The organism is Tenuifilum sp. 4138str (assembly GCF_041102575.1).
Classification (GTDB): Bacteria; Bacteroidota; Bacteroidia; order Bacteroidales; family Tenuifilaceae; genus Tenuifilum; species Tenuifilum osseticum.
The window spans coordinates 57,672-115,342 of sequence record NZ_JBGCUE010000002.1; the positions used below are offsets into that span (position 1 = coordinate 57,672).

The window sequence follows — 57,671 nt, forward strand, 5'->3', positions numbered from 1 at the left end:
ATGCCTTGTGGTTACCACCGATTTGCTCCTTGAAGGAATTCATTTCGACCTAACCTACACCCCCCTTAAACACTTAGGCTACAAAGCTATTGTGGTTAACCTCAGCGATGTTTCCGCAATGAACGCAACCCCTAAACAGGTAACGGTTTCCATAGGCGTTTCGAAGCGCTTCTGTGTGGAGGATCTTGATGAACTGTACAGCGGAATCAAGCTTGCCTGCGATAGCTACAATGTTGACCTGGTAGGTGGTGATACATCGTCGTCGATGACTGGAATGACTATAAGTGTTACTGCTATTGGCAGCGCAAAGGAGGATGAAATTGTTTACCGGAGTGGTGCCAAGGTAAATGACTTAATTTGCGTAACCGGTAATTTAGGAGGGGCTTACATGGGGCTTCAACTGCTGGAACGCGAAAAGAGAATCTTCCTTTCAAATAAGGCAGCCAAGCCAAAGCTGGAAGGTTACGACTACATTCTTGAGCGATTCCTGAAACCCGAAGTCCGAAGGAATGTAATTGAGAACCTACGAAAGGCAGGTGTTAAACCTACATCTATGATAGATGTTTCCGATGGGCTATCGTCGGAGCTGCTGCATATTTGCAAGAACTCCAACGTGGGATGCAGGATATACATGGACAAAATTCCTATTGATGAGCAAACCGCACGAATGGCCGAGGAATTTAATATTGATATGTTTACTGCTGCACTGAACGGAGGCGAGGACTACGAGCTTTTGTTCACGGTTCCGCTATCGGAATACCAGGTAGTTGATAGCATGGAAAATGTCAGAGTGATAGGGCATATTGTTGAGCCACACCTTGGTGCATACATGATACCACCATCGGGTGAAGACATAAGGATTACTGCTCAGGGCTGGAATGCTTTACAAAAGGAATAGCAATAAAAAACCCCGCTTGAGCGGGGTTTACTTTTTTTTACTCGTTGATAATTCCTTTGTACTGCTCGGCATTGAGCAAATCGTTCATCTCAGCAGGATTGGACATTTTGATTTTAATCATCCAACCTTCACCATAGGGATCCTTGTTAACGATATCGGGTTGTTCAGTAACCTTAGGGTTAACTTCAACTACCTCGCCACTAACAGGCATAAACATATCGGAAACGGTTTTAACAGCCTCAATGGTGCCAAAAACCTCCTCCCTGGCAAGGGTTTCACCCTGAGTTTCAATCTCAATGAAAACAATGTCGCCAAGCTGTGTTTGGGCAAAATCGGTTACGCCAACGGTAGCCATGCCATTGCCTTCGTCCTTGATCCACTCGTGATCCTTTGTGTACTTTAGGTTTGATGGAATATTCATAGTATTTTCAGTTAATAGTTTTACACTAAAGATTTTGCTGTTCAAAAGTAGTGAATTTTAAGATTGTATGTTCAATCCTATCGGTTTTTTTAATTAGTGCCGCATGTTATTCAGCACATTAGTTAACCAATTCAAACCTGACGCTAAATCCAAAACTGGTATTGGTTGTTCGGAATGTTCTTGAAACCTTAGGGTTATTGAGGGTGCGGTCAAAGAACAGGCGAATGGTTACCTTCTCATTAATCCGGTAGTCAGCAGCTGTTTTGATAGTGCTAATCAGTTGACCTGCAATAATATCGTTCGAATCCTCAACCAACTTTCGAAGAATGGTAGTATTATCGCGTAGCGAAAAATCCACAGTTAATCGTAAATCGCTCTTGATTGCCTTTTTACCACCATCCTCGGCCTGGAAAATAAGAGGTAAATCCTCAAACCGGTAACCAGCTCCTACGATAAACTCGTTGCCATAAATCTCGGTAAGCTGGTTATTGGCAAAGCTCATGGCTAATGAACGGCTATTCTTAATCTCGATCCTGTTGGTAAGGTTATTGTTCCATCCCAAATCGAGCCCAACCAATGGGGTAAATTGCTCGTTTATAGCAACGTTAGTGATCTCGTTCTGCGGGACAAAATCGCCGTTAATGTTACGAACGTAGCTAAACCCATCATCCTCGGGTAAATAGGTAAGATTGCTTGTAAAAGCCCCAATGGTATAGAGCGATCGATACCCATGATTGATAGTAATTGACTTAAACCAACGCTTAAAAGGTTTCATCTTGGCCAAACCATCGTACGATAGCTGCCAGTTAGGCATTGGTATAAGGGGAAAATCGCTTAGCGAGACCTTGCTTGGGGATGTATTGGTGTAAGCGGCCAAAAACGAGGCCCTGAGAACATCCTGCGATAAAGGCCCATAGCCATCGGGAAATCCTGTAACAGGATCTATCACATTGGGGTCATAGCCCTGCGATGGATTTGCAACCCTCCTATCGCGAAGCCTATAGGCAATTTCCAATCGGTTTTGCTTCATCCTTTCAAAAGCCTTGGAGCTTCCAGTCCGTTTACCACCCTCGAATGCAGTACCTATGGTAAGCACGCTAATACTGAAATTTCCTGTTGTGAGCGGACTTAGCACCCTGTAAGAACCCAAACCATCGGATTTAAAAATTTTGCTATTGCTTTTACCCAGTGTTCGCGTAGCGCTAACATCGAAACGGAAGCCCGGTAAAGGTTCCAGTGTTGCTCTGAAGTTAAGATTCTCATTGCGAGTAAAAACTACTGGTGTGTTAAACGATGTGTCGCGGGTGAGCCAACCATTAGTAGCAGCCTTCCAAGCAAAGTCGGGGTCCTGCCAACCAGCTACAAATTCCCAGCCGGGGGCAAGCATACCGTTAAAGTTCTCAGTTCCCAAGTAGTTTACCCCAGGTTTATAACCAGGTAGTAGTGTTCCGTTTGTTTCCGTGTACGATGCTCCCATGCTTTTTACGCTCATCAAAAGTCGGAGTGTGGTTTCAAGGGCAAACTTGGCGGGGTTAATCTTTTCAGGGACTTTGCCTTCAACCACAACCTTGCAGTTCTTATAATCGGCATCGGCCTTAATGGCTACCTTGGTGTCGCCACGTACCTGTGAACTTACCTTTATCTCCTTGCCATTGGGGTCGAAAACCTTTACGGTAACCTTTTCCGTTTTTAGCTTGTGGGTAATAACCTTAGTTGCATTTGCCCTAAGGTTTACCTTTTCCTCCTCATACTTAACCGTTCGGGTTTGGGGTGCAGCCCCCCTTGCCCGCTGGTCAAACTGCTGGTTAACCCTTTTAAGGTATCCTACCTTATTAAATAAGGTATTAATGTTTACCTGCCCATTCAGCTGAATGGTGTTTGAGTTCTGAACTGTATTCCCGGGATCGAACCGTGAAGTATCGGCCAAAATTGGCCCAGCCTGCCAACGGTATATTCCGGTGTAACGCGATGTAACGCTAATCCAGTTAAGTAATGGAATTTTGCTTAACGGAAGGGAATAGGTTATGTTAAACTGATGGTTGTACATGGTGTTTCGTCCACCCCTACGGATATTCTGCCAAACCGAGTCCTTCCACTGCTCATACCTGTCCCTATCCCTATACCTGTCCACCATGCCCTCGGGTTCATCGATACGAGCTGTGGCAGTAGCCACAAAATCAAACTTAACCGATTGGGTTATATCCCAGTTCAGGGAGTAGTTCCTATTCCACATAAAATCCTTTGAAAATGTGGGTAAAAACACCTGATTGGGGTTCTGAATATTTCGGAATTGCTGTTCAAAGTAATTCCTATTCAGATCGGTTCGGAACGAGAGCTGGGTTGGAAATAGGTTAAAGTTAAAATCGCGTATTAAAGCCAAATAGCTTGAATTTAACCATTTTATCTTGCTAAATGGGGATATGTACTTGGGCTGTCGATTATAATTATAGGTAAACGCCCCCCGAATATTGCGCTGAATCCTATGATCAATTCTTACGTTACGGGAGAAAATCTCGCTATAAGAGTAGCTTACCGAAATATTGGCGGGATCCCATAAGCGGGGCTTTGAGCCCATTTTATCAATCTTTACATTGGTGAAGTTGATACTTCGCCTGCGAGTATAATCCTGGGCAATCCGTTTAATGGAATCTCTTTCGCGTTCCGATGCATTACGTAGGGCATCGTCGAGAAGTATATCGGGGTCAAGCGGATTGTACTGGGGGTTTGCCATCGATTCGCCGAATCCAATGAACATTGGAATTTTAATGTTGAACGATGCAGGGAAAAACTTACCCAGCTCAAGGGTTGAGTTGATGTCGTACTGGTAAACTGTCTCCTTGCTCCGCTCGTTAACTTTTTTCTCAATTGAACCAAAACCGGGTGTAATGGTGGTGCCAGCTACGGTAACCATTCCCAAATCGGCAAGTTTTGCCGATAAGCGGGCATTGGCTGCCCATCCGCTTTGATCGTTAAAGTTAGTAAGCCTTAACTCGTTGAACCATGCTATAACCGATTTAGGCATTCTATCATCGGCAGGGTTCCTAATTCCTATCATTATTACCTTAACGTTGCTAAGGTTTGGATTTCCGGTAACTTTTAGCTTACTGTTCCCGCTTTGAACAACATACACAGTATTCAGGGTGATAAGCGATCCCGGTTTTTGCATGGCATTGTTTCGGGCTACTTTAACATCAACCAGTTTATCGAGGTCGATATCAATTACATTCTCCCTTGGCCATACCGCCTCGCGATCGCGTTCCCGGCTATTGTAGTAAAACCCGTAAGGAGTCAGCTTTAATGGTATTTCGTACTCGTAGTAGTTAGTGTTATAGTCGGTACCTATACGGATGAAAGCTGTTACCTCTTGGTCGTTCAATGGATACCCCTCAATAGCTTCGGCATGAACATCCATTTTGAGTCGTTTGTACTGCCTGATATCGATGTTAACATTCTTAAACGCTGCGCGGGCATCGCCATCGGCCAAATCGGTTACCCTGTACTCCATGGCCTGTTCGTTAAGCTGGATAAGCTGGGGTTGACTTGGGTCAATAACCCTATCCACACCTGGTGGCAATACGTAGTTAACGGGTGTTCGTTTGTCGTTCTCCTCAATATTTACGGTTGCTATCGATAAACTGCCTGAAGGTAAATCGCCAACTGGCATACCCTCCTGGCCTTGAATTAGTGAGTAATTGTATTTACGCCACTCGCTACGAACCAGATGCAGCGTAGCAAAACGAAGTATAACCGTATCCTGGAAACCGCGCAGGAACATCCTCATGAAACGGATTGACTTGAAATCTTCAATTGGGCCAACCACCTTCTCGTATTCTGCAATGGGAACCTTAAATTGATACCACTTTACGGCTTTATTTAAGATTTTATCCTTATCGCCTGTTATAACGTTAGTTATAAAATTTTTACCAACCTCCATGTCCTGCGGGCGAAGTGAAATGCGATACTGATAGTAAGCCTCATTTTCGTTCATGGTATTATCGGTTCCCAGCTCCTCCACATCGGGGGTTGAGTAGCTCTGCTGCGAGGTAGTTCCGGTTGCTACTGGCGAATTATTCTCGGTTCCGTTAAAGTACTTATATCGGTCGAGAATGGTGGCGCGCTGTTGGTCGTAAACCCCGCTAAGGTAATGCCTGAAGTTATCGCCTGCCGGATCGCTTTCAAATCCGGCTAGCACATCGCTATTGGTTATTTTATTCCTGAGCTGATTGATATACTCCGAAAAGAAGAACTGCTCATCGGGTATCCCATCGCCATCCAAATCGACCGAGGAGGAGAGTCCATCTAATCCAATATCCTGGTAGGGGCGTTTAGCTTGGTCGTTATCGAAACCAACAGGCAGATACTGCTTGGTAGGAACCCTACCCCAGGCGGTTTGATCGGTTTTGGAAAGTTCCTCCGATGAGGTGGGTAGTCCATTCTCAAACGATTTTCGACCATCCCTTAAAATATCCTCCGAGATGTTACCAAGGTTGATGTAAAAATCGCCGCCACTACTGAGCGTGTCGTACACAAACGGATCCATCAACCAAAACTCAATATACTCAATATTTGATGCTTCAAAGTCTGTGGTGCTCAGGTTGCGCATTATACCACCCCAACGGCGTTGCGGATCTATTAACCTTCCGTTTGCATCGAGTTCATCAGTATTGAAGTTATACTGGCCACGTTCAGTAGGATAGAATGCAAGGTTAAGAACGGAGATATTGGTTGGTTGCCCCTGTGGCGTGTTCTTGTTTGGAAAAAGCTCGCGCTCAAAAATTTCGCGAACAAAATGGTTGCCCTGCAACTCCTTATTATTACGGAGATACGATGGCGTAAGCGATGTGTTCCTCAAAAATAGCGGATCGATGTAGTACCAAGCCAAATGGGCGCGGTTATAGCCATACCGTAAATCGTTGGAGAACGAGGCTTCCGGGAACATATCGGGTTGCCCCTGGGGAGTACTTGCTAACTTCCATTCCACCCATGAGCGAATATCAAGCGATGTGCTGCTTCCCTCAAAATCGTCGATATATACTGTACCGGCCTTACCAATGGCACGCGAGTGCCCGGGAATTAGCTGTGCAAACTCAGCGTCAAATGTTATTGTTGATTTTTCCTTGGTTTGAATGAATGGAAGAAAGTCGACCATTTTAGTCAAAAACTTGGACTCGGTTTGGTACGAGGTATTAAATCCCCATATTGTATTCGATACGGCCTCGTTTCCGAAACTTACCTTTTGGGTTAGGGGGCGCTCCGTGAGGTTCATTATGGTTGCCCCAACATTAAAGTTATCGGAGAAACGGTAATCAAAGTGGGTTCCAACCAAGGTTTTGGTTTGTAGGCTGAACAAGGCGTTGCTTTCCACTGCAACCTTTATGGGAGTACCGGATTCAAGAAGTCCCTGGTTGATAATTCGCACAGTACCCAGATTGTAATCAACAATAAAATCAACATCCTCCTGCAGTTTTACACCACCTGCAGTTACAACCACGGCACCTTTAGGAATATTGGGTGCATTCAGAAAGATTTCCGATCCTCCGGCCGACTTGTAGGAACCCCCTATTAGGAACTTGTTCTTATCAGCTACCTGTCGTGCTTTGGTTAACGATGAATCGTAAAGCTCTTGGAAAATATACTTCTGGGCAATAGTAGGATCGCCTATACGCGATGCCAAATCGCGTCCAAACGGTTCCAAAACAGGAAAAATAATTTTGCCGTTAGCGGGATTAATGGTTACACCCTCAATAAAGTCAAACACTCCATCGGGGAACGCATCGAGCTGGTTGTTCAGGTTATCAAGATTAAGTACTCTGATTAGCGGAACTTCGGCAATATTCCCTTCCTTGATATAGTTAACCGGGGTTCCGGTTGCATCGTCCTGGTAAAAAATATCGAGCCTGAATTCATCTTTGCTAATCTGATAGGCATTCATGGAGTAAATGTTTTTCATCATCAACCTCCATGTGGGCATTTTAGGGCTAAGGTTTGTTCCCTTTAGGAGCTTAAGGATTAAGGCTTTGGGAGCCTCTACCCCATCGGTAGAGAATTCACCAACCTTGTAGGTTTGGCCATTGTATGTGTACTCATATGCAACCGCAAGTACCTCATCGCTATTAAGCGCCGACGATAGCGAGATATACCCCAACGCCTGATTTATGGTGAACTCATTAGGTGATAGCTTGCGGGCATACTCAATCTTCTCATAGTCGCGCCCACCGGTAAAACCCTGCGATTCCAAGGGCAACAATACATTGCTTACTTCGGCAACATCCCGAATACCGGCGTAGGTTGTGGTCATAAGCTCGTAAAGGTTATTTAAACCATTGCTTGCCGGGCCACTTCCCGTTTGGGTAAAAATATTGGAGGCAAAGATGTTGTTCTGGGCCTCACCCAAATCGGCAAAAGCAATTATATTGCGTGAGTTCTCAAAGTTTGCCTGTTTGTTTGTTACCCACACCTCAATTTTGGTGATTTGCACCCCTGAGTTAATAATGGGTAAATTCATCAGGGCACGATTGTAGTTTTCCCTGAAGTAGTGAGAAAGGAAAAAATGCCTATTGGCATCGTACTCATCGGCTTTAAGCTGAAAATCGCGCGTTTGCGCACCACCCTTAATCTCAACCACCTGTGTTTGGCCATTCTGTTTGGATACTACGCTGGTAACGTTTAACTTCCCGAACTTAAGCTGAGTTTTAATACCAAAAAGGCTCTGACTCCCGGTTATTAGAGTTCCAGGTAAAGGCAACGAAACGTTACCAGCCTCAATGCGCTGAATGATTTCATCCTCAAATCCGTTGTACTCTACTTTAACATTATTCTCAAAGTCAAAGGTTGCCTCGGTGTTGTAATTCACCTCCATTTTTAGCTTCTCACCAATCTTACCGGAAACGTTCATCTGGATTTTCGACTGAAAGTCGAAGGTTGTGTTCCGTCGCTGATCGATTGGTAATGCTGGGTTATCGGTTTTAGCGCTTGATACTCCAAACACCAGCTCGGCATTACCCTGTGGTATAATTTCTATGGTGTTGCTCCCAAAAATTCGGTCGAATGTTTCACCACCTACCTGAATACGGGGCAGGATGCCATCGCCTTTCCCCACAAATTCACCGGTTTGCTTTTGTCGCCAGTACTCGCGCATGGCCTTCTCCACACGATACGACCGGTACTCATCGGCCGATAGCACACGTGGTGTTTCAATGGTTGTATTTCCAACCTTTCTGTAAATGATGTACTGGTTGTTGGTTGGATCAAACAAAACCTCCTCGCTTATGTTTGATGGGTTTGAAAGGTATAACGGCGAATACTGCGTATCAATTGACCATATACCTGGTTGTTTAATAGGGAAAGGCAAATTTAGTGTATCCTGTTGTGGAATGGGAACAGAAAAAGCTCTCGTAATGGTAATGGTTACGAGAGTAAGTATTCCAATTATTCGGATAGTATATGTATGAGATAAGTGTTTTACCCTCAACTTACAAAGCATTTTACAGTTACTACAAGCGTTTGAGCGCATGCTTAATGAGCGCTTCAACTGGCATCTGCCCCATTTCCTTCAGAACCTGGTCAATTACCTTATCGGCAGCTGAACGGGCAAACCCAAGCATCACCAATGCAGATAACGCTTCGCTCTTCAAAGTATTGTTTGATGTTGATAAAATTTGTGATACCGTAGCCTCCCCTATGGAAACCTTATCCTTAAGATCAACAACTATGCGTTGTGCCGTTTTAAGGCCAATTCCCTTAACCTGTTTTATGAGGTTAACATTTTCCGTGGTAATGGCTGCCTGAATCTCATCGGTAGTAAGCGACGAAAGAATAAGCCTTGCCGTACTAGCACCAACTCCAGAAACTGAAATAAGCAATCGGAAAATCTCCCTTTCGCGTACATCGGTGAAACCGTAGAGCAAATGAGCATCCTCGCGGATAATTTGATGAAGCCAAAGCTTAACCTGTGTTTTACCCTCCAGCTGAGAGTATGTTTGTAACGAAATATTTACAAAATACCCAACTCCACCAGCATCAACAATTGCATGGGTTGGTGTTAGCTCGGCAAGTGAACCCTGAATGTACTCGTACATAAATCAACTTTTTTATGCCGTTTCTGGGTCAACTGACTGCAACGGGTTTGAGGTAAGCTCCTTATGCAGCTGTCGGTTACGGAAAATATCAATGGCAAGGTAAACCGCCTGGCGGAATGAGTTCGGGTTAGCCAGGTTATGTCCGGCCAAATCGTATGCCGTTCCATGATCGGGCGAGGTGCGAACAATGGGTAAACCAGCAGTATAGTTTACTCCTGTATCGAAGTTTATCACCTTAAAAGGCGATAAGCCTTGATCGTGGTACATGGCCAGAATTGCATCGAAACGGGTGAACCTATCGGAGCCAAAGAAACCATCGGCCGGATAGGGTCCCATGGCTACTATTCCCTCCTCGTTGGCCTGCTTTATTGCTGGTAGTATAATTGTTTCCTCCTCGTTGCCAATAACACCGCTATCGCCAGCATGGGGATTCAGGCCAAGTACAGCAATACGAGGCCGGCGGATTGCAAAATCCTTAATTAGTGTCTCGTTAAGCAAGCGTAGCTTGTTGAGTATGGCATCAACAGTAATATTTTTTGGAACATCAGCAATTGGGATATGACCCGTAACAACACCTACCTTCATGGTATCGCTTACCATGAGCATTAGCGCGCTTTTAACACCAAACTCATTGGCCAAGAACTCGGTATGCCCCGGAAAGCTAAAGCTTTGACTTTGTATGTTAGCCTTATTGATGGGTGCGGTAACCAGTACGTCAATTTTACCAGCTTTTAAGTCGGCTATAGCAGCCTGTAATGCTAGCAACGCACCCTGTCCGCCATACTCAGTTGATTTACCCAACTCCACCCGAACGTTTTCGTCCATGCAGTTTACAATATTGGGGCGTTTGGGGTTTGCCTCTGAGGCATCCTTTATTTGGTTAAAGCTGAAGTTTTCAATGTTCAACGCTTTGCGATGATAGGCAGCAACCTTGGGCGATCCGTAAACAATTGATGTGCACATCTCGTCCATACGAGGGTCCATCAATGTTTTAATAATTACCTCATAGCCTATTCCGTTAATATCACCCTGTGTGATTCCTACCCTAATCTTTTCATTACTCATACCTTGTAGTATTTTAAATGGCTCGTAAATATGCAAAAGTAAAAAAAAGCTGTAAACATAGTTAATACCTTGTTGTTTTTACTAGGAATGTTTTTGTTACTTTTAATACCTTTGCCCAATCAACATTGAAGAATGCAAGTTAAAGATATTTTAAAAAAGGCAATAAACCTTGAATCCCTCACCTTGGAAGAGGGCCTTTATATTTACACACAGGCATCAACGCCCGATTTGATGTATGTTGCAAACGAACTTCGCAAAATTCATGTTCCAGGCCAAAAGGTTACCTGGCAGATTGACCGCAACGTAAACATCACAAACGTATGTATATCGGGATGCAAGTTTTGCAACTTCCACTGTGGGCTTCAGTCCGATAGCGCCTTTATCACTTCAATTGCAGAGTATAAAGTAAAGATTGAAGAGCTTGAGCGCTACGGAGGCGACCAGCTTCTACTACAGGGTGGACTTCATCCCAGGCTTGGCATTGAATTTTATAGTAGCCTGTTCAAGGAGCTAAAGTCAATGTTTCCCAACATCAAACTTCATGCCCTAGGGCCTCCTGAAATTGCCTTTATAGCTAAAAAAGAAGGTATGACCTACAGGCAAGTTCTTGAAGAACTTGTGGAGGCAGGCCTCGATAGTTTACCCGGTGCTGGTGCCGAAATTCTTGTAGACAGGGTACGAAAGCAAATATCGCCGGGCAAACCCGACAGCCAGGCCTGGCTCGATGTTATGGCTCAAGCGCACCAAATGGGGCTTGTTACCTCTGCTACCATGATGATTGGGCATGTTGAAACCATGGAGGAGCGTGTTGAGCATTTGATTAAGCTCCGTAACCTACAAGCGCAAAAGCCTGCCGACGCCCCCGGATTTCTGAACTTTATTGTATGGACCTTTCAGGATGAGGGCACCAAGTTGCAGCGCGAGGGCGTGCTAAATACGGTAAACACTGAGGAATATGTTAGGACTATAGCCCTATGCAGGATCATGTTGAATAACATTCCGAACATACAGGCATCGTGGCTTACGGTGGGTATCGATACCGCTCAGCTGTGCTTGCATGCCGGGGCTAACGATTTTGGCTCAATAATGATTGAGGAGAATGTTGTATCATCGGCTGGAGCCAAGTACAAGATGGATGCCTATGGTATTCAGAAAGCCATTGTTGATGCTGGGTTTGAACCTCAACTCCGCAACCAACGTTACGAATACATAGTACTCCCCGACTGTGAGTTTAGCCGCATTTACAGCATTGAGGAGTTAAAACAAAACGCCAGCCCACTGCTCTAAGAACAAAAAAGCCGGCATAAAGCCGGCCAACCAACCAAAAACAGTTATGACGGGAGTACTAATTACTTTTTCTTGAGTAGTTCTTTCTCAATAATCTCCTTGAACATTTTTTTAGTTTCCTCAGGGGTTTGAGCTATGCCTGATGTAGCAAAGGGCTTTCCGTCCATGGGAAAGAATATAAATGTTGGTATGCTCTGTATACCAAGTTCAGCAGAGATCTGCTGCTCGTTTTGGGTGTTCACCTTGTAAACATAAATTTTGCCATCATACTCCTTAGCCAATTCCTCCAGGATTGGACCCGCAATACGGCAAGGGCCGCACCAGCTTGCCCAGAAGTCGACAATGGCAGGCTTATCGCCAAGGTATTTCATATTTTCCTGTCCCTTGGTGTAATCCAAAATTTTGGTCAGGAAAAAGTCACGGGTAATATCAATGGCATATTTCTCTTTAGCTGGTTTTGATGCAGTAACGGGTTCACCTTCGTTTTGCTTGGCGGCGGTACCGTTGCATGCTCCTAGCGCAAAGGCTGCAACCAAAAGAACCGGGATAAAAGCAGTAAGTTTTCTCATAGCTATCTCTATTTAAAAATTTTCATATTCAAAGGGCAGGGTTGTACCCTCCCTTTACTACCTGCCATTATCGGCAAAGGTAAATGCACCGTACCCACAAATCCTAACGCACAAACCGCAATTCTTGCAGTTTTCCTTATCAATCTCTGGTGCGCTATTCCAGCTACGCTGTTTAATTGCACCTGTTGGGCAGTAACGAACCACCGGACAAGGATGGTTCTGCGGGCATCGTGCTTCATCAACAACTATAGTGCTCATTTTGTTCAGTTTTTTCGACTACAAAAATAATATATTTTCATATATCGATTTGTTAATTTATGTTGATATTTAACAATGAGCACGGACTGTCAAATTATGAGCAAAAGGAAATTTTAACTGAGCCAAAAAATTAATTTAAAAATCACTGTTGTTTTGCTAAGGTTATTTGTCATGTTGCGAGCAAGCGAAACATCACGCTGTCGTGCTGAGTCCCGATTTATCGGGATAGACTTCGCCGAAGCATCTCATTGCTTTTTTCTCTTCAATCCTTTGAAGAGATCCCTCGACTTTGTTCGGGATGACAAAAACCCTATCTTCCTTTCTGCTCACTTGTCATGCTGAGCTAGCCGAAGCATCGCTTTACCTTAAACCCTTTTATTCTTATTGTTTTTTTTGGGAAATCGATCTTTTCAGTTTTTTTCTGTTGCGATGCAACGTTTTCCCCATGCTCTTTGGCATATGTGTTGCGTGCATCGCTATACAGGTGGGAGTCGTGATGGAGTTACAAATGTTTAGCCCCTACGGGGCTTTAGACGTTGTTTGTTGTTCGTAAATCGTTGTTCGTGAATATCACGTCACACGCTCTGTGAAACACCGTGTTACGCAGTTTAACTCTGTGATACTTGCTGTTGCTCGGTTCATGAGATGGTTGTCATGCTGAGCTAAGTCGAAGCATCTCTTTCCCCTTTTATGAGATCCCTCGACTACGCTCGGGATGACAAATGAAGTTGATCGTGTATGGTTGCTCGTTGTTCGAAAAAACAATTGTCATGCTGAGCCCAGTCGAAGCATCTCCTTTTACCTTTATTTTACAAATACGATTCCTCAGCCAATAAGAATAATAAAAGGAAACGGCATAAAAGCCTGACCCGTAAATGGGTCGGGGGTAGAACGTGGCGGTGGGTCTTGTAAGCGATACCACATGAGTCACGCCGCAGGCGTGGCGAATTGTATCGCGTGACAGTTCCACACGCGGGGTACCCATCGGGTCGGGCTTTTCAGCCTTGATTTTCTTTGGTTCTTTCTTGTATCAAGACAAGAAAGAACATTTAAAAGGCTCTTTGCCATGCTTATCTGTTGCGATGCAACGCTTTCCTCTTGCTCTTTGGAAAATGTATTGCGTGCATCGCAAAATAATTTGAATACCTCAATGCCCTGTGTTAAAACCCAGGGCTAATGTGATTTGCCCTTTCAGTGCGGATAATGCACGCGTCTGGAGACGCGCTCTAATAGTTGGGGTTACAGATTTTACGCCCCTACGGGGCTGGAAGCGGTGTTCGTTGCTCGTGAATCGTTGTTCGTGAATATCACGTCACACGCTCTGTGAAACACCGTGTTACGCAGTGTAACTATGTGATACTTGCTGTTGCTCGGTTCATGAGATGGTTGTCATGCTGAGCTAAGTCGAAGCATCTCTTTCCCCTTTTACCCTTTTATTAGATCCCTCGACTACGCTCGGGATGACAACATCATTGGTTCCCTCACTCACTTTGTCTTGTTGAGTCCCGAAATATCGGGATAGACTCCAGCGAAACATCTCATGGGGTAGATTAGAGATCCTTCGCTCCCCGCTAGGGCGGGACAGGCCGCTAAGGATGACAGGCATGAATATTTTTGTTATATTAACGACATTGATTTAAAAATTCACATAAAGGCAATAAAAATAAAAAAGGAGGGTTTCCCCTCCTTTTTATATCACTTTTAGGTTAACTATTTACCACCCCTCAGCTTTACCTCGTAGGTTTTGCCATTAGCTGTAACGTAAGCGATGTTATCGCATTCACCATTGCCGTAATCAATGGTGGCTTGCTTATCGCCAACAGTCAATTCAATCACACCTTGAACCAACCACCTGCACGATAGCTTGAACATGAGTGCACTGGTAATTTGGTGAGTGTAAGTGTAACCTCTACGGTTTACGCCTGTGGCTACACCTTCCAGGGTGTAAACATCATCCCAAATGTTGAACGGAGTATCATAACCTTCAACCCAAGTACGGGTGCGCTCTACGTTTCGGGTGTAGGTAGTACCATCGGTAAAGGTAATTTTACCATCAGTAAGTGTAATCTGATACTCATGCTCAGCAGTTTTGCGGATTTGTTTTGTTCCTTCAATTAAATTGCCGTTAATGGTAAAATTTTTGAAGGTAACAGTACGCTCAAATTCAGCGCCATTATACTGACCACAGGTACGGATTACAATTAACCCGTTCTTTACTCTCTCGTAACGGGAGTTAGCATTCACAAAGTTCTCGTAGGTTAGAGAGTCGATGCGGCAATTTCCGTCCCAGGATGTTTTACGAGTGCGCGTACCTTGACCACCGAGTGTTGCATACATCAGCTGCGAATCCTTTGAATCGCCAGCAAGTGTAATTTCATCCACTTCGGTCATAACATCATCGTAGTAGGTATCCACATCGGCGTCTTCGTTAGCCAAGCTTACCACCGGATCAACTACCTCGTCCTTTTGGCATGAGGAGAGTGTAAAAGCTGCCATTAACATAAGGCCTGCTGCAAAAATTAAACTTGTACGTTTCATAGCTGTAAAATTTAAGTTAGACAATTGGTTTTTAAAATCATTTATTTGCTTGTAATTACAATTATTTCTCCACTGTAATCCCACTTTAAATCAAGCGGCATGCACACCAGGTTCAAGGCTTCGTCCAGGCTTGAGCGCTTGAAGTAGCCGGTATAGAACCTACTTGTGTCAGTATTAAGGAAAATATCCACATTGAATTGACGTTCTAATTCCTCAATCACAGCACTTAAAGGAGCATTCTGAAAAAAGAACTCGTTGTTAGTCCATGCGGGTTTAGACTCCGCTGTTGTTGTTTGTGTTTTATTTACATCTAAAGCATATCCCATTGTTTTTGCCTCCATACCTTTAGTTAGCAATGTTTGCGACTTACTGTTTGTGGCAACTACTTTTACTTTGCCTTCAAAACAGGTTACCTTAACTAGCCCATTGCGGCTAAACACATTGAATACAGTACCAAGAACTGTTGTGGTTGCACCAGTTGTTAACACTTTAAAACGACGCCCCTTGCTAACCTCAAACAACGCCTCGCCGTTTAACGATACACTCCTATCGAAAAACCATCGATTCTTGTTATACCTTATTTTCGATTCGGCATTAAGAGTAACCTTGCTGCTATCGGGCAGGTAAACCACCCCGTGTTCACCACGCGCTAGCTGCACGTGCACATTCCCCATCCTATACAAATAGATGTATGAGGTAAGCATTAGGGTAACTAAAACTGATGCGGCTACTGCAATACGAGTAAAGGTCAATCTTATTACCTTCCCCTGTAGTTGTTCATCAAAATTTTTATGGTCAATTTTTTCAAAGATCGCCTCCCACGCTTCGGAACGCATTTTCCCTGCAGGCACCTTGTAGCTATCAAACAGCCTTTCAATGTTTTCAGGTAGCCTTTCTATTTTCCCGTCCCGAGTCATTTTGTTTTCCTTTTGCTATTAATACAACCCTATTCCAAAACACCCTACCGTATTCACAAAAAAATCATTGAACTTGTTCTGAAGTTGTTTTGCTTCTAATACATCTACTTCAAAAAATACCCTACCGTTTTATTAGAAAATTTGATAATGCCCTCTTTGCTTTAACCAATCATTTTAATGGAGCTTTAGCAAACCAAACGAAGAATAAATTTTTAGAAGATATTTATTATACGGTCGTTTGATTTAATTTGATTTTTTAAATTTGTGCATCTGTTTTTTTACCCGATATGGAAAATAAAGTATTGTTTACCGATTCCGTTGTTGCAAACTTTTGCAAAGCTACCGTTGATGATAACCCAATTCATGATCCAGTGTTCATGTACAACCAGAACAAGGGAGTTGTTGTTCCCGGCATGCTTTTGTTTTCAACAATAGTCAATTTGCTTCACAGGAAAACCGACGAGTATTTTAATTACTACAAACTAATTTTTGGCAACGTAATTTGTACAAACGAGCCTATTGACTTAGGTTTTGAAACCAAAGGCGAGCACAATTACCTATATGCCATAAACGGACACGATATGTTTTCCACAAAGAACGAGAGGTCAGTTGTTCTGAAAAATATCGAGTCCAAGGTACTCGATTTAGATGGCATCGTAAGAGCTATGCCTTTCCATAAAACGCAGCTGGAAACCTTTAGGGAGCTAACCAACAGCTTAAACAACACCCTATCCGATTTCCTTTTTACAATAGCATACGCTAGCGCTGCTCTTTTTAAAGCCATCCGAGAGCCGATAACCGAGGTGGAAACGGAAATTAACCGGTTGCTAAATAAAACCATTAACCCCGATCAGGTGTCACCCTTTTACCAAACACTTGAAATATTTAGGGTAAATCAGCACGCTGAACTTAATTCTGAAGGTACAATTGAGTACAATATTAGGTTCGACAGAGAAAAAGCCAATAAAACATATATTGCCCAGGTAACATGTATGCATAACAATCAGTGTTTTTACCAATCGGTATACAGGTTAGTGGCAATACCCGATAAGCTGATAATGAGAATGGTGAAGGATAGGAATAAAGGTTAAAGGTTAAAGGTTAAATGTTTGAGGTTCAAGGTTTAAGGTTCAAGGTTTAAGGTTCAAGGTTGACCCGAGTCCAAAAGCATTAATCCCTTTTAAGCTCAACTTATTAAAACTTGATATTAAAAAAGAATGTGGGAGTAATACTGTAGCCGTAAATATCGTGATACTCAATGATTGATTTGCCCTGTAGGTAATCGGAAACAGGTGTATCGGTAAGCGTGTAGGGGCGCGCAAGCATATTATCCCTATTATAAAGGTTAAACACTTTTACACCAACCTCAAGTTCACCACTAACTGAAACCTTTGCCAAGTAGCTTAACCCAGCATCTAACCTGTGGTATGGCTCTAACCTGCTCGAGTTTTTTTCATAATCAGGTGAAAGGGTAAGGTTTGGAGTTAGCAAGAGTTCATCCCAGGGTTTAGGGGTACCAAAAATCCAAGTCCCAACAACTCTCCATTTTCGCCACTTGTATAAACCAACTAACTTTAACTCATGCAAATGGTCGTCGAGGGCATAGTACTCATCGCCCCCGTTCAGGGTTGATGACTGATTGAAAGCCTTACTAAGCGAATATGATACCCAACCCTCAGCATTTTGCCATGTTTTTCGGACTAAGACATCAACCCCAAATGAACGACTATCAACATAAAAAATTTTGGATTGCTCTACAAATCGGTTGGTTGAGGTTCGCCGGATCACAGTTTGAACGTACGATAAGCCCTCGGTTTGCTTTGCATATCCTTCAATATCTACTGTTAATCCATTGCTTGTGTAGTTCAAACCGGTAACAAAGTGCTTTGACTTTACTACCGGAAAGGTCTTTTCGTCGGAAGCTACCCACAAATAGCGAACCCCGTTACCAGTTAGGTAAATACGGTTTATAAATTGGTTATACAAGCCTGCAGCAAACTTTAAATCGAGCTTTGATGTTGGGCTAATCACCATTTGGACACGCGGCTCTACGTAGTATTGGTCGGTAAGGTTATGTTGACTCACTCGCCCCCCAATGACAAGTGATTTCAACCCATTGGTTTTAAAGTTAAATTGAAGCCAACCGGTATTAACCCTTGAATTAAAATCGTTCTGCCTTAGGGTATCGGCAACAGGAAGGGAGTTTACAGCATGATAATAATTCTCAGATGATTTAGAATTCACTAAATTACTCTGGTATCCCAGCTCTAGTATGATTTGGTTTGAAAGGGTTACCTGGGCATTCAGGTTTACAGAGATATCGTTTAATCCCGTTTCAGTTGCATAGTTTCGGACAATGGTGTCGTAAACCGGCTGCATTCCACGGCGTTTTAATGTGCTGTCGTAATGTTGATAGTTGCTCGTAAATTCAGAAATCCCAATGGTAAAATTTTGGTATAACCAGCTATTCCACTGCTTAGCCCAGCGAGCGCCAGCACCACTATTCCCCCAAAGAGCATTTTCATTAATAAAAGGCGATGAAACCATTTGCAGGAAATTGAGCCTATCGCGTCCTACATACCCACTTACCGATAAAATGTCGTTGTTTGATGGTTTCACGCTAACCTTTGCGTTTGCGTCGTAAAAAAGATATGAGGGGGCGTCGGGATCGGAACCAAAAGCGGTAAAGTTCTGCTTGGAAAGCATAAGATCCGAAGCCGCACTCTCAAAAAGATTCAGAAACTGTGGAGAGCGGTAAAAATCGGTATAGGACCTACGCGCCGACACTATAAAGGAGGCATGTTTCCCCAACGGACCTTCAAATGTGAAATCGCCAGCAAGCTGGTCGGTGCCAGCATCAACACTTACGCTATTCTCGTTGCCGGTTTTACCTGTTATTTCTATTACTGACGATGCACGACCTCCCCACCTCGAATCGAAACCACCGCGGTAAAGCCTTACATCCTTTATGGCCTTACTGTTCAAGCTTGAGAATGCGCCAAAAAGATGGTTAATGTGATAAATTGTAAAGCCATCGTACGAGATCAGGTTTTTATCGGCTGGCGAATGGCGAACCATCAGCCCTGAAAGCGATTCAGTATTACCATCTACTCCCGGAAGGAGCTGAAGTGGTGCCAAAATATCAATTCCTGAGATTCCTGGTATATCGCCTACCTTTTTCGTGTCAAAAACCATCTCTCCAGGGCGGTCGCCGGTAGCAAGCATTGAGGTAATGTTTCGCACTACCTCCACATCGGCCAGGATGAACTTTTTAGGATCGAGCTCAACAACTATAGGTTTTGAATTGTACTGTACACGAGCCACCCTCATCTGTAAGGGTTCAAAACCAAGATACCGAACCTCTATACTAACCGAATCGGATTTTACATCGGGTATCGTAAAAAAACCATCGGTATTGGTAGTAGCTCCTAAATCGTTATCTACCACTCTTATTGACGCGTAAGGCAGGGCTTCGCCCGAAATCCTATCGCGTACAATTCCCTGAATAGGTTTGTTTTTTTCTTCTACAATCGGTTTTTCTGCCCTTTTAATGACATAAACGTTATTGAGTGCAATAAACTCAAACCCTGAATCTTTTAGCAACTGCTTCAAAACCTTATCGGGCGAATCGTTCCTAAACTGTCCGGTAAAGGAAATTTGGTTAAGCGCCACCGGGTCGTAAGCAAATTTTAAGTTGTACTTACCTGATAAAGTAGAAAGTATTTGATCTAAGGATTGATTGCTAAAACTTTCGGTAATCTTAACCTTTTGGGCATATGCAACTTGTTGGATTTGTAATGCAAATCCAACCAAAAGTGATATAAGTAAATACTTTATTCTGCTCATGGGGTCAGGTTATATCTCATGCTAAGGTTAATACAACATAATAACCCAATACCCTACCTGAAAGTGTAAACGGTTGAATCGGCATTAACAGTATAGCTCAAACCCATAGATATTGATATTACATCAAGTACATCAGTTGCCTTGCCTGCTGGTATGGTTCCAGAAAAGTATCGGCTTGCCGGATCAAAACCCTCGGCGCTAATCTGAATATTGTAGAAATTTGATATTTGCTGGAAAACCTGGGAAAGCGGCTCTTCTGCGAACTCAAACTCGCGTGTAATCCAAACAGGTTTGGTTAACTCCTTATCGGATTGCTTTGAATGTATTAACATCCCATTGGTTTTAGTTACGCTCTCGCCCTTTTTAACTCCAACGGGTTTTAAACCTGAAATCAAAACATTCACTGAGCCCTCAAAGCATTGCACCTTAAAGGAATCACCCCTGGTTACAAGACTAAACTCCGTTCCTGTTACAACCACCTTCTGGTTCTGGTTATCGGCAACCACGAATTTTCCCTTACCGCTCTTTACCTTGAAGTAAGCCTCTCCCTCCATTCTAACATTTCGGCCAAACCAACCATATGATTTTTTATAGGAAATCCATGAGCTGGCATTCAGATGTACTGCCGATCCATCGGGAAGTGTATGTTCAAGGGTTTGTGCCTGCATCGTTTCAAAACGGTACTCAGTATTCAGGATAAATAAACTGCCAACCAGCATAATTATAATTACTGATGCGGCTGCAAGCAACCATTTGTAATGGGGTTGAAAGGTTACAACCCTTGCAGGTTCCGCATGCTTACCTTCAATGGTCTGCATAAGCATGTCCCACGCCTGCTCTTTAGTACGGTTTGATGGAGGAACAGAAATGTTAAACTCAATGGGATTACTATCAAACCCTGAGTCATTGCTATTTATATTGCTGTCCCTTTTCATATTTTGTAGCCAAATTTTTGACGAATAGTTGCCAGTGCTTCGGACATGCGCTTTTCAATTGCCTTAACGCTAAGTCCAAGCCTTGCAGCAATTTCCTCATAGGTTAACCCATCAATTCGGTTCATCAGAAAAACTTCCCTCTGTCCATCAGGTAGCGATGCTAAAACCTCTTGCAATTGCTTATTGAGCTGATCCATTCTTATTCTCTCATCGGCGCTACTTGGATTTGAGGTCATATCACCTTTAACTGCAACCTGAAAGCTATACACCACCTTAAGGTGCTTATAGTGATTCTTAATTATGTTACCAGCTATGGTGTAAAGTAACGATTTAACCGTATCGTTATTGACCTTGCCGCGCATGTCCCAGAGTTTAAGAAAGGTTTCCTGCACTATGTCGTCCGAAAGATCAACATCGCCGGTTTTATAGTAGGCAAAATGTCTGATACTCTCGTAGTACTGATCAAAAATACTACGGAACCAGCTTAACTCCTCCTTGGTGTAGTTTCCGCTTGGTAAGGTCATTTGAATATCGTGGAGTAAAGCAAAAATACATTTTTTTACATTCAATCAGCTGACCATGTAAATAAAAAAGCAACATCCTTAAATGGATGTTGCTTTCGGTATTGACCTTAAAAAATACTAGAAATCGCTATTCATGCTCCAAAGGAATTCCTCATTAGTAGCTGTTTTCACTAGCCTATCGCGCAAGAATTCCATAGCCTCAACCGAGTTCATATCGGTAAGGTAATTGCGGAGAATCCATATCTTCTGTAATACTTCTTTATCAAGCAGCAGATCCTCGCGGCGTGTACTCGATGCCATGATGTCTACAGCAGGGAATACCCTCTTATTCGCTAACTTGCGATCGAGCTGCAGTTCCATGTTACCAGTGCCCTTAAACTCCTCAAATATAACATCGTCCATCTTGCTACCGGTTTCGGTTAAGGCTGTTGCCAGAATGGTTAGCGAACCGCCATTCTCTATATTTCGGGCAGCGCCAAAGAAACGCTTGGGCTTTTGCAATGCATTGGCATCAACCCCACCCGATAGCACCTTGCCGGAGGCAGGCTGTACTGTGTTAAAAGCCCTTGCCAACCTGGTAATTGAATCGAGAAGTATAACCACATCATGGCCACACTCAACAAGGCGCTTGGCTTTTTCCAGAACAATATTGGCTACCCTAACGTGCCTTTCGGCAGGCTCGTCAAAGGTCGATGCAATTACCTCGGCATTTACACTACGGGCCATATCGGTTACCTCCTCGGGGCGCTCATCAATCAAAAGAACTATCATGTAAACCTCTGGATGGTTTGCCGCTATTGAGTTGGCAATGTCTTTCAGCAATATGGTTTTACCGGTTTTGGGCTGGGCAACAATTAAACCTCGTTGTCCCTTGCCAATGGGCGCAAACATATCGACAATCCGTGCCGATAATAGGTTCATGCCATTCCCAATCAGCTTAAACTTCTCGTTTGGGAAAAGTGGGGTTAAATAATCGAACGGAACCCTATCGCGTATAAACTCCGGATCGCGACCATTTATCTCAATTACCTTAATTAATGGGAAGTACTTTTCGCCCTCCTTAGGTGGGCGAATGGTGCCAGTAACGGTATCGCCGGTTTTAAGCCCAAAAAGCTTGATTTGCGATTGCGATACGTAAACATCGTCGGGAGAGCTAAGGTAGTTATAGTCCGATGAGCGGAGGAAGCCATACCCATCGGGCATAATCTCAAGAACACCTGTAGTGGCTACAATGCCATCAAAATCAAATCGCTCGCTACCGGGGCGCCTTTCCTGGCTAGGAATGGGTTGAGCATTGTTTTCCTCCTTTACTGGTTCAACCACTTCGGTAACCGATGCCCGTGCCTCCTGTTCCGGTTTTTCAGAAACCAAGGCCTCAGCTTGAACCTCTTCAGTAACGATAGGAATTACCGTATCCTCTTCGTCATTGCTTAAAAGTATGGTTTCCGAATGTGTTTCGGTATCGAGTTCAGGGAGGATAACGGCCTTTTCGTTAAATTTAATGGTGGTTTTATTGCTTCGTTCCTTTTCTTCGCTTGAGCTATTGGTAGGGGTAGCCGAGAACTCCTTTCTAACCTCTTTTGCGCGAATAATCCTTTTACGTTTATTCCTTTCATTTATTGCTTCCTGGCTACTTGTTGCCTCGTCGGGCTTAGCGGCTTGCGGTTCCTCTTTTTTAGGTGCAACCGGTTGGGTTTCTTCCCTCTTTGCCTCTACCTGTTTCTCAGGCTTTCGGAAAGGTTTTCGGTGATCCTTTTTCCGCTCATCGTCAGCTGATAGCGATGCGTTTATTGCTTGTTGATCGAGAATTTTGTAGATTAACTCTTGCTTCTTAAAGTTCTCTACTTTCTTAATATTCAAATTTTTTGCAATTTCCCTTAATTCGGGAAGCAACTTTTTGTTTAGTTCAAGTATATCGTACATAGTTTGTAAAATGGTGTTTTGTGTGAAAATGAAGATGGAAAAAAGTAATTGAAATTCTAAAACCTTTTGATTTGGATTAGGAAGATTTTTCCTGTTTTCGATGATGCAAATTTAGCTTATTGTTTGTAACATGCAAAATAAATTGAGATTTCAATAATAATTGGAAGAAACTAACTCCTTGCTTCAAACAACACTTAAAGATAAAATGTTTTGCTTAAACAAAAAAACAGATGATACAATTTTTGTCAACTCATTGAATTTCATTGATTTTTTAGGTAAGTTAAAGGAAAAATCAAAAAAGTTATAGGGTAAAATCTAACTCGTGTATCATAGGTACAGAAACAGGTAAGCAATTTATGTTAAACTTAATACTTTCAGCCATGAAAACCCTGAATGCACTTATTGGAAAAAGCCTGAGGTATAGCGTTACAGCAGTTGCGCTGATAATCTCAGCAGTGCTCACAGCACAAGAGGTGGACTACAACCTCGTAAACGGAGTAATTAAGGATGCCAAAACAAAGGAACGGGTGGTATTTGCTACCATTAGCGTGCCCGGCACAACTATTGGAACAGTTGCCAATGCCGATGGCGAATTCACCCTTAAGGTTCCCAAAACTGTTAAATCGAATGTTTTTGAAATAACTCACCTGGGTTACCAGAACACTCAATTCCCAATAGTTAACGGAACTAGTGGCAAGGATAAGGTATACCTGATTGAACCTGCATCGCTCGAAATTCAATCGGTAGTAATTCGCCCTATGGATGCCAGAACTATACTGGAAGGTGCCCTTAAGAACATTGACAAGAATTACAGCGATAAACCTGTTAGCTTTACTGCTTTTTACCGGGAATCCATTAAGCAAAGGCGTGAATATATCTCCATTGCCGAAGCCGTTGCTGAAATATACAAGGCTCCTTACCGGTATACCCTTGAAACCGATAAAGTAAAAATTGTAAAGGGACGTAGGGGCGAAAATGTTAAGAAAGCCGACACCCTGATGGTAAAAATGCAAGGAGGGCCACATGTATCGCTTTACCTTGATGTTATAAAGAACCCCGAATTAATTCTCACCCGCGAAGACTTACCCTACTACAACTACGAGGTGATGGATGTTGTTAAGATTGACAATGAGGCCAACTACGTTATCAGCTTTACACCTAACACCAAACTTGAATACCCACTTTACCAAGGTAAACTGTATATAAATACTGAGAATCTTGCTATCACAATGGCTGAATTCAGCATCGATTTAAGTGAACCCGAAAAGGTAGCCCAGATTTTTGTTCGGAAAAAACCTGCCGGTTTAATTTTTGAACCCATCAGCACTAATTACCTGGTTACATATAAAAAGGTAAACGATAAGTATCAGGTTAACTATATGCGTAGCGAGGTTAAATTCCGTGCCGACTGGCGTAAACGGATATTCAAAACCAATTACACCATAATGTCGGAAATGGCAATAACGGAACGGAACTTTGACAATGTTAATAAAATCACATTCAAGGAGTCGTTTAAGCCCAACTTGATACTGGCCGACAGGGTAAACGAGTACTTTGATGAGAATTACTGGGGTTCATACAACACCATTGAACCCGACGAGTCGATACAATCGGCAATCAGTAAGTTTAACAAGCGGTTCAGGAAGCAGTAAGGATTGGAACTGGGCAGGGGTAAGCCCTGCCCTTTCTTTGCTTTGTTTTATTAATTTTGTATTTGTTCAACTGTTTTGTTTATGGTATTGGCCTCCACTAACCCCAACGAGCCTGACCTTAAAGAGTTCGAGAAAGTATTCCGGAAATACTACGAACCACTTTGCCGCTATGCCTATTCCATTGTACGCGATGCCGATGAGGCCGAGGAAATTGTTCAGGAGTTCTTTTACACCTTTTGGTTAAACCGTAACCGGATATCTATCAGGCTATCGCTAAAATCCTACCTATACCGGTCCATTCGAAACAGCGCCTTACGTTACCTTCAGCACAAAAATATTGAAGACCAATACCGTACCCAGGATTACGCCCTTAATCATGTTGAATCGCCTGAGCAGGTTATTCAAGGGAATGAGATGGCCGGTATAATTGATAAAACCCTAAAAGGGTTACCTGAACGGACTAGGCAAATATTCTTGCTTAACAGGATTAACGGTTTAAAGTATAAGGAAATTGCCGATTTGCTTAAGATTTCAATTAAGACAGTTGAGGCCGATATGGGAAAGGCCTTGCTTGAACTAAGGTTACAACTTAAACGTGCAGGTTTTTAAAGTAAGTAATGCCTAATGCCAAGAACCATGAACAGTAAAAAATCATACCAAACCCATTTAGCAAAATACCTTAGCAACGAAATGGCTTTGGCTGCTAAAATTTGGTTTTACCTCAAAAACCAAATTAATCCTAAAACAAAACATGAACTAAATACACTTAAAGTTTTTTTTAATTCCATGAAAGTGAACGAAAACAATAAAGATATTGAATTTGATACCGGTAAAGCCTGGCAAAAACTTCAGGAAAGGATAAAAACCGAGTCCTATACCAGGCAAAGCCGCACTGCCTTTATTCCAAACCTCAACTATTTTGCTGTTGCAGCAACAGTGCTGGTTATGGTAGCACTATCGCTATCGGTATGGTTTTACTACAATCCCAAAACTATCACCCTAGCCAACATGACTGAAAGCAGTACCATTATTCGAACTCTGCCCGATGGTACTCAGATATTTTTAGGGGAAAACACCATTCTGGAATATCCTGTAAGGTTTGCAGGAAAAACTCGCACAGTGAAACTCAATGGCGAAGCCTACTTCGATGTGGCTAAAAATGGTTCAAAACCTTTCATTATAAAAACCTCGCATGCCAATGTAAAAGTAGTAGGAACCTCGTTTAACCTTAAAACATCCAACAATGAAGTTCACCTGAAAGTAACCGAAGGGAAGGTTAAGATTATCCTTGCCACAAACCAAAAAAGCGCATTGGTGCAGGCAGGCGAGGCTGCCATTGCCAGCAAGAACGATATTGTTACCTACACCCAACCAGCAGGCGAGACCATAAAATCGGCCATGAAGCTTTTGATGTTTCAGGACGAGACATTAGACAATATTGTAAGGGTAATAAACAGTACCTATGGCTCAAACATAAAGGTTTTAGGTGATGACTTAAAAAATATGAGAATTTCTGTTACTTTTGATAACGACATCAGCAGCATTGTGAATATCCTGTCGGTGTCATTTAACCTCAAAGTAACACGTAGCCCCGATGGAACCATTATCATTAGTAGGTAAAAACATAAAAGTAAAACCATTTTGGCATGTATTCCATCGGGTAGTACTTTTTATGCTCATAATTTACGCTGTAAAAGCTAATGCATACGAACCCGACAGCTTACTACGGCAAAATATTACAATTAGCATAAGGACTACAACCCTCTTTAAAGCACTAAACCAGATAGGCGACAAAGCTGGATGTTTTTTCATTTATGATAGTCGTGATGTAGAAAGCAACCGGCGTGTAAAGTCAATAGAATGGAGTGGCAAACCGCTAAATGACCTACTCAACCAGGTTATTGGTGATACCTTAATAAAGTACAGGGTTATTGGCAAACATATTTTACTTTATAGACCAAAACTATCCGACACTCTAAAAGCACAATTACAAGACCAAAACATCAAGTATGTTCAGCTTAGCGGCCGTATTTTGGATAAGGAAACGGCACAACCAGTAGCATTTGCCACTGTTGGGATACCCGGTTTAGCTCTAGGGACTATTAGTAACCTCGATGGGGTATTTACCCTTAGAGTTCCAAAGCAGAACACCGATTCAAGTATAGCTATATCGCACATTGGTTACATTCCACGCAGAGTGCCAGCCGCGCTGCTTACAGCCAAAACCTTTGAGATTTTTCTTGAACCAAGCTTCATTCCTGTACAGGAAATTTTTATTCGAAACATTGACGCACGAAATACTGTTCGTGAGGCAGTAAATAAGCGCTCACAAAACTATTTTCAACAGGATATCTACATTACAGCTTTCTACCGCGAAGGGGTAATGCGCAATAAAAGGATTTTGAGCTACTCCGAAGCTTTTACCAGAATCTTTAAATCATCGTACAGCTTTGACTCCCGGTACGATCAGGTTAAGCTGATACGTTTTAGGAAAATGGAACAGGCCAACAGACGCGATACCCTCGATGTAAAGCTCCAGGCCGGAGTGAAAGCCACCCTTGATATCGATATCATGAAAAACCTACCCGACTTTTTAGATCCGGGATTTATGCAGTACTATGACTACACCCGAAACGATATTGTAGTGTACGACAACAAATCGGCCTACGCTATTGGGTTTAAGCAGAAACCCGAAATTACGGACCCCCTTTTTACTGGAATACTGTATATCGATACTGAATCTTTAACTCTACTTGCCGCTGAGTTTGAGATTAACCCCGACATGGTTCAAAAAACCGCAAGCCAACTTGTTGTAAAAAGAGGGCGAGGAATACGCGTTCAACCCCAAATGATTAAGTACCTTGTTAAATACCAACCGCAAGATGGTAAATGGTATGTTAACCACGTAAGGGGTGAAATTTCCCTTAAGGTGCAAACCCGTTTTTGGCCCTTTGCCAATACCTTCGATCTGTTTTTTGAGTACGTTGCCCTACAGGTGGACACCTTAGAGGTTAAGCGTTTTTCAAAGCGCGAAACGCTCAAAACAACCGAAGTATTCTCTAACACACAAGCCGAATACGATCCAAACTTTTGGAATGATCTCAACTACATTGAACCTGAAGAAAATATTAGTAAAGCACTGCCACAACTTAAGAAATTCACTTTTACCGTTAATGAATAATTTTACTTTTAGCGTTGTTAACTCCTGATAAACCCTGTCAAATTTACACTCGTTAACTATACTAATTTTTTTTAAGGCTTAAGGCGCAAGAGAAGATCAATCCATTTGTACTGCTGAATTCCAAAGCCTTTTGAACCAATCCCCCCCCCTTTTTGGCGGGGATTGCTTTTGCTTACGGCTATTCCCGTTTTTAATCATTTAACCACCTATAGCAAAAATCCTGTACCTAAGGGTTTTCACCTGGTGCTGCACCTTTCCCTCGTCTCAGCCCCAAGGGATAGGCTCATGAGGTTGTAGGCAGGTGTCAACAAGTTCAGCCTGGCCTCTTTAGCCCCAAAGCCCTAAAAGCTAAAGTTCTTGGAGCCCAAATCGTAATTGGTCCCCTTGCTATTTTTCGTTTCGGACCTGTTTCGGCATGGGTTAAAAACCATTTGGGCAGAAAGGTCTAGGTTAGCAACAAGGCAGCTGGCACCATACCCTACGCCCACCAACAAGCAGGTGCGAAGTTGCTTCGGCAAGTAAGGCAAGTTGAAGCCCTGGGCCGGAAAGTTTGCATGCTGCAATACTGACTCAAAATCAGTACTGTCAAGCATTTGATTTAAAACGATATGCCTCAATAGGGAAAAATTGGAAAATTCGATGTTAATGCATTCATTATTAATTAGATGTATGGAAGGCTTGCCCAAAAAAATATTTTTAAAAACCTTAGCCAACTTTACTGAATTCATAATCTTATACTTACAAACAACAAAATCTTTTGACCGCCATTAGAGAAATTATTCCTATTGACGGAGGTGGGTTTAATGCACAATGGAAAAAAGGGTATCAATCTCATGACACCCTTTTTTACTAAGCTATACGTTTAAACCTTATTCCTTATAAACCTCTAAATGAAAAAAGGTCAAAGCCCTTCAATAATTCCAACTGCAATAAGTCCGATAAGTACATTAAAAGGCATTAGGCAGAAATACCCCAAAAACTGAAATGTTTACTGAGTTCTAAAAGTAAAAAACCACTCCCCCGCCAATTAAGTTATATGCCGGATCGGTTAGTCCAATTTCGGCCTCAAGAATAAAACTCATGTTTTTACGTAACCCTATATCTACGCCGGCAGGGATCCAGAGCAAAAACTGTGTATCACCCCCATCAGGGAAGTTAATATCGGTATCCAAACCCGTAATTAACCTAACCCCCTTTGCCAAGCCAAATGTAAGGTTTAGTGTACCATCGAGTCCAAAACTCCCAAAACTATGGGCTCCCCCCGCCAACGAAACATTTTTCCCCAGAACAAACTCAACATTTGCTCCAAAGTAGTTATCGGGGCCAAGCACACCGGCAGTAATACCAACATCTATTCCCCTCGTAAGTCCGTAACCACCATGCAGAAATAGCATGAACTCATTACTCCCATTAATTAGCACTGCTGGTTCAAAGCCTACCGAAATAGTTTTAGGCTTTAGGGTTTGGCCGGTATTAAACACTTGCCCTAACGACATCACGTTGATGGCAGCAAATACAGCAATTAAAATGGTCTTTTTCATGGTTATATAATTTTAATTAAGAGATAAAACTCTTTTGATTCTTTACAAATCCGTAATATATTTTACTATTAAAATTTCATTCACCAGCTTATTTAGGATTGCATATTTATAACAAAGATAAATAAATTAAGTTTTTAAAAACAATGCAGCAAAATATTACTATCTTTCGTCGTTATAGAAAACTTAAGCTATGAACGTAGAAGTTAAAACCACAGCAGGCCAGGCCATGGGGATTGTAGGTATAGTGCTTGCAGTAATTTCACTCATCCTTGCCTTTATACCATGTATCGGATTCGTTGCGTTGCTTCCGGCTGCCCTTGCCTTAATTTTCAGTATTATCTCAATTATTCAAGCAACAAATGGTTATGGTTCAAAAGGGCTGGGCATTGGTGCTCTCATTGTCTCGGTTCTATCAATTTTCTTAGCAGTAATGTGGCTTACAATAATCAGCGGTGGCTTTTCTATTCTTGAGGATTTGGATAAGCATCCTGAAAAAATTGAAATTTTTGGGAAGGAACTTGAAAAGGAGCTTAACGATGCTAATGTTCAGATAAGAATTGAAACCGATAGCTTGGTAAAAACACTTAGGAAACTTGAGGGTGAGTCCGATAGCATTAAGGTGGTAACCATTAAAAAGTCCAAAACCAGTAAGGACGGTGATTCACAGAGTGCCAGAATTACTATTGATACCGATTCTGTTCAGATTAGAATTGAAGCCACTGAAAAAAAGAAAAAGTAATAGTTTTAACCTTAGCTGCAAAGCTTCTACTCCTTACCTTAAAGTAAACTCAGCATTTGCGCTGATTTTACTTTTGGTTTTTATTTACTCTCTGGTTTTCAGCCCAAATACTCATCCCATTCCTGCAGCATTAACGCAACTTACTGGCATTGTACCGCCCAGTAAAGGTTTATCGGCTGCGTTCTCACAGATTTTAAGGCTCAACTTTACCAGCGCTTACATTTTCAATCCTTACGGTTTACGCGTATTCTCATTTTTCCTAATTCAATTTATACTGCGCGTGGGCTTAATTTTTGCAGAGTTAAGGTTTCCTAACTCCGTAAAAACATCTACTATTACTGTTGATATACTAATTTCCCTTATTCTCCTTATCTACTGCTTTTACCCGTTAATTGAGTACACCTTTAAATTATTACTTCAACTTTTTCATTAGCTCATCAAAGGTAAACCCATCGGTTGCCCTAATCCCTTTTGGGGTAAGTTGTAGCTCGCTGCAATCGGCAAAGTAGTCGTGCTGGTAGATGTAAATATATCCACCTTCATACGACTCCTTCAAAAAGGTTTCCTTTTCCTTCAATGTCTTAAGCGGTTCCACATCGTAGCTCATAATCCAAGGAAGAGGAATATGCGAGCGGAAAGGAAAAAGGTCGGCCACAAAAACTAGCTTTCGTCCCCTGTAGCTAATTATCGGGATGATTTGCCCACGAGTATGCCCGTTAAAAAACCGAAGCTCTATACCTGGTATAAATTCCCCTTCAGCTTCAATCAAATTTAACGCACCTAAATCGCGCATAGGTAAAAGGTTCTCGGGTAGGTATGCATCTGACTCTCGCGGATTTGGATTTATTGCCCAATCCCACTGAGCGCGTGATACATGATAGCGAGCAATTGGGAAAGTCAATTTCAGGTTGCCTTCACTATCGCGATAAACGCCTCCACCACAATGGTCATAATGCAGGTGGGTTAAAACCACATCGGTAATATCGGTTGGCTTATAGCCCCTTTGGGCAAGCCCCTCAATTAAACCCTCGCCACCAAATGCGTAAACATGGCTCATAAACTTATCGTCCTGCTTATTGCCAATGCCGTTGTCAAAAAGCACTACCCTGCCATTAACCTCAACAACAAGCGATTTTAAGGAAAGCGGGATTAGGTTATTCTCGTCTGATGGGTAAACCCTGTTCCACAAAACCTTTGGAACCACGCCAAACATGGCACCACCATCAATCTTAAAGTTTGAAATATTAAAAAGTGACAGTTTCATGATATATTTTTTTTAATGGATTCAAAATATTGATGCCCAGTTAACATAACATTTAGTAATGCAACTTTGTTCTTTTAATATGGATAACCCAATTCGGTTTTTATTGATTAACTTTGCAGCAAATTTAATGGGAAAATGAAGAATACCGATAAATGTTCGTTTTGTGGTCGTTCGCGTAAGGAGGTTAACCTTCTAATTGCAGGGCTCGATGGGTTTATTTGCGACCTATGCTCCGAACAAGCACACCTTATAGTTAAGGAAGAACTTAAAAAGAAAGGCGAGTTTAAGCTTCAAAAAAATAAGTTACTTAAACCTCTTGAAATAAAGAAATTTCTTGACCAGTATGTAATTGGACAAGACGAGGCAAAAAAATTTCTATCGGTAGCCGTTTACAATCATTACAAGCGGCTCCTCCAATCCGACGGAGGCGATGATGTAGAGATTGAAAAATCGAACATTCTTCTGGTTGGCGAAACCGGGACAGGGAAAACCCTTCTAGCCCGTACCATTGCCCGAATGCTACATGTCCCCTTTACCATTGTTGATGCAACAGTACTAACTGAAGCCGGCTATGTAGGCGAGGATGTGGAAAGCATCCTCACAAGGCTTTTACAGGTGGCCGATTATAACGTTGAAGCAGCCGAAAAGGGAATTGTGTTCATTGATGAGATTGATAAGATTGCCCGAAAGGGCGATAACCCCTCAATAACCCGCGATGTTTCAGGCGAGGGTGTTCAGCAAGCCTTACTAAAACTGCTTGAAGGCTCAATTGTGAATGTTCCCCCTCAAGGCGGACGTAAACATCCTGAACAGAAAATGATTGCCGTTGATACCAAGAATATCCTATTCATCTGCGGTGGCGCATTTGAGGGCATTCAGAAAAAGATTGCCCAAAGGTTGAACACCACGGTTGTAGGATATGGTGCTAGCAAAACCCGCGAGGTTATTGATAAGGATAATCTCCTTCAATACATTGCTCCGCAGGACTTAAGAGCCTTTGGCCTAATACCCGAGATAATAGGACGCTTACCGGTAATCACATACCTTAACCCTCTCGATCGCAAGGCCTTGCGTGATATTCTTACCGAACCAAAGAACGCCATTATCAAACAGTATATCAAACTTTTTGAGTATGATGGCATTCACCTTAAGTTCGACGAAGAGGTTCTCGATTACATAGTGGATAAGGCAGTAGAGTTTAAGCTGGGTGCCCGTGGCCTGCGGTCGATTTGCGAAGCAATTATGATCGATGCAATGTTTGAACTCCCAACCAGCGATCAAAAGGAGATGGTGGTTACACTAGAATATGCCCAGAATAAGTTGGAAAAATCGAACCTGAAAAGGTTAAAAGCAGCTTAACGCTTAATCCTAACATACTCCTCGAAGGTGTAACCCGGCCCCGTGGTCGGGTTCCCTTTTTCGGAGTTTACCAGTTCCCATTCATTAATATCGATATCAGGGAAGAACGTATCGCCCTCGTATTTATCGTGCACACGGGTAATGTATAGCTTGGTTGCCATGGGCAAGGCCTGACGGTAAATTTCACCTCCACCAATTATAAAAATTTCATTTTCTGATTTTGTCATTTCCAAGGCATTGGCAATCGAACTGGCCACCTCAACCCCAGCAATATCAAGACTGGGGTTTCTAGAAATCACTATATTCCTACGGTTGGGTAGCGGTTTTCCTATACTCTCAAAGGTCTTTCGCCCCATAATAACACTGTGCCCCGATGTGATCCTTTTAAATCGTTTCAAGTCTTCGGGGATATGCCATAGTAACTCATTCCCCCCACCAATAACTCCGTTCTCAGCTATTGCAACTATGATTGATACTTCCATAGGCTTATCCATGAACTACACAGCAATATCACCCTTGATATGCGGGTGCGGATTATAATCCTCCAGCTTAAAGTCAGTAAACTTAAAATCAAAAATCGATTTAACGTCGGGGTTTATTACCATACGTGGTAACTTTCGGGGTTCACGGGTCAGCTGTAGCTTAACCTGTTCAATATGGTTAAGGTAGATATGGGTATCGCCAAGGGTATGAACAAATTCACCAGGTTCATACCCGCAAACCTGAGCCATCATCATGGTTAGCAGGGCATACGAAGCAATATTAAAAGGAACGCCAAGGAATACATCGGCACTGCGCTGGTAAAGCTGACACGACAGCTTGCCGTTGGCAACATAGAACTGGAATAGAACATGACAGGGCGGTAAGGCCATATTCTCAATTTCACCTACATTCCATGCCGATACGATATGGCGCCGTGAATCGGGATTATTTTTGAGGGAATCAACCACCCTGCTTATCTGGTCAATTTGCCTTCCATCGGCTGTTGGCCAGCTACGCCACTGGTAGCCGTAAATCGGCCCCAAATCGCCGTTGGCATCGGCCCACTCATCCCATATGGTTACTCCATTCTCGTTCAGGTACCGGATGTTGGTTTCCCCTTTGAGGAACCATAAAAGCTCATGGATTATCGATTTCAGGTGAAGCTTTTTGGTGGTAAGCAACGGAAAACCCTCCTGCAAATTGAAGCGCATCTGGTAACCAAAAACACTAATGGTTCCTGTTCCAGTTCTATCGTCTTTGCGTACACCATGTTTAAGGATGTGATCGAGCAGATTAAGGTATTGAACCATGACCAAATAATTTTCTGCTCAAAAATATAAAAGAAAAACGAAGCAAGTATGAGCTGTTAATATCAAATGAAAACTTCTCCTTTTGCAGAAAGATACCACCTACGCGCCCACACTGCCAGCGCAGCAATAATCAGTCTAATACCAAGCATCCATGGAATTGATACGCCAATGGCCGCAAATAGAAGCAAATCTTCCAGGTTTGAGTGCGAAATGGCAATATGGTAGTTAAGCAAATCGGCTTCTGGCTTTCTAATTCTTCCGTGGCTAACCTCATCGAACATTACTGCTGAACCGTAGGCGAGCCCTAACGTGTTTGCAATAATCCACAGGAACGATGTTGATTGAGGAAGTCCAAGTAATTTTATTATGGGCGACATCGGAACAGTTAAAACCCTTATGAGATTGAACTCCCTGAGCACTTCCTGCAATACCATTAACAGGAAAATTATAACGACAATCTTAATAATCATTCTAAAAGCTGAGAGCAGCCATCCCTGTAGGTGAGCAAAAAAGCTTAGAGCTTGGTCATAATTAACAGGGTTTCCAAAAACCTGATCTAAAGGTGGAAGAGTTAAGTTTAGCACAAAGGCTGCTAAAAAAGCCATTCCTAAGCGTAAAGCAACCATATGCCATGCCTGTGAGCCGGTTTGCGACTGCACTGCGGTTTCAACAATTAGGTTGTGGGCTATGAGGCTCATTACAGCTATAATTGTAACCTCTCGTAATGTTAAGGTTAACTGCGACAATACCGCTATTACTGAGTAGATATTCAAGAAAACTCCAGTTACAAAGGCTAGAGCCGCCTCGCCCTGTAAACCAATCAGCTTGAATGCCGGAGTTAAAAAAACGCTAAGCGTATTTAGCAAGCCAAAGTAGTTCAAAACACTTACCAAAAACGATATGGGTAAGGTAAACTTTAGTATCCAGAAGGATGTCTTTATGGCTTTGGGGTAAGCTCTCATGAAACACCCCAAAATTTTTTCGGAAAAAGAACCAGCTAAAAACCTTAAACTAACCGCAATGGCCAAAAGCTTGCTTCGCATACCAATAAGTATTGTTGCTATGATGCATAACCTTGGTAAAGGTTTAAAAAAGAATAAGCCCGGTTATCCCGGGCTTAGTGCGGATAGAGGGACTCGAACCCCCACGCCTTTCGGCACTAGATCCTAAGTCTAGCGCGGCTACCAATTACGCCATATCCGCAAAATTTCGGTGCAAAGTTATAAAGTATTTTTAAAATACCAATAACCTTACACTATTTTGGATAATTATTTCCTAAGCTCAAAGTTTTGCCCTAGGTAAAGCTTTCGAACCTGCTCATCATCGGCAAGTTCTTCGGCAGTACCTGCTTTAAGTATTTCTCCATCGTAAAGTAGGTAAGCCCTATCGGTAATGGAAAGTGTTTCATGGACATTATGATCAGTGATAAGAATGCCAATGTTCCTATCCTTAAGGTGGGCAACAATATTCTGAATATCCTCCACGGCAATGGGATCAACCCCGGCAAATGGCTCATCGAGCAGGATGAACTTGGGGTCAAGGGCAAGCGCACGGGCTATTTCGGTTCTACGCCGTTCACCACCTGAAAGTTGTATTCCCAAACTCTTCCGAATTTTTTGCAGGCCAAACTCATTGAGCAACGACTCTAACTTCTCGTGCTGGTAATCCTTACTGAAGTTAGTCATCTCCAATACGGCCTTAATGTTATCCTCAACGCTTAGCTGCCTAAAAACCGAAGCCTCCTGAGCAAGATAGCCAATACCACGCTGTGCACGGCGGAAAACAGGTTCGTCGGTTATATCAATATCGTCTAGGAAAATCCTGCCAGAGTTCGGCTTAATTAAACCAACAATCATGTAGAAAGTTGTGGTTTTACCTGCCCCATTGGGGCCAAGCAACCCCACAATTTCCCCTTGACTTAGCTCAACGCTTGCCCCTTTAACAACAGTACGAGTCTTGTATCGCTTAACCAGTGTATCAGTATAGAGCCGCATAGTACAGTTAACTATTCAATTTGTGCGTAAAAGTAACTATTTTATTTTACTCAATGTATTCCTTAATCTTTTTTATATGGTATGATTATCCATATATCTTACCACAATCCGGTTCTAGCTTTCAATTATGGCATAAAAATTGTTAAATTCGATTAGAATTTTTTTTTGTACCTTTGCATAAGAAACCATCAAAATGATAAACCCTCCAAAACATACACCCCGGTGGATAGTTTTTTTAATCGATTTGGTTATATGCTTGTTTTCCATAACCTTTTCGTTTTTTGTCAGGTTTGAGTTTTCTATTTCAGAGGAATACAGAATACTGCTAAAATCGGTTATCCCTTTGGTTCTTTTCATCAGAGCAGTTCACTTTTTATCGTTCCGTACCTTTGCAGGTTTAATTCGTTATACAAGTACTAAGGATGCCGAAAGAATTTTTGTTGTAACAAGCGTAAGTACTTTCGTTCTTTTTGTCATCAACTTCATCAACTTTTTTATAAGCAGCCGTTTTATTATTCCAAACTCCATTTTACTCATAGATTACTTTTTGACCATAATACTAATGGTTGGATCAAGGCTTTTCTACAAAACACTTTACTATACCATTAGAAACTCTGACCTTAATAGTGAAAAGATTTTGATAGTTGGTGTTGAACAATTTGCTGCGGCTGTTAAGCGCGCAATCGACAGGGAAAGCCTTACAGGCATTCAAATAGTTGGGTTTATTGACCCATACAATAAGCAGGAAGGGAATAAGATAGAAAACATTGAGATATACAATATCGGCAAAATTGAGTACCTAATCCAAAAACACGACGTTACCAAGGTTATTCTTGCGACCAAGAATCTTGATCCAAACCGTAAAAACAAGATTATTGAGAAGTGTTTAAAACTAAACGTTAGCGTTCAAACCATCCCCGATGCAAATGCATGGATTAACGGGGAACTCAATGTAAAGCAGATTAAAAACATTAAAATTGAGGATTTACTTGAAAGGCCACCTATTGTCCTTGACAAAAAGCGAATACAGGACTACATAAAAGGTAAAGTGGTTTTGGTTACAGGTGCTGCCGGATCAATTGGGAGCGAGATGGTAAGGCAAATCACCAAGTTTCACCCCAATAAGATCATTCTTTTCGATGTGGCAGAAACGCCATTATACGAGTTGGAACTTGAGCTAAAGGAAACTTTTCAATTTTTCGACTTTGAAACTGTTATAGGAAGCGTTACAAACGAGTACAGGGTGAACAGGCTATTTGAGGCATTTAAGCCACAAGTGGTATTCCATGCTGCTGCCTACAAGCATGTTCCTATGATGGAAAACAACCCTACCGAAGCGGTGTTTAACAACGTTTTAGGGACAAAACTCGTTGCCGATATCGCTGTAAAATTTCACGTTGAAAAATTTGTAATGATTTCCACCGATAAAGCGGTAAACCCCACAAATGTTATGGGGGCAAGCAAACGTATAGCCGAGATCTACACCCAAACGCTGAACTATACTTCCCAAACAAAGTTTATTACTACCCGTTTTGGAAATGTTTTGGGTTCAAACGGATCAGTTATTCCACGCTTTAAGAAGCAAATTGAGAATGGAGGCCCAATTACCATTACACATCCGGACATTATCAGGTACTTTATGACCATCCCCGAGGCTTGTCAGCTTGTCCTTGAAGCAGGGGCAATGGGGCAAGGTGGCGAAATATTCATTTTTGACATGGGCAAGCCAGTAAAGATTCTCGATCTGGCGAAGAAGATGATTAAACTCTCAGGGCTAACCTATGGTAAGGATATTCAAATCAGCTTTACCGGACTTAGGCCCGGGGAAAAACTATATGAAGAACTACTCAACAACAAGGAAAATACCATTCCTACCTACCATCCTAAGATTATGATTGCCAAGGTTAACGAGTATAAGCAGGAAGAGGTGATACCCAAAATAATGGAATTAATAAACGCTCTTCCAAGCCACAATAATTTTAGGATAGTAAGCATAATGAAGGATATTGTCCCCGAATTTATCAGCCGTAACTCGGTTTACGAAGATATCGACCAGCAAAAAAAGTACAGAAATGAGCAGCAATCCAAAACTGCATAAATTTTTCCACCGTACACCCATCCAAATCAGGTTTAACGATATCGATCAACTTTCACACGTAACCAACTCGGTTTACCAGCAGTACTTTGACCTAGGCAGGTTGAAGTACTTTACTGAGGTTTTACAGGAAAAAATGAACTGGGAGGTAGAAGGGCTTGTATTGGCGAGTATCACTATAGATTACATTATTCCCATACGCATGTGGGATAATATTGAGGTATTAAGTAAGATTTATGAAATAGGCAACAAAAGCCTAAAAATGCGTCAGGAGATTTTTAACAACACTACCGGTGAAGTGGCCGCAGTAAGCAAAGCTGTAATGGTTTGTTTCAGCAATGCGGCCGGCAAATCCATTCCCATCCCGCACCGTTGGAGGGAGTTAATATTAAGCTTTGAGAAAGATTTACAGCTATAGGTTTAAATCAATCAAGCCTTCAGGAAGTTCCATTTCAAGCAGCTTAGCCGAAGTATCAACCTCCACAATCAGTTCGTCAGCTGCTGGGATCAGTACATGTTTACCATCAGGGGTAACCAACTCAAATGTTGCATTCATTGAGTACTCTGTGTAATCAACTATAACTCCAACCTCCGATTTGTCGGTATTCAGCACTTTGTATCCAACTAAATCGGAAAGGTAAACTTCGTCCTCCAGCTCTATAGCGGTGGAAGGGATTAACATTTTAACACCGTAAAGTTCCTGCGCCTGGTCAATAGAGTCCACATCATCGAACTTTACAATTGCCTTTTCAGGGTTTTGGAAACGAATACGGGTAATAAAAAAAGGAACCGGTATTCCTTCAATTTCAAGAAATACCGATTCCAATTCTTCGGGGTTGAACTCAACCGATGAGTTTAAACTCACCGCCAGTTCACCGTTAATGCCATGTGTTCTTTGGATATATCCAATCTCAACGAAACCGGCATCCCCCATGCACCTTAAGCCTCAGCGTTTTCGGTTTCCTCCGAAGTTGACTCTGCTTGAGAATCGGCTTCTTTGGCAGCCATTTCGGCGCGCTTCTTGGCTATTTCCTGAGCGCGAGCATCACGAACCTTCGATTCGGCTTCCATGCGTTTCTTCATCTCCTCGGCTTCGCCCTTGGCCAATGAATCAATCTTAGCCTTAATCTTAGCTTCCTTTTGGCTTACCCAATCCTGGAATTTAGCCTCAGCTTGCTCGGGGGTAAGAGCACCCTTTTTAACACCCTCAAGAAGGTGTTTCTTTAGCATTACACCTTTGTACGATAGGATAGCCCTACAGGTGTCAGTTGGTTGAGCGCCTTTTTGCAGCCAGTCCAATGCCCTATCAAAATTTAATTCAATAGTAGCAGGATTTGTAAGGGGATTGTATGAACCAATCCTCTCAATGAATCTGCCATCTCGTGGCGCCCTGCTATCCGCCACCACAATGTGGTAGAAAGGTCTTTTCTTCCTTCCCTGGCGGCTTAGTCTGATTTTTACAGGCATACTTTACGCTTTTAGTTAAACCTACTATTTTACTTTAGCGGCGCAAAGATATACTTTTTTTTACGATTTGGAACTCAGAAAATTGCTTTATTCTTATTTTGATATAAATTTTTGACAATTGCTATTTGAAAAAAAATAGTAACCTTTGCAGGGTATGGGTTTGTTAAAAAACACTAAACCTTGCTAAGCATGAAAAGAATATCAACCATTACGCTAAAGCTGTTAGTTTTCTTATTGGTAATACTGCTATCATCGTTAGCAAACGCTGAAACCATTGCCAAAAAGATAAAAACCATCCCTCAAGGTAGCGATTCAGCTTTTATTACCAAAACACTTGGCACACCAACCGAAATACAGGTGGTTTTCAGGTATTTCTACCAAGGGAATCAGGCCGTTTTTATTGACAGCGTTATAAGGGATATTCGGCTAGCTGAACCGCATAAAAAACTAAAAATTAAGCTGAAAAGGCAACTTAAAGCCGAACAGAAAAAGGAAACTCCCATATCATCGCTCAGGATTGGAATGAATATTTCTGAAGCGCTGGAGCGCGCAGGTGAGCCCGATAGTATAGTAAAAGGAGAGGATTGGTACTACACCAACAGGCATCGTATTGAAATGGCCAACGGAAAAGTTATTAAAACTGAGGTTCACCTAAAAGCCACACTTGAGACACTTGATTGGATATGGCTCAACTTCACAAAGGGTGGTTTGCTTTTTATGAACATCACCCTGGCTTTAATAATGTTTGGCATCGCCCTTCAAATCAAGATTGAGCATTTTAAGCTGTTGCTGGTTAGTCCTAAACCTGTTATTCTCGGTTTCCTTTCACAGTTCCTTGTTTTACCTTTCTTTACATTTCTCCTAGTATTAATTATTCAACCAACACCAAGCGTTGCAATGGGTATGATACTTGTTGCAGCTTGCCCGGGAGGAAATATATCTAACTTCATTTCATCGTTGGCAAAGGGAAACGTGGCACTGTCAATTACTTTGACGGCCATTGCCACCCTTGCGGCAATATTTATGACACCCTTCAACTTTGCCTTTTGGGGAAAACTTTACTCAGCGGCCTCTAACCTGGTAATACCCATTGAGATTGATGCTTGGGAAATGATTAGAACCGTTCTGATACTGCTTGGAATACCGGTTATTCTTGGTATCGCCTTTGCCCGGTTCTTCCCAAATACTGCGGAGCGCATTTCAAAACCTTTTAAGATTTTTTCCATTGTGGCATTTTTGGGTTTTGTTGTTGCCGCGCTGGCTGCTAACTTTGGGTACTTCCTGAAATATATCCATCTAATTGCGCTAATTGTTCTTGTACACAATGGATTGGGGTTACTGGTAGGTTATACTATCCCAAGCATTTTTAAGCTTAGCAAGCAAGACCGAAGAACTATAGCAATTGAAACCGGTATTCAGAATTCAGGTCTTGGACTTGTGCTAATCTTTAACCCCAACCTATTCGATGGACTTGGCGGAATGGCCTTTATCGCTGCCTTTTGGGGTATATGGCATATAGTATCGGGACTTGGGATTGCCTATTACTGGTCAAGAAAACCCCTCTAAATGTATTTTTGTTTTTAATCCAACATAGCTATGCCCACCAATCGTGAACGAATTGAGGAATGGTCAAAAGCATACTGGCTTTTAAGGTTTTACCAAAACTTTTTGTTTAAGCTTTACTTTAAAACCGAGATTGTAGGCATGGAAAAGCTTCCGCCTAATACTACCTTTATTTTTGCCCCCAACCACCAAAATGCGCTAATTGATGCGCTTGCCATGTTAACCCTTAAACATAGCTGGCAGCCCATTTTCCTTGCCCGTGCCGATATTTTTAAGAAACCGCTGGTATCAAAAATACTTACCTTTCTAAAAATCATGCCCGTTTACCGCATTCGCGATGGTTTTGAGAACCTCTCACTTAACGATAGTATTTTCCTAAAAACCATGGATATAATCCGTAAAGGCAACGGTCTTGTAATTCTCCCCGAGGGGAACCATGCTGGTTTCAAAATGCTACGACCTCTAAAGAAGGGTATTGCCCGCATTGCCCTTCAAACCGAGGATGCTTCCGATGGCTCACTTAACATTCATATTGTCCCTGTTGGGCTGGACTACTCAAACTATGTTAGGTATAGGAGCAAATTGCTCATCCGGATTGGTGAACCTTTCCCTGTTAAGAAATACCTTGACCTTTACAGGCAAAGCAAAGCCCTTGCTTACAATGCCCTGATAGATGAACTATCAGAACGCATTAAAGCGGAAATGATTCACATTGAAGATGAACAGAACTATTACGAGTACCTTTTCCTAACCCAGCTTTTCCCAAAAAGATTTATCAAGGAGAACAAACTACCCAATACTCTAAACCAGGCATTTGAAATAAGCAAAAGGTTGATTCTCAAACTCGACAGACTTAAGGAAACGGACAGGAGTACCTTCGATGGGATTATTCAGCTAGCCCATGAGCTGAGGGATCGCATTTCAGCCAACCGGATTAAAACCCAAGCATTGCCGCTAAAGGTAAGTAAAGCTTTTAACCTGCTCTGGATGGTTCCACTTTTTGTTGCATTGTCGCCTTTGGCCATTTTTGGGTTCATCAACCATATCATACCTATAATTATTCCCTACCAGTTAAGTAAGAAATTTGAGGACGTTCAGTTCCACAGTTCAGTTCGCCATGCTGCGGGCTTGCTGTTATTGCCACTTGCATACCTAATCCAAACAGTAATTGTTGGACTGATTCTAAAAAGCTTAGCAATGGCATTGCTTTACCTTGTTTTACTACCTCCCGCAGCAGTTATTCTTTACAACTGGCGTAAGTTGTTCTATAAGATTAGAGGATTAATCAGTATTTTGATTTTTGCGACTAGGAATAGAAATGAGTTTGAACGCATCAATAACCATTTCAATAGGTTAATGAATGATATTAAGTCGATATTTTAATTCGGAATATCTTGTTCTGTAATCATACCCATTCAACGTCAGGTTTTGCTGTAATACCATTACATTTGAAAATGAATGTAACTATTCGTATTTTTGCACGATGAAATATTAACCCGATGCTTAAGGCCCTAATTGTTGACGATGAGATTGCCTCGTTACGTACGCTTGAGTTGCTCCTAGGACATTTTGAGCAGCATATCGAGATTATTGGGGTTGCTTATTCTGCCAGTGAAGGTATCGATAAGGTAACCAAATATGATCCCGATATCGTTTTCCTCGACATCGAAATGCCAGGAGGTAGCGGCTTCGATTTCCTTGAGGGTTGTCCTCACCGGAACTTTGATGTTATCTTTATAACCGCATACAATAACTACGCCATCAAGGCCTTTAAGTACAGCGCTATCGATTTTTTACTAAAGCCAATTGAGGTTGATGAACTCCACGAAGCGTTGGAAAAGGTTATCCGTCGGCGTTACTCAAACTTTGATGGCCGTAACAAGTATTTCGCCCTCTTTGAGAATATCAAGGAGATTATTCCCCAGAAGTTGGTGGTTTCAACAAATGACAAGTACGAATGCCTTGATGTTGGCGAAATTGTTTTTGTTGAGAGTGTTCCTAACGGAACCCAAATCAAGCTGGTAAATGGCAGCCAATTTCTGGCCAACAACCCTTTTGGCGACATTTGCACTTTGCTTGAGGAACGTAATTTTAGCTTCATCAACCCAAACTGCCTGATTAACCTTGGAATGATCCGTAAAATTTCAAATAAGCCAGAAGGTAATATTGAGCTGAAAAACCACGAGCTAATTACCGTAAGGGGCGAGTATCTGGAACGTTTGAATCATCAGCTCGAGAATATTTCAAAATAAGCTGCTGTTTTGGGTAGAATCGTTGCACTTGATATTGGTCGTAAGCGAACGGGCATAGCCATGACCGATCCGTTGCGAATTATTGCATCGCCGCTGGAAACCATACCCACCCATAAGGTAATCGATTATCTTACTGAACTTTTTCTGAAGGAAAACATCGACATACTGGTAGTGGGCAATCCCCGCCAAATGAACAATACCCCTTCCGAAGCTGTTAACTACATAAAGCCCGTAATTAACGCCATCAAAAAGAGGTTTCCCGAAATGCCCATTGAACTTGTGGACGAAAGGTTTACCTCCAAAATGGCCTTGCAGGCCATGATTGATGGTGGCATGAAGAAGAAGGACAGGAGGGAAAAGAGCAATGTAGATAAAATCAGCGCTGCCATTATCCTGCAAAGCTACATGGAGGGATTAAAATATAAGTAGTAATTTTACGCGTTAATTAGGACAGATGATACGAACAGTTTACGTTTACGGATCGCCAGTATTGCGCAAGGTGGCTCAGAATATAACACCCGATTACCCCCAGCTCGATGCACTTATAGCTGACATGTTCGAAACCATGGAGCAATCCGATGGTATTGGTTTGGCTGCCCCCCAAATTGGCCTTTCCATTAGGCTTTTTGTGGTTGACGGCACTCCCCTTGCCGACGATGACCCAACCCTTAAGGATTTCCGCAAGGTCTTCATAAACGCCCAGATTACTGAACGTTTTGGCGAGAAAGTAATTTATAACGAAGGTTGCCTTAGCCTGCCCGGCTTACATGAGGATGTTGAACGGGAGTCGAAAATTCGCATTCGTTACCTCGACGAGAAATTTGTGGAGCACGAGGAAGTGTATGAGGGCATGGCTGCCCGCATCATCCAGCATGAGTACGACCACCTGGATGGCATACTCTTTACCGACCGTGTATCGCCCATCCGCAAGCAGCTGCTCCGCTCAAAGCTCAATGCAATAGCCAAGGGTAAGTATAGCGCAAGCTACAAGTGCCGGATTGGATAAACGATACCTGAGTTTTTGACTGCTAAATATTTCTTGGCAGCTAAAACTCTTAACGTATTCCTTTGAGAGTCTGAAAATTCAAATGTTGTTCAGCTAACAAATAAACGCTCTTTTGCCTACCTTATCCCCGAAATGCCGGGATAAACTTTGCGGAGGAATCTCATATTTAGTGTACCGTGTTCCGTGTGCAGTGTACAGTGGGGGGGGTGTTTAAGGATAAAGAATTAAAATTTAAAATTTCAGATTTCAGATTCATGATTGTAGGTGGTTTCTTAAGCCATCAACTATCAACCATCAACTTTCAACTTTCAACTTTCAACTAAATTGTTATCACAGAGTTGCACAGTGTGACACGGTGTTACACAGAGCGTATGACGTGGCTATCGCGAACAACGATTCACGAGCAACGAACAACGTTTCCAGCCCCGTAAGGGCTAAACATTTGTAACCCCATGGCTACTCCCGCGTTAATTGCGATGCACGCATTGACATTTCTAAGAGCAACACTGAAACGTTGCATCGCAACAGAAAAGTATGGCCAAGAGCAATTGCCCAAAAAACATCAAGAATTAAAGGTTAAGAGATGCTTCGACAAGCTCAGCATGACAAAGGGGACGTGGATGTCAAAAGTATTGTCATTCCGAGCTAGTCGAGGAATCTCATTTAAAAAAGGGAATAAAGGTTCAAAGAGATGCTTCGGCTAGCTTAGCATGACAGATAGATGTTTCGTCGGAATCCATCCCGAACAAACGGGACAAAAAAATATCCTAAATCAAACAGCATTAATTCCTGAGTAATGAATAAAGGCTTAGAGGCTATGCCTTGCTCCCTCATACCTTAAGTGGAACCATATTTTAGGACTAGACAATAATAATAAATCTACTATACCCTAAACACTATACCCTAAACACTAAAACTAACCACTTCAGCTTCAGTTCAATCAAAAATTTTTCTTTAAGCTATCCCTTGCTAATTAAATAATTAGTTGTATTTTTGCGTCCCGCTTATTATCAAATTTAAGGATCACAAAAAAGTTGGTATTAACCTAAAAATTAAGAGATTGCAGTGAATACGCAAAGTTACAAAACGGTAATGGCAAACGATGCCACCGTTAAAAAGGAGTGGGTTGTGATTGATGCTACTGACCAGGTGCTAGGTCGCCTATCGAGCCAAGTAGCAAAAATCCTAAGGGGGAAACACAAACCCAGCTACACCCCACACGTCGATTGTGGTGATAGTGTAATTATCATCAATGCCGACAAGGTTCGTTTAACCGGTCGTAAGTTAACCGATAAGGAGTATGTACGCCACACCGGATACCCTGGTGGTCAGCGTTTCTCAACCCCTAAGGAAATGCTTCATCGCAAGCCCATTTGGGTTATTGAGCACGCTGTAAAGGGCATGCTGCCTAAGAACAGGCTTGGCGCCGAGATGTTCCGCAACCTTTACGTTTATGCTGGTTCCGAGCATCCGCACGAGGCACAACAACCAAAGAAAATTGAATTAAGCAACATTAAATAAGTTAACTTATGCAGGTTTATAACGGATTAGGTAGAAGAAAATCGGCTGTTGCCCGTGTTTACCTCCGCGAAGGTAAAGGCAACATCACCATAAATGGCCGCGACCTCAAGGAGTATTTCAGCTCAGAACTGCTCCACTACGTGGTAAAGCAGCCTCTAATGGTACTTAACGCCACCGAAGGTTTTGACATTAAGGCAACTCTCGATGGTGGTGGTATAACCGGTCAGGCTGAGGCTCTTAGGCTTGGTATTGCCCGCGCACTTGTTGAGTACAACGAGGCAAACAGGGCTGTTATGCGCGCCAACGGTTTCTTAACCCGCGATCCTCGTGAGGTTGAACGTAAGAAACCCGGTAGGCCAAAAGCCAGAAAGAGATTCCAGTTCAGCAAACGTTAATGCTATCAATTGTTTAACAAACTATTTATTAACCATTTGGCAGGCAGTTTAGTAATAAATTGCCCAGACTCCCGAAAGGGACTACTGAGCGATTGCCAAAAAATCTAAACAAACAAAAAATGTCAAGAACAAATTTTCAGGAACTGCTCGAAGCAGGTGTGCACTTTGGTCACTTAAAGCGCAAGTGGAACGCAAAGATGGCTCCTTACATCTTTATGGAGAAAAACGGTATCCACATTATCGACCTGCACAAAACAGTAGTAAAAATCGATGAAGCTGCCGCTGCAGTAAAGCAAATCGCCAAATCGGGTCGTAAGATCCTTTTTGTTGCCACCAAAAAACAGGCAAAGGACATTGTTGCCGAACGTATCAAGGCTATTAACATGCCTTACGTTACTGAGCGTTGGCCTGGTGGTATGCTCACCAACTTCCCCACCATCCGCAAAGCCGTTAAAAAGATGAACAGCATCGATAAGATGATGACCGACGGCACTTTCGACACCCTTTCAAAGCGTGAAAAGCTCCAAATTCAACGCCAACGCGCCAAGCTGGAAAAGAACCTTGGTTCAATTGCCAACCTCAATCGCTTACCAGCAGCCCTTTTTGTGGTTGACGTTCAAAAGGAATATATCGCCGTTCGTGAAGCCAATAGGCTTAACATTCCGGTTATCGCAATGGTTGATACCTGCTGTGATCCTACTCCAATCGATTTTGTGATACCCGCTAACGACGATGCATCCAAATCTATCGCCCTGATTGTTGACATCATGGCTAAAGCCATTCAGGAAGGGCTTGAGGAACGCAAGGCTGAAAAGGATAAGGAACCTGCCGCTGCCGAAAAAGAGGAGGGCGTAAAAACCCGCGCTCGCAAGGCTAAAAAAGCTGCCGATGTAGTTGAAGAGCCCGAAGATGAGGATGAAGCCGACGAGGTTGAAGAGGTTGAAAAACCCACTGCCACTATCGTTGACGATGAGATTGACGAAGAATAACAACATAGACCCTAAAAAAACTAAATACCATGGCTGAAATTACAGCTGCTGATGTAGCAAAACTTCGTAAACTTACCGGAGCAGGCATGATGGATTGCAAGAATGCTCTGGTTGAAGCTAACGGCGATATGGAACGCGCCATTGAACTTATCCGCGAACGCGGTAAGGCCATTGCCAATAAACGTGCCGACCGTGAAGCCGGTGAAGGCGCTGCCATTTCAAAGGTTAACCAGGCCGGTACCCGTGGTGCCATGATTGTGCTTAACTGCGAAACCGACTTTGTTGCTAAGAATGCCGATTTCCTTGGCGTAGCCAATAAAATACTTGACCATGCCCTGAATACAGCACCTGCCAACCTCGACGCGCTCAAGGAATCGAGCCTCGATGGCCGCAAGGTAGCCGATTTTGTTGCCGAGTTCTCCGGTATTACCGGCGAAAAGGTTGAACTATCGTACTACGAGCAGGTTGAAGCACCCATGGTGGTTTCATACATCCACATGGGCAACAAGCTGGCTACTCTGGTAGGCTTCAGCAAAGCAATCGATATCCAGGCCGCTAAGGATGTTGCCATGCAGGTTGCCGCCATGAGCCCTGTGGCTATCGACAAGGACGATGTTCCCGAAGATATTCGCCAGAAGGAGTTTGAAATTGGCCGCGAGCAGGCACGCCTTGAGGGCAAACCCGAGAACATGCTCGATAAGATTGCCGAAGGCAAGCTACAGAAATTCTACAAGGAGAGCACCCTGCTCAACCAGGAATTTGTTAAGGATAGCAAGTTAACCATACGCCAGTACCTGCAAAGCGTTGATAAGGACGTTAAGGTAACCGCATTCAAACGCGTATCGCTCAACCTATAATCCTTACAGCATATCACCTTGAAAGGAGAGCAACCCTGCTCTCCTTTTTTATTATATCTACTCAATGTCGTTTAGTTAACAAAAATATACATGCCTGTCATCCTGCGCACAGCAAAGGATCTCTAATCGACCCCATGAGATGTTTCGCTTGCGCTCAACATGATAAAGGGAGTTAGGGAGCCATGATGTTGTCATCCCGAGCGTAGTCGAGGGATCTCATATAAGGGTAAAAGGGGAAAGAGATGCTTCGACTTAGCTCAGCATGACAACTATCTCATGAACCGATCGACAGAAAGTATCACAGAGTTACACAGTGTAACACGTGTTGCACAGAGAGTATAACGTAGCATTCACGAACAACGATACACCAACAACGAGCAACGCTTCCAGCCCCGTAGGGGCTAAACATTTGTAACTCCATCACGACTCCCACCTGTATAGCGATGCACGCAATACATAAGCTAAAGAACAAGGGGGAAACTTTGCATCGCAACAGAGAGACATTGCAAAGAGCGATTCACACGTTCTTTCTTGTCTTGATACAAGAAAGAACCAAAGAAAATCAAGGCTGAAAAGCCCGACCCATTTCTGGGTCAGGCTTTTATGCCTCTGCTTGCTTCTTCCGCTCCATTCCCTATCAGGAATATGGGTTAGGGTAAGGTCGTATCCACATTCAACCCAGATGACCCCTCTAAATCTCCCCTGAGAGGGGAGACTTTAGCCCTGCAATAAGGTTTCCTAATTGCTTCTCCCCTCTCCTGTCAGGAGAGGGGCGGGGGTGAGGTCTTTTTCCACGATCAACAATCAATGCTTCCCGCCCCGTAGGGACGAAATATTTACAACTCCATTGTCATTCCGAACTAGTCGAGGTATCTCGATTTAAGATTTAAGAACTCACTAGTTAGCACACGTCTTTAGACGCACACACAAATCGCCCTGAAAGGGCAAATCACATTAGCCCTGGGTTTTAACCCAGGGCATTGAGGTGTTCAAATTATTTTGCGATGCACGCAACAACTTTTCCAAAGAGCAATTCAGATACGTTGCATCGCAACCTAAAAGCATTGCAAAGAGTGATTTATGCGTTCTTTCTTGTCTTGATACAAGAAAGAACCAAAGAAAATCAAGGCATAAAAGCCCGACCCATTGCCGGGTCAGGCTTTTATGCCGTTTCCTTTTATTATTCTTATTGGCTGAGGAATCGTATTTGTAAAATAAAGGTAAAAGGAGATGCTTCGACTGGGCTCAGCATGACAATTGTTTTACGAACAACGAGCAACTATACACGATCAACTTCATTTGTCATCCCCAACAAAGTCGAGGGATCTCTTCAAAGGATTGAAGAGAAAAGAGCAATGAGATGCTTCGGCGAAGTCTATCCCGATAAATCGGGACTCAGCACGACAGCGTAATGTTTCGCTCGTGCGCAACATGACTTACAACCTTAACTAAACAACATTGATATCTAATTACTATCCCTATCATCACTGACATAAACGCAGATACGTCAATTGATATAATCAATTGATGTGTCTCGAATAAATAAATTCTTTAACTTTACTAAAAGAATTATGTGACAAATTGATAAAGAAGGACTTAAAACAATCACCTGTTCAGTAAAGTATAGGTAAAGCCCCAATATTCACCCATTGAACATGAAAAACGTAACTGTAAAAATTGATAGACACCGCGACGAAGAAGTTATATGCTTTATATGTGAAAAGGACTTACAACTAATTGAGATACTTAAAACTAAGCTCAATGCACATTGGAGTGCTACAAAAAAATGTTGGTATCTGCCCATTTCTCATTTCAATTTAAAAAAAGCATTTGAAGCATTTAAAAGCATAGCTTGGTTGGATATAAAGAATCTATCTCATACACCAAACGAAGATAAATACCAGATAGATACTCTGCAGGAAAAAAAAGGTTTGAAAAATGGCTAAAATTTAGACGTTATAGCCCCAACACAATCAAAACCTATACAGATGCTTTGGTTGTTTTTCTCAGCTATTTTGACTATAAACCGGTTTCTGAATTATCCAACGACGATGTGGTATTATTTGTAAACCAATATATACTAAAGCGCAAGTATAGCTTTTCGTATCAAAACCAAATAGTTAATGCACTAAAACTTTACTTCCGGGAAATACGCAAAAGCAAAATAGAGGTTGAGGGATTGCAACGCCCCCGTCGGGAGCACAAGCTGCCAAATGTTTTAAGCATGGAAGAGGTTAAAGCCATACTCCAGGCCTCAACCAACGTAAAGCATCGCACCATGCTAAGCCTGATATACGCTTGCGGACTACGGCGTAGCGAGCTGCTGAACCTAAGAATTGGAGACGTTGACTCAAAACGCCATATGCTCATTATTCGAAACGCGAAGGGCTACAAGGACAGACAAGTGCCAATTTCAGACAAAACCATTGAGATGCTCAGAGAATACTATAAAATGTATAGACCAAATGTATGGTTGTTTGAAGGACAGTACATAGGTGAAAAATATAGCGAAAGAAGCTTAGAACAATTGCTAAAAAAGGCTTTACTAAAAGCTAAAGTCACGAAACCAGTAACACTACACTGGCTCAGGCATTCGTATGCCACCCATTTATTGGAGGCTGGTACTGATTTAAGGTATATTCAGGAATTACTGGGGCACAAGAGTTCAAAGACAACAGAAATTTACACTCATGTTAGTCAAAGCAGTTTGCAAAAAATCAAATCTCCTTTTGATGATTTGTAAAAAATTTTTAAACTTGCGAAAATAGAACGCTATTTTATAGCGCCTATACACCCAAAAATGGAAATAAGGCGCAACATTGTAGCGCATATAAACTAGTTGTGCGTAATTTTGACATGAACGAAACGAAAGACATATTTTGGGATGTTAAAGATGTCGTTTTATATGAAAACTTCTTTAACACAGGAATAATTGGTAATGACCAGTTTCACAGAACATATGAATTGGTAAAGAACTTGTCATACAATCTCCAATATCTAGAGTTCATTTCAAAAGCATTGAAAAGAGATACTCATTCTGTTATTAGAACCGAATTGATTAAAACATTCGTAATAACTGGAATAAGCGTCATTGAATCTATTCTTTATTACGTGTTGAAAAGCAAAAACCTTCATAAAACAGAGCCTTTTGAAGAAATTGCTTTAATAAATTCAAATGAAAAGAAAGTAAATGGAGTTTTCATCAAAGTTGAAACTAGACTTTTAAAGAAACTAGAAGAAAATAAAGAAGTAGAAATGAATTTAAATTCTATGCTTCAGAAAACAGAGAAAAATAATCTACTTGGTAACGATCATTCAATTTACACTCAACTCAATCATTTAAGAAAACTAAGAAACAAAATTCATTTATACTTGATAGAGGAAAATTTAGATCACGATTGGAATAGTTTTAATAATAATGAAATGACCTTAATGAAAAAATCGTTGCACAAAATATTGTTTTCAGAATTGTTTAATTATGAAACTGAAGAGCGAAAAAATCTTTTTGATTTTATAGAATAATAAAAAAACTACGCACAACACGTGGTTACACTTACTGGGGCTGATGATGCAGATACGGAAAAATATTACTAATTTAGTATAGTTTTAACGTGTGATAACGCCGCTGACTTTTAACTCCCAAGCAGTTTCAACCACGGAACCGTTAGCGGGCATTGTAAAACGACCAACACAAACCAACATTCAGACAATAAAGTAGACTTCTGACAATGGAACAGAAAGACAATGCAACAATTAAAATAAGCAGTAATAGTGCAACACCATTCGCACAAACTTACTTTCACGGGACAAAAGCGGACTTGAAAGTTGGTGACTTAATTCAGGTAGGTTACAATTCAAACTACGGACAACAAAAAAATGCTAAATACATCTTTTTGACAGCAACTTTGGACGCTGCAATTTGGAGGGCTGAACTTGCTTTTGGTGACGGACGAGAGAGAATTTATTTAGTAGAGCCAACAGGAGAGATGGAAAATGACCCCGACCTGACCGACAAGAAATTTCCCGGAAACCCAACACAATCTTTTCGTTCAACTAAACCATTCAGAGTAGTTGGAGAAGTAACAATTTGGCAAGGACATCCAGCCGAACAAGTAAAGACTATGAAAGAACATCTTGAAAAACTTAAAGAACAAGGTGTAAATTCATTGAATGACGTATAGAAATGATAAAAAATGACCTCTCAATGCAAAGTAACAAAGAAATAGTATTAGAGTTTATAAGTGCAACAAATCAAAAAGATTGGGATAAGGTTTTGACTTTAGTCCATAACGATTTTGTAAGACATAGCTCATCTGAACCAAAAGAAATAAAAAGTAACATCGGATTAGTTAAATTCCATCAAGCAGAACTAGAAACATTTCCCGACCTGAAAGAGACCGTAATTTTTGCAATTGAAGAAGGTGAATTAGTTGCTGCGAGAATAAACTTTTCAGGTACACAATTAGGACAACTCATAAATTTTCCACCGACAGGTAAAAAACTGATTGCGGATTTTAACTGCTTCTTTCGTGTAACGGAAGGAAAGATAAAAGAAACTTGGGTTGAGTATGATAATTTAAATGGACTTATTCAACTAGGTCATTACAAAATAAGTTGAAGAATATGACGAAGAAAAGGAACAACGACCCGCTAACAGCGGTTTGGCGTAATGGCGGGTGCAGTGCTTCGTATGACAGTTTTTTGGTAGGTTCAAGTGCAGTTCTTCGATTGAACTTTTGTGCTAAAAATCCGCCACTACGCCAAGCCGCAAAACGTTGACTTATAAAACTTACCCTACTTAAACCTTATTCCCAGCACGGTAATATCGTCCCTTTGGGGTTCGTCGGCCTTGAAGCTCAGGAAATCGTCCAGAATGATGCTTTGCATTTGGGGCATTGGTTTACCCAGTGCCGAAACAATGGATGTGTGTAAGCGACAGGTGGTAAACTTCTTTCGCATTGCGTTATTCTGGTCAGTGATGCCATCGGTGGCCATTACCAGTATGTCGCCTGCATGCATGGAGATACGCCAGTTTGAGAATTCCTGCTCCACGTCGGGTAGCACGCTGCCAATCGATTTGCGGTTACCCTTCAGGGTTTGTATGTTGTTGTCGCCCTTGAGGCAGTAGTATAGAGGGCGGTTTGCCCCGGCAAAGGTTACCACGTAAGCATCGTCGGATTTGCGTTCAATTAGGCACAAAGCCACGTCCATACCATCAAAACTCTCGCTAACATCCTGCCGTAGGGCCTTGTTTACCTCGTCGTTAAGCTCGGTAAGGATGGCGGCAGGGTTATGGTTTTTGCGCTCAACAACAATCTCGCTAAGCAACCGGCTTCCAATTAACGACATGAATGCTCCGGGCACACCATGACCAGTACAATCCACAACGGCTATAAAAAGCTTATCGTTTGGCCTGCCCTTGGGGCCAACCTGAGCAACCCAGTAAAAGTCGCCTGATACCAATTCCTTTGGAAGGTAAATAAGAAAGTGCTCAAAATCGTCGGCAAAAACGGTGTTAAGGTCTGGAAGTATAGCCTGCTGTATGGTTTTAGCATACTGAATACTATCGTTAATGTGTCGGTTACGCTCCTCAAGCTCATCGCGCTGCGAGAGGATTTCTTCCTTTTGGTGCTGGAGCAGTAAGTTCTTTTCGGTTAGCGCTCGCTCCGACTCCTTTAATTCCTTGGTTCGCTCATCGACGAGCTGCTGCAGCTTGATGTTTGAAACCCTCAATATTCGGGTGTTAATCCTAACAATTACAAATATTATCAACCCAGCCAAAGCAAGGTATAGAATGAAAGCATACCACTTCAGGTAGAAAGGATGGTCAATTGTGAATGGAAAATACTCAACCGGGCTTTCGATATCCTGGAGCGTTTTTGATTTTACCATGAACCGGTAACTGCCGGGTTTAAGGTTAGTGTACTCCTTGAATCTGCTTGTATTCCAAGGGCTCCAGTCATCATCGTAACCTTCAAGCTTGTAGGAATACTGAAGCTGGTGGTTTGGCTGGAAGTAGGGCGAGGAGAAAAAGATAATTAGGTCGTTAACCCTGGCAGGCAGTACAATAGGTTGCTGAACCTGAACAGATTTTGCCCGCACAAAAGGTTGAGTTGCAAGGCTGTCAAAAGAAAACCCTCCGTAAACTGTGCCCTTTTTCTTTGAATATACCTGTCTGATAAATACCCTAGGTATTTGATCGGTTGGAAAGTGCTCATTGGCATCGAAACGGAACAGTCCGTCGGTCGATGAAATCCACGATACATTATCGGAATCGGTATAAACATCAAAAAAGATGGTCTCCGGTATCAGGTTAAACTGGGCAGGGGAACGCCTGTAGGCTTTATCGGCATGCTTTGTAACCCTTTCCAGTTTACGGTTTGCCTGAAATCTATAGGTTTCAAACCAGATGTCGTTATTCCTATCGCATGCCAGTATTCTTAACCCAATAGTACCGTTGGCATACTGAGTGCCCAGCATGGTTTCGGGTACAAAGGAGTCGGTTTCCTTATCGTAACTTGAAAGCCCACCCTCGGTGCTTGCCAGCACAAGCCCATCGATATAGTTAACCGCAATATCATCGCATTTGGGTTGAAATGGTAAAGAATAACTTTTATACTTTTCGGCTATCAGCTCATAAGGATTTATTACATCCAGGAAACCTATGCCCTTATAGCGCTGAGTAAACCAAACATCTCCGTTTTTATCCTCGGTAACCTTGTAAACCTCAGATGATGAACTATACAAATATCCCAGAAACGTGAATACTCCCCTGTTCTCCTGCAAAACCCCAACTCCATCGTAAAGGCCAACATAGAGAATGCCCGGGTAAATCTTGGATTTAATAAAGGAGTATGCATTTACTTTAATACTTGTTACTGGGATAGCTCTTTCTCCTTCAATCCTATAAATTCCGTTTGCGGTTCCTGAGAGCAAGTGTTCCTTGCCGCTTTCATCGGTGTAGATGAAAAGCCCCCATGCTAAATCGTTAATGCCGCTTACCCTTTCAAAGTGCGAATTTGTTTTAACGTGGACACCCGTATTGGAAGAGTAGTAAATGGTTCCCTTGAAATTTACAGCCGACTGTATAACCCCGCTTATTCCGTCCTGCTCAGTCCAACTTGTTAGCTGCGAATGAAAAGGCGAGTACGATATACCATTATTTAATGCCATCCAAATATTTTTGGAGTTGTCGGCATATAAATACCAAGCGGTATTGTCCTGCAGTCCGGTTTCCTTGCTTATGGTTCTAACAATTTTCCCGCTGTGATTGATAATGGCAACACCTCCGGAGTAGGTTCCAATAGCCCAAAGTCCCTCATCTAGCATTATTCCAGAGTAAATCCTGTTGGTGATAAAAAAATTAGCGTTTGATGTTTTAAACGGGATGAGCGTTTTAAAATCGGTGGGTAAGGTGCGAGTGGTCAGTGCCTGCTTATCAAGAAGGTAAAATCCGTTTGTTTGCGTCCCAACCAGCAAGTACTGGTAATTGTATGGCAGGATGGTGTAAACCATTTGTGTACCAAGAATTTCGGTTCCGGGTACTTTTACCAGTGAATCGTTATAAAGGTAGGTTAAACCGTAATCGCGCTGGTTAATAAAAATGTAATTATCCACATAGTATGAGCGATGGAACTGGGTTTTGGGCTCCCAGTAGTTAACGGTTAAATCGCTGTTAATTCTAAATAAAGCCTTAAAAGTTGAAAAGTAAACTGCCTGACCGGTGTGGTAGATTTGCCTTATAAGACCTGGCTTGGCAAAGCGCTCGGGCAACAGCTTAGAAAGGGAATAGTACTTAAGTGAGTTAGCCGAATCGGCGGCAAGGTATCCAACCTCATCCTGACCTCCAACCCAAACCCTGCCAGTTGGGTCGGTGTCAAGGCATCGGGCAAGGGCATTGTTAATTGAAATATGCTTCCACTCGGAGCCATCGTACTCAATTACACCAACATTATTGGCCACGTAAATCATCCCCCTGTTGTCCTGGGTAATTGCCCAGCTCTGCGAATGACCATTATACTGCCGATGATGGAAGTTGACAAGCGGATAGCGGCCAATTTCCTGCGCAAAAAGGCTAATGCTTGTAATTGCTAATGCAAAAAACAGAAACAGTTTTAAATAATGCCTCACAGCCCCTTTGATTTAAAAAACACCAGCAAGTTATTAATTTATTGATATTGAAGCAAGCAAAAAAGGGTCTTTTTAGACCCTTCGCGTTTAAATCAGTTAGCATGTTTTTACCTGGAGAACTTATAGGAGTACCTGTAAACAACCCGGTACTTGTAGTCGGAGTAGTAGGCATCAACCTCGTTGATATTCCCCTGGTTATCCACCTTATAGTTGCGGCGCGAATAGTCCGAAGCACCGTCCTCGTACCATTTTTCCTCAAGCAGGTTGCCGTTTTTATCGTACTTGTATGAGCTGTAAAGTATCTTGCTAGCGCCGGGTTTAGTCATGTAAACCTCAATCATCTGCTTTTTTTCATCGTAAACATAATCGTAGGTAGCACGTAGCTCACCTCCGTAGTATTCTACCTTAGTTAATAGCATATCGCCGTCGCCATACTTAAAGGCTGTTCTGCCTAACTCCTTACCTGCAGGGGTAAGGTTTTTTTCATCAATTACCCGACCCTGTGAATCGAGAGTCCGCTCAATGATTTTGCTTAATGTTTCGGCAGGCTTATATATTGATATTTTAACCTTGTTGGTTGAATTTTCAAAAACCCATTTCTCCTCCACGGCATTGTTTGCCGAGTATTTGGTAATATCCTTTTGCTTGCCATCGGGCAAGTAGGAGTAAGCCACACGGTAGGTTGTTTGGCCATCGTAACCTATTTCGGTAAGCTTATTGCCTTTAGAGTCGTAGGTAAAAGCTTGACGGAATGCCAAGGCAAATCCTTTTTTTGGAAGATCCTGGAACTGTTGGTACTCAATTTTTCGTCCGCTTCCATCGTACTTATATAAATGCCGCGAGGCAACTACTCCATTGGGCTTGTAGTTAACAACTTCCACAATATTTCCATTCTTGTCGTAAGTGGTCTCAACCGATTTATAACCCTTACTATCAACCTTATCGTTCTGTAAACGGTGAGTGTACTGGGTAATGGTTTCTATTTTGTTCTGAGCAATTTTATCCTTGCTCATGAGTTCGGTTATTGTTTGGGCGGTTAAACTCCCAAACGAAATACCCGTAAGAAACAAAAGAATACTTAAAGCTTTCATGTAAAAATGTTTACTTGGTAAACT

Annotated in this window: 49 protein-coding genes and 1 tRNA gene (1 of these 50 only partly in view); 26 read left to right on the plus strand and 24 right to left on the minus strand. The window is 42.2% G+C overall.

Annotation, left to right across the window (positions count from 1 at the left end):
* Positions 1–898, plus strand: the 3' portion of a protein-coding gene (gene thiL / locus AB6811_RS02100) for a thiamine-phosphate kinase (RefSeq protein WP_369488577.1). Its footprint begins 149 nt before the window's first position; 898 of the gene's 1,047 nt are visible here — the last part of the coding sequence; the start codon falls outside the window, past its left edge; it ends in the stop codon at positions 896–898.
* Between the two features lie 37 nt (positions 899–935).
* On the opposite strand, the gene gcvH is transcribed toward thiL, so the two are convergent.
* The 4 genes from gcvH to pdxA form a co-directional block, all read right to left on the minus strand.
* The gene (gene gcvH, locus AB6811_RS02105; RefSeq protein ID WP_369488579.1) at positions 936–1,319 is read right to left on the minus strand and encodes a glycine cleavage system protein GcvH; all 384 of its coding nucleotides are present in this window, start codon (positions 1,317–1,319) and stop codon (positions 936–938) included.
* A 118-nt stretch (positions 1,320–1,437) separates the two neighbouring features.
* Positions 1,438–8,790 (minus strand): T9SS outer membrane translocon Sov/SprA, encoded by a 7,353-nt coding sequence (sov, locus tag AB6811_RS02110; protein ID WP_369488581.1) that lies wholly within the window; start codon positions 8,788–8,790, stop codon positions 1,438–1,440.
* Between the two features lie 22 nt (positions 8,791–8,812).
* Positions 8,813–9,397 (minus strand): Holliday junction branch migration protein RuvA, encoded by a 585-nt coding sequence (gene ruvA / locus AB6811_RS02115; RefSeq protein WP_369488583.1) that lies wholly within the window; start codon positions 9,395–9,397, stop codon positions 8,813–8,815.
* 12 nt (positions 9,398–9,409) lie between these two features.
* The gene (gene pdxA, locus AB6811_RS02120) at positions 9,410–10,462 is read right to left on the minus strand and encodes a 4-hydroxythreonine-4-phosphate dehydrogenase PdxA (RefSeq protein ID WP_369488585.1); all 1,053 of its coding nucleotides are present in this window, start codon (positions 10,460–10,462) and stop codon (positions 9,410–9,412) included.
* A 132-nt stretch (positions 10,463–10,594) separates the two neighbouring features.
* Between pdxA and AB6811_RS02125 the strand changes: the two genes are divergently transcribed.
* Positions 10,595–11,749 carry a CofH family radical SAM protein gene (locus tag AB6811_RS02125; protein WP_369488587.1) on the plus strand — a complete coding sequence of 385 codons (1,155 nt, stop codon included), beginning with the start codon at positions 10,595–10,597 and terminating at the stop codon, positions 11,747–11,749.
* Between the two features lie 62 nt (positions 11,750–11,811).
* Here the strand turns inward: AB6811_RS02125 and AB6811_RS02130 are convergent, their stop codons facing one another.
* The 5 genes from AB6811_RS02130 to AB6811_RS02150 form a co-directional block, all read right to left on the minus strand.
* Positions 11,812–12,318 carry a thioredoxin family protein gene (locus tag AB6811_RS02130; RefSeq protein ID WP_369488588.1) on the minus strand — a complete coding sequence of 169 codons (507 nt, stop codon included), beginning with the start codon at positions 12,316–12,318 and terminating at the stop codon, positions 11,812–11,814.
* Between the two features lie 57 nt (positions 12,319–12,375).
* Positions 12,376–12,576 (minus strand): 4Fe-4S binding protein, encoded by a 201-nt coding sequence (locus tag AB6811_RS02135; protein ID WP_369488590.1) that lies wholly within the window; start codon positions 12,574–12,576, stop codon positions 12,376–12,378.
* A gap of 688 nt (positions 12,577–13,264) precedes the next feature.
* Positions 13,265–13,561: a hypothetical protein gene (locus AB6811_RS02140; RefSeq protein WP_369488592.1), complete on the minus strand. Its 297-nt coding sequence runs from the start codon at positions 13,559–13,561 to the stop codon at positions 13,265–13,267.
* A gap of 725 nt (positions 13,562–14,286) precedes the next feature.
* On the minus strand, positions 14,287–15,114 hold the full coding sequence (locus tag AB6811_RS02145; RefSeq protein WP_369488593.1) for a hypothetical protein: 828 nt from the start codon (positions 15,112–15,114) through the stop codon (positions 14,287–14,289).
* 41 nt (positions 15,115–15,155) lie between these two features.
* A complete protein-coding gene (locus AB6811_RS02150) occupies positions 15,156–16,031 on the minus strand; it encodes a FecR family protein (RefSeq protein ID WP_369488595.1) in 876 nt (291 codons plus the stop codon).
* Positions 16,032–16,318: 287 nt separating this feature from the next.
* Here AB6811_RS02150 and AB6811_RS02155 point away from each other — a divergent pair, with 287 nt between their 5' ends.
* Positions 16,319–17,122: a hypothetical protein gene (locus tag AB6811_RS02155; RefSeq protein WP_369488597.1), complete on the plus strand. Its 804-nt coding sequence runs from the start codon at positions 16,319–16,321 to the stop codon at positions 17,120–17,122.
* A 103-nt stretch (positions 17,123–17,225) separates the two neighbouring features.
* On the opposite strand, the gene AB6811_RS02160 is transcribed toward AB6811_RS02155, so the two are convergent.
* The 4 genes from AB6811_RS02160 to rho form a co-directional block, all read right to left on the minus strand.
* Positions 17,226–19,877: a carboxypeptidase-like regulatory domain-containing protein gene (locus AB6811_RS02160; RefSeq protein ID WP_369488599.1), complete on the minus strand. Its 2,652-nt coding sequence runs from the start codon at positions 19,875–19,877 to the stop codon at positions 17,226–17,228.
* A 53-nt stretch (positions 19,878–19,930) separates the two neighbouring features.
* Positions 19,931–20,812, minus strand: coding sequence for a FecR family protein (locus AB6811_RS02165; RefSeq protein WP_369488601.1), 882 nt, complete (start codon positions 20,810–20,812; stop codon positions 19,931–19,933).
* Complete coding sequence (locus tag AB6811_RS02170) at positions 20,809–21,336, minus strand: RNA polymerase sigma factor (RefSeq protein ID WP_369488603.1); 528 nt, start codon at positions 21,334–21,336, stop codon at positions 20,809–20,811. The genes AB6811_RS02165 and AB6811_RS02170 overlap by 4 nt, the downstream gene beginning before the upstream one ends.
* A gap of 117 nt (positions 21,337–21,453) precedes the next feature.
* Complete coding sequence (gene rho / locus AB6811_RS02175) at positions 21,454–23,259, minus strand: transcription termination factor Rho (protein ID WP_369488605.1); 1,806 nt, start codon at positions 23,257–23,259, stop codon at positions 21,454–21,456.
* 380 nt (positions 23,260–23,639) lie between these two features.
* Here rho and AB6811_RS02180 point away from each other — a divergent pair, with 380 nt between their 5' ends.
* From AB6811_RS02180 to AB6811_RS02195, 4 genes are all read left to right on the plus strand, one after another.
* Positions 23,640–24,911: a carboxypeptidase-like regulatory domain-containing protein gene (locus AB6811_RS02180; protein WP_369488607.1), complete on the plus strand. Its 1,272-nt coding sequence runs from the start codon at positions 23,640–23,642 to the stop codon at positions 24,909–24,911.
* Between the two features lie 81 nt (positions 24,912–24,992).
* Positions 24,993–25,520: an RNA polymerase sigma-70 factor gene (locus AB6811_RS02185; protein ID WP_369488609.1), complete on the plus strand. Its 528-nt coding sequence runs from the start codon at positions 24,993–24,995 to the stop codon at positions 25,518–25,520.
* A 27-nt stretch (positions 25,521–25,547) separates the two neighbouring features.
* Positions 25,548–26,531: a FecR family protein gene (locus AB6811_RS02190; protein WP_369488611.1), complete on the plus strand. Its 984-nt coding sequence runs from the start codon at positions 25,548–25,550 to the stop codon at positions 26,529–26,531.
* Entirely contained in the window at positions 26,506–28,092 is a 1,587-nt protein-coding gene (locus AB6811_RS02195; RefSeq protein ID WP_369488613.1) for a carboxypeptidase-like regulatory domain-containing protein, read from the plus strand. The genes AB6811_RS02190 and AB6811_RS02195 overlap by 26 nt, the downstream gene beginning before the upstream one ends.
* 998 nt (positions 28,093–29,090) lie before the next feature.
* Here AB6811_RS02195 and AB6811_RS02200 read toward each other — a convergent pair.
* Positions 29,091–29,633 carry a hypothetical protein gene (locus AB6811_RS02200; RefSeq protein WP_369488615.1) on the minus strand — a complete coding sequence of 181 codons (543 nt, stop codon included), beginning with the start codon at positions 29,631–29,633 and terminating at the stop codon, positions 29,091–29,093.
* 190 nt (positions 29,634–29,823) lie between these two features.
* On the opposite strand from AB6811_RS02200, the gene AB6811_RS02205 reads away from it, so the two are divergent.
* Together AB6811_RS02205 and AB6811_RS02210 are read left to right on the plus strand one after the other, a co-directional pair.
* Positions 29,824–30,372: a hypothetical protein gene (locus tag AB6811_RS02205; RefSeq protein WP_369488617.1), complete on the plus strand. Its 549-nt coding sequence runs from the start codon at positions 29,824–29,826 to the stop codon at positions 30,370–30,372.
* Positions 30,344–30,805: a hypothetical protein gene (locus tag AB6811_RS02210; protein WP_369488619.1), complete on the plus strand. Its 462-nt coding sequence runs from the start codon at positions 30,344–30,346 to the stop codon at positions 30,803–30,805. Before AB6811_RS02205 ends, AB6811_RS02210 begins: the two co-directional genes overlap by 29 nt.
* On the opposite strand, the gene AB6811_RS02215 is transcribed toward AB6811_RS02210, so the two are convergent.
* The gene (locus AB6811_RS02215) at positions 30,785–31,636 is read right to left on the minus strand and encodes an MBL fold metallo-hydrolase (RefSeq protein ID WP_369488621.1); all 852 of its coding nucleotides are present in this window, start codon (positions 31,634–31,636) and stop codon (positions 30,785–30,787) included. The genes AB6811_RS02210 and AB6811_RS02215 overlap by 21 nt on opposite strands.
* A 135-nt stretch (positions 31,637–31,771) precedes the next feature.
* Between AB6811_RS02215 and clpX the strand changes: the two genes are divergently transcribed.
* Positions 31,772–32,995 (plus strand): ATP-dependent Clp protease ATP-binding subunit ClpX, encoded by a 1,224-nt coding sequence (gene clpX, locus AB6811_RS02220; protein ID WP_369488623.1) that lies wholly within the window; start codon positions 31,772–31,774, stop codon positions 32,993–32,995.
* On the opposite strand, the gene AB6811_RS02225 is transcribed toward clpX, so the two are convergent.
* From AB6811_RS02225 to lptB, 5 genes are all read right to left on the minus strand, one after another.
* The gene (locus AB6811_RS02225; RefSeq protein ID WP_369488624.1) at positions 32,992–33,477 is read right to left on the minus strand and encodes a dihydrofolate reductase; all 486 of its coding nucleotides are present in this window, start codon (positions 33,475–33,477) and stop codon (positions 32,992–32,994) included. The genes clpX and AB6811_RS02225 overlap by 4 nt on opposite strands.
* A gap of 15 nt (positions 33,478–33,492) precedes the next feature.
* Positions 33,493–34,287 (minus strand): thymidylate synthase, encoded by a 795-nt coding sequence (locus AB6811_RS02230; RefSeq protein WP_369488626.1) that lies wholly within the window; start codon positions 34,285–34,287, stop codon positions 33,493–33,495.
* Between the two features lie 62 nt (positions 34,288–34,349).
* The gene (locus tag AB6811_RS02235) at positions 34,350–35,330 is read right to left on the minus strand and encodes a nucleoside recognition domain-containing protein (RefSeq protein ID WP_369488628.1); all 981 of its coding nucleotides are present in this window, start codon (positions 35,328–35,330) and stop codon (positions 34,350–34,352) included.
* Positions 35,331–35,408: 78 nt separating this feature from the next.
* Positions 35,409–35,490: transfer RNA gene (locus AB6811_RS02240), tRNA-Leu, on the minus strand.
* 65 nt (positions 35,491–35,555) lie between these two features.
* Positions 35,556–36,281, minus strand: coding sequence for an LPS export ABC transporter ATP-binding protein (lptB, locus tag AB6811_RS02245; RefSeq protein ID WP_369488630.1), 726 nt, complete (start codon positions 36,279–36,281; stop codon positions 35,556–35,558).
* Between the two features lie 193 nt (positions 36,282–36,474).
* On the opposite strand from lptB, the gene AB6811_RS02250 reads away from it, so the two are divergent.
* On the plus strand, positions 36,475–38,379 hold the full coding sequence (locus AB6811_RS02250; protein WP_369488632.1) for a polysaccharide biosynthesis protein: 1,905 nt from the start codon (positions 36,475–36,477) through the stop codon (positions 38,377–38,379).
* Entirely contained in the window at positions 38,354–38,794 is a 441-nt protein-coding gene (locus AB6811_RS02255) for an acyl-CoA thioesterase (RefSeq protein ID WP_369488634.1), read from the plus strand. The genes AB6811_RS02250 and AB6811_RS02255 overlap by 26 nt, the downstream gene beginning before the upstream one ends.
* Here the strand turns inward: AB6811_RS02255 and rimM are convergent.
* Both rimM and AB6811_RS02265 read right to left on the minus strand, forming a co-directional pair.
* Positions 38,789–39,310: a ribosome maturation factor RimM gene (rimM, locus tag AB6811_RS02260; RefSeq protein ID WP_369488636.1), complete on the minus strand. Its 522-nt coding sequence runs from the start codon at positions 39,308–39,310 to the stop codon at positions 38,789–38,791. The genes AB6811_RS02255 and rimM overlap by 6 nt on opposite strands.
* Before the next feature lie 5 nt (positions 39,311–39,315).
* Complete coding sequence (locus AB6811_RS02265; RefSeq protein ID WP_369488637.1) at positions 39,316–39,843, minus strand: 30S ribosomal protein S16; 528 nt, start codon at positions 39,841–39,843, stop codon at positions 39,316–39,318.
* 189 nt (positions 39,844–40,032) lie between these two features.
* On the opposite strand from AB6811_RS02265, the gene AB6811_RS02270 reads away from it, so the two are divergent.
* From AB6811_RS02270 to AB6811_RS02335, 14 genes are all read left to right on the plus strand, one after another.
* Positions 40,033–41,409 carry a bile acid:sodium symporter family protein gene (locus AB6811_RS02270; protein ID WP_369488639.1) on the plus strand — a complete coding sequence of 459 codons (1,377 nt, stop codon included), beginning with the start codon at positions 40,033–40,035 and terminating at the stop codon, positions 41,407–41,409.
* 30 nt (positions 41,410–41,439) lie between these two features.
* On the plus strand, positions 41,440–42,789 hold the full coding sequence (locus tag AB6811_RS02275; RefSeq protein WP_369488640.1) for a 1-acyl-sn-glycerol-3-phosphate acyltransferase: 1,350 nt from the start codon (positions 41,440–41,442) through the stop codon (positions 42,787–42,789).
* A gap of 116 nt (positions 42,790–42,905) precedes the next feature.
* Positions 42,906–43,658, plus strand: a complete 753-nt coding sequence (locus AB6811_RS02280; RefSeq protein ID WP_369488642.1) for a LytR/AlgR family response regulator transcription factor — start codon at positions 42,906–42,908, stop codon at positions 43,656–43,658.
* Positions 43,659–43,667: 9 nt separating this feature from the next.
* Complete coding sequence (gene ruvX, locus AB6811_RS02285; protein ID WP_369488644.1) at positions 43,668–44,087, plus strand: Holliday junction resolvase RuvX; 420 nt, start codon at positions 43,668–43,670, stop codon at positions 44,085–44,087.
* 25 nt (positions 44,088–44,112) lie between these two features.
* Positions 44,113–44,664, plus strand: coding sequence for a peptide deformylase (def, locus tag AB6811_RS02290; protein WP_369488646.1), 552 nt, complete (start codon positions 44,113–44,115; stop codon positions 44,662–44,664).
* A gap of 1,065 nt (positions 44,665–45,729) precedes the next feature.
* Positions 45,730–46,185 (plus strand): 50S ribosomal protein L13, encoded by a 456-nt coding sequence (gene rplM, locus AB6811_RS02295; protein ID WP_369488648.1) that lies wholly within the window; start codon positions 45,730–45,732, stop codon positions 46,183–46,185.
* An 8-nt stretch (positions 46,186–46,193) separates the two neighbouring features.
* Positions 46,194–46,580: a 30S ribosomal protein S9 gene (gene rpsI / locus AB6811_RS02300; RefSeq protein WP_369488650.1), complete on the plus strand. Its 387-nt coding sequence runs from the start codon at positions 46,194–46,196 to the stop codon at positions 46,578–46,580.
* Positions 46,581–46,699: 119 nt separating this feature from the next.
* Positions 46,700–47,569: a 30S ribosomal protein S2 gene (rpsB, locus tag AB6811_RS02305; RefSeq protein ID WP_369488652.1), complete on the plus strand. Its 870-nt coding sequence runs from the start codon at positions 46,700–46,702 to the stop codon at positions 47,567–47,569.
* A gap of 29 nt (positions 47,570–47,598) precedes the next feature.
* Entirely contained in the window at positions 47,599–48,426 is an 828-nt protein-coding gene (gene tsf, locus AB6811_RS02310; RefSeq protein WP_369488654.1) for a translation elongation factor Ts, read from the plus strand.
* A 1,655-nt stretch (positions 48,427–50,081) separates the two neighbouring features.
* Complete coding sequence (locus AB6811_RS02315) at positions 50,082–50,372, plus strand: hypothetical protein (RefSeq protein WP_369488656.1); 291 nt, start codon at positions 50,082–50,084, stop codon at positions 50,370–50,372.
* Between the two features lie 26 nt (positions 50,373–50,398).
* Positions 50,399–51,169, plus strand: coding sequence for a tyrosine-type recombinase/integrase (locus AB6811_RS02320; RefSeq protein WP_369489068.1), 771 nt, complete (start codon positions 50,399–50,401; stop codon positions 51,167–51,169).
* Between the two features lie 98 nt (positions 51,170–51,267).
* Positions 51,268–51,948, plus strand: a complete 681-nt coding sequence (locus AB6811_RS02325; RefSeq protein ID WP_369488658.1) for a hypothetical protein — start codon at positions 51,268–51,270, stop codon at positions 51,946–51,948.
* A gap of 206 nt (positions 51,949–52,154) precedes the next feature.
* Positions 52,155–52,607, plus strand: a complete 453-nt coding sequence (gene arr / locus AB6811_RS02330; RefSeq protein ID WP_369488660.1) for an NAD(+)--rifampin ADP-ribosyltransferase — start codon at positions 52,155–52,157, stop codon at positions 52,605–52,607.
* Between the two features lie 23 nt (positions 52,608–52,630).
* Complete coding sequence (locus AB6811_RS02335) at positions 52,631–53,044, plus strand: ester cyclase (RefSeq protein WP_369488662.1); 414 nt, start codon at positions 52,631–52,633, stop codon at positions 53,042–53,044.
* Between the two features lie 176 nt (positions 53,045–53,220).
* Here AB6811_RS02335 and AB6811_RS02340 read toward each other — a convergent pair whose 3' ends face one another.
* On the minus strand, positions 53,221–56,556 hold the full coding sequence (locus tag AB6811_RS02340) for a SpoIIE family protein phosphatase (RefSeq protein ID WP_369488664.1): 3,336 nt from the start codon (positions 56,554–56,556) through the stop codon (positions 53,221–53,223).
* 107 nt (positions 56,557–56,663) lie between these two features.
* A complete protein-coding gene (locus tag AB6811_RS02345; protein WP_369488666.1) occupies positions 56,664–57,647 on the minus strand; it encodes a hypothetical protein in 984 nt (327 codons plus the stop codon).
* Between the last annotated feature and the right edge of the window lie 24 nt (positions 57,648–57,671).

Excerpts from the sequence above, each read along its gene's own strand:
- gcvH (WP_369488579.1), bottom strand. The coding sequence starts at position 1,319 with ATGAATATTCCATCAAACCTAAAGTACACAAAGGATCACGAGTGGATC.
- ruvA (WP_369488583.1), bottom strand. The coding sequence starts at position 9,397 with ATGTACGAGTACATTCAGGGTTCACTTGCCGAGCTAACACCAACCCAT.
- pdxA (WP_369488585.1), bottom strand. The coding sequence starts at position 10,462 with ATGAGTAATGAAAAGATTAGGGTAGGAATCACACAGGGTGATATTAAC.
- AB6811_RS02125 (WP_369488587.1), top strand. The coding sequence starts at position 10,595 with ATGCAAGTTAAAGATATTTTAAAAAAGGCAATAAACCTTGAATCCCTC.
- AB6811_RS02130 (WP_369488588.1), bottom strand. The coding sequence starts at position 12,318 with ATGAGAAAACTTACTGCTTTTATCCCGGTTCTTTTGGTTGCAGCCTTT.
- AB6811_RS02135 (WP_369488590.1), bottom strand. The coding sequence starts at position 12,576 with ATGAGCACTATAGTTGTTGATGAAGCACGATGCCCGCAGAACCATCCT.
- AB6811_RS02140 (WP_369488592.1), bottom strand. The coding sequence starts at position 13,561 with ATGGGTACCCCGCGTGTGGAACTGTCACGCGATACAATTCGCCACGCC.
- AB6811_RS02145 (WP_369488593.1), bottom strand. The coding sequence starts at position 15,114 with ATGAAACGTACAAGTTTAATTTTTGCAGCAGGCCTTATGTTAATGGCA.
- AB6811_RS02150 (WP_369488595.1), bottom strand. The coding sequence starts at position 16,031 with ATGACTCGGGACGGGAAAATAGAAAGGCTACCTGAAAACATTGAAAGG.
- AB6811_RS02155 (WP_369488597.1), top strand. The coding sequence starts at position 16,319 with ATGGAAAATAAAGTATTGTTTACCGATTCCGTTGTTGCAAACTTTTGC.
- AB6811_RS02160 (WP_369488599.1), bottom strand. The coding sequence starts at position 19,877 with ATGAGCAGAATAAAGTATTTACTTATATCACTTTTGGTTGGATTTGCA.
- AB6811_RS02165 (WP_369488601.1), bottom strand. The coding sequence starts at position 20,812 with ATGAAAAGGGACAGCAATATAAATAGCAATGACTCAGGGTTTGATAGT.
- AB6811_RS02170 (WP_369488603.1), bottom strand. The coding sequence starts at position 21,336 with ATGACCTTACCAAGCGGAAACTACACCAAGGAGGAGTTAAGCTGGTTC.
- rho (WP_369488605.1), bottom strand. The coding sequence starts at position 23,259 with ATGTACGATATACTTGAACTAAACAAAAAGTTGCTTCCCGAATTAAGG.
- AB6811_RS02180 (WP_369488607.1), top strand. The coding sequence starts at position 23,640 with ATGAAAACCCTGAATGCACTTATTGGAAAAAGCCTGAGGTATAGCGTT.
- AB6811_RS02185 (WP_369488609.1), top strand. The coding sequence starts at position 24,993 with ATGGTATTGGCCTCCACTAACCCCAACGAGCCTGACCTTAAAGAGTTC.
- AB6811_RS02190 (WP_369488611.1), top strand. The coding sequence starts at position 25,548 with ATGAACAGTAAAAAATCATACCAAACCCATTTAGCAAAATACCTTAGC.
- AB6811_RS02195 (WP_369488613.1), top strand. The coding sequence starts at position 26,506 with ATGGAACCATTATCATTAGTAGGTAAAAACATAAAAGTAAAACCATTT.
- AB6811_RS02200 (WP_369488615.1), bottom strand. The coding sequence starts at position 29,633 with ATGAAAAAGACCATTTTAATTGCTGTATTTGCTGCCATCAACGTGATG.
- AB6811_RS02205 (WP_369488617.1), top strand. The coding sequence starts at position 29,824 with ATGAACGTAGAAGTTAAAACCACAGCAGGCCAGGCCATGGGGATTGTA.
- AB6811_RS02215 (WP_369488621.1), bottom strand. The coding sequence starts at position 31,636 with ATGAAACTGTCACTTTTTAATATTTCAAACTTTAAGATTGATGGTGGT.
- clpX (WP_369488623.1), top strand. The coding sequence starts at position 31,772 with ATGAAGAATACCGATAAATGTTCGTTTTGTGGTCGTTCGCGTAAGGAG.
- AB6811_RS02225 (WP_369488624.1), bottom strand. The coding sequence starts at position 33,477 with ATGGAAGTATCAATCATAGTTGCAATAGCTGAGAACGGAGTTATTGGT.
- AB6811_RS02230 (WP_369488626.1), bottom strand. The coding sequence starts at position 34,287 with ATGGTTCAATACCTTAATCTGCTCGATCACATCCTTAAACATGGTGTA.
- AB6811_RS02235 (WP_369488628.1), bottom strand. The coding sequence starts at position 35,330 with ATGCGAAGCAAGCTTTTGGCCATTGCGGTTAGTTTAAGGTTTTTAGCT.
- lptB (WP_369488630.1), bottom strand. The coding sequence starts at position 36,281 with ATGCGGCTCTATACTGATACACTGGTTAAGCGATACAAGACTCGTACT.
- AB6811_RS02250 (WP_369488632.1), top strand. The coding sequence starts at position 36,475 with ATGATAAACCCTCCAAAACATACACCCCGGTGGATAGTTTTTTTAATC.
- AB6811_RS02255 (WP_369488634.1), top strand. The coding sequence starts at position 38,354 with ATGAGCAGCAATCCAAAACTGCATAAATTTTTCCACCGTACACCCATC.
- rimM (WP_369488636.1), bottom strand. The coding sequence starts at position 39,310 with ATGGGGGATGCCGGTTTCGTTGAGATTGGATATATCCAAAGAACACAT.
- AB6811_RS02265 (WP_369488637.1), bottom strand. The coding sequence starts at position 39,843 with ATGCCTGTAAAAATCAGACTAAGCCGCCAGGGAAGGAAGAAAAGACCT.
- AB6811_RS02270 (WP_369488639.1), top strand. The coding sequence starts at position 40,033 with ATGAAAAGAATATCAACCATTACGCTAAAGCTGTTAGTTTTCTTATTG.
- AB6811_RS02275 (WP_369488640.1), top strand. The coding sequence starts at position 41,440 with ATGCCCACCAATCGTGAACGAATTGAGGAATGGTCAAAAGCATACTGG.
- AB6811_RS02280 (WP_369488642.1), top strand. The coding sequence starts at position 42,906 with ATGCTTAAGGCCCTAATTGTTGACGATGAGATTGCCTCGTTACGTACG.
- def (WP_369488646.1), top strand. The coding sequence starts at position 44,113 with ATGATACGAACAGTTTACGTTTACGGATCGCCAGTATTGCGCAAGGTG.
- rpsI (WP_369488650.1), top strand. The coding sequence starts at position 46,194 with ATGCAGGTTTATAACGGATTAGGTAGAAGAAAATCGGCTGTTGCCCGT.
- rpsB (WP_369488652.1), top strand. The coding sequence starts at position 46,700 with ATGTCAAGAACAAATTTTCAGGAACTGCTCGAAGCAGGTGTGCACTTT.
- tsf (WP_369488654.1), top strand. The coding sequence starts at position 47,599 with ATGGCTGAAATTACAGCTGCTGATGTAGCAAAACTTCGTAAACTTACC.
- AB6811_RS02315 (WP_369488656.1), top strand. The coding sequence starts at position 50,082 with ATGAAAAACGTAACTGTAAAAATTGATAGACACCGCGACGAAGAAGTT.
- arr (WP_369488660.1), top strand. The coding sequence starts at position 52,155 with ATGGAACAGAAAGACAATGCAACAATTAAAATAAGCAGTAATAGTGCA.
- AB6811_RS02335 (WP_369488662.1), top strand. The coding sequence starts at position 52,631 with ATGCAAAGTAACAAAGAAATAGTATTAGAGTTTATAAGTGCAACAAAT.
- AB6811_RS02345 (WP_369488666.1), bottom strand. The coding sequence starts at position 57,647 with ATGAAAGCTTTAAGTATTCTTTTGTTTCTTACGGGTATTTCGTTTGGG.